General features: G+C 70.8%; 34 protein-coding genes, 1 pseudogene and 1 riboswitch. Of the genes and pseudogenes, 23 read left to right on the top strand and 12 right to left on the bottom strand.

Going from position 1 to position 57,671, the window contains the following annotated elements; genetic code table 11:
* The first annotated feature begins 60 nt into the window (after positions 1-60).
* From ACW9TB_RS23715 to ACW9TB_RS23730, 4 genes are read left to right on the top strand one after another with little or no spacing between them, the layout of a single operon-like run.
* Positions 61-10,464 carry an SDR family NAD(P)-dependent oxidoreductase gene (locus ACW9TB_RS23715; protein ID WP_472750250.1) on the top strand — a complete coding sequence of 3,468 codons (10,404 nt, stop codon included), beginning with the start codon at positions 61-63 and terminating at the stop codon, positions 10,462-10,464.
* A complete protein-coding gene (locus ACW9TB_RS23720) occupies positions 10,461-13,637 on the top strand; it encodes a type I polyketide synthase (RefSeq protein ID WP_472750251.1) in 3,177 nt (1,058 codons plus the stop codon). The genes ACW9TB_RS23715 and ACW9TB_RS23720 overlap by 4 nt, the downstream gene beginning before the upstream one ends.
* Positions 13,634-15,109, top strand: a complete 1,476-nt coding sequence (locus tag ACW9TB_RS23725) for an FAD-dependent oxidoreductase (protein ID WP_472750252.1) — start codon at positions 13,634-13,636, stop codon at positions 15,107-15,109. The genes ACW9TB_RS23720 and ACW9TB_RS23725 overlap by 4 nt, the downstream gene beginning before the upstream one ends.
* 2 nt (positions 15,110-15,111) lie before the next feature.
* Entirely contained in the window at positions 15,112-17,637 is a 2,526-nt protein-coding gene (locus tag ACW9TB_RS23730) for a cytochrome P450 (RefSeq protein WP_472750253.1), read from the top strand.
* An 80-nt stretch (positions 17,638-17,717) separates the two neighbouring features.
* Here the strand turns inward: ACW9TB_RS23730 and ACW9TB_RS23735 are convergent, their stop codons facing one another.
* Entirely contained in the window at positions 17,718-18,662 is a 945-nt protein-coding gene (locus tag ACW9TB_RS23735) for an acyltransferase domain-containing protein (protein ID WP_472750254.1), read from the bottom strand.
* A gap of 683 nt (positions 18,663-19,345) precedes the next feature.
* Between ACW9TB_RS23735 and ACW9TB_RS23740 the strand changes: the two are divergent.
* Together ACW9TB_RS23740 and ACW9TB_RS23745 are read left to right on the top strand one after the other, a co-directional pair.
* Positions 19,346-19,969 (top strand): annotated as a pseudogene (locus ACW9TB_RS23740) (glucuronyl esterase domain-containing protein); the annotation flags it as partial.
* A gap of 315 nt (positions 19,970-20,284) precedes the next feature.
* Entirely contained in the window at positions 20,285-21,154 is an 870-nt protein-coding gene (locus tag ACW9TB_RS23745; RefSeq protein ID WP_472750340.1) for a fibronectin type III domain-containing protein, read from the top strand.
* A 154-nt stretch (positions 21,155-21,308) separates the two neighbouring features.
* Here the strand turns inward: ACW9TB_RS23745 and ACW9TB_RS23750 are convergent, their stop codons facing one another.
* A complete protein-coding gene (locus ACW9TB_RS23750; protein ID WP_472750255.1) occupies positions 21,309-23,348 on the bottom strand; it encodes a cellulose binding domain-containing protein in 2,040 nt (679 codons plus the stop codon).
* 205 nt (positions 23,349-23,553) lie between these two features.
* Here ACW9TB_RS23750 and ACW9TB_RS23755 point away from each other — a divergent pair, with 205 nt between their 5' ends.
* A complete protein-coding gene (locus tag ACW9TB_RS23755) occupies positions 23,554-24,513 on the top strand; it encodes a TAXI family TRAP transporter solute-binding subunit (protein ID WP_472750256.1) in 960 nt (319 codons plus the stop codon).
* A gap of 136 nt (positions 24,514-24,649) precedes the next feature.
* On the opposite strand, the gene ACW9TB_RS23760 is transcribed toward ACW9TB_RS23755, so the two are convergent.
* On the bottom strand, positions 24,650-26,314 hold the full coding sequence (locus ACW9TB_RS23760) for a sensor histidine kinase (protein WP_472750257.1): 1,665 nt from the start codon (positions 26,312-26,314) through the stop codon (positions 24,650-24,652).
* Positions 26,315-26,317: 3 nt separating this feature from the next.
* Positions 26,318-27,001 (bottom strand): response regulator transcription factor, encoded by a 684-nt coding sequence (locus ACW9TB_RS23765; RefSeq protein WP_472750258.1) that lies wholly within the window; start codon positions 26,999-27,001, stop codon positions 26,318-26,320.
* A 210-nt stretch (positions 27,002-27,211) separates the two neighbouring features.
* On the opposite strand from ACW9TB_RS23765, the gene ACW9TB_RS23770 reads away from it, so the two are divergent.
* The 4 genes from ACW9TB_RS23770 (at position 27,212) to ACW9TB_RS23785 (ending at position 32,024) form a co-directional block, all read left to right on the top strand.
* Entirely contained in the window at positions 27,212-28,213 is a 1,002-nt protein-coding gene (locus ACW9TB_RS23770) for a tripartite tricarboxylate transporter substrate-binding protein (RefSeq protein WP_472750341.1), read from the top strand.
* 1 nt (position 28,214) lies between these two features.
* On the top strand, positions 28,215-28,676 hold the full coding sequence (locus ACW9TB_RS23775; protein ID WP_472750259.1) for a tripartite tricarboxylate transporter TctB family protein: 462 nt from the start codon (positions 28,215-28,217) through the stop codon (positions 28,674-28,676).
* 20 nt (positions 28,677-28,696) lie between these two features.
* Positions 28,697-30,202, top strand: coding sequence for a tripartite tricarboxylate transporter permease (locus ACW9TB_RS23780; protein ID WP_472750260.1), 1,506 nt, complete (start codon positions 28,697-28,699; stop codon positions 30,200-30,202).
* Between the two features lie 301 nt (positions 30,203-30,503).
* Positions 30,504-32,024: a sulfatase family protein gene (locus ACW9TB_RS23785; protein WP_472750261.1), complete on the top strand. Its 1,521-nt coding sequence runs from the start codon at positions 30,504-30,506 to the stop codon at positions 32,022-32,024.
* Between the two features lie 508 nt (positions 32,025-32,532).
* Here ACW9TB_RS23785 and ACW9TB_RS23790 read toward each other — a convergent pair.
* The gene (locus ACW9TB_RS23790; protein ID WP_472750262.1) at positions 32,533-33,135 is read right to left on the bottom strand and encodes a CGNR zinc finger domain-containing protein; all 603 of its coding nucleotides are present in this window, start codon (positions 33,133-33,135) and stop codon (positions 32,533-32,535) included.
* 88 nt (positions 33,136-33,223) lie between these two features.
* On the opposite strand from ACW9TB_RS23790, the gene ACW9TB_RS23795 reads away from it, so the two are divergent.
* From ACW9TB_RS23795 to ACW9TB_RS23815, 5 genes are all read left to right on the top strand, one after another.
* Entirely contained in the window at positions 33,224-34,015 is a 792-nt protein-coding gene (locus ACW9TB_RS23795) for an MBL fold metallo-hydrolase (RefSeq protein ID WP_472750263.1), read from the top strand.
* A 220-nt stretch (positions 34,016-34,235) separates the two neighbouring features.
* Complete coding sequence (locus ACW9TB_RS23800; protein ID WP_472750264.1) at positions 34,236-34,649, top strand: YciI family protein; 414 nt, start codon at positions 34,236-34,238, stop codon at positions 34,647-34,649.
* Position 34,650: 1 nt separating this feature from the next.
* On the top strand, positions 34,651-35,796 hold the full coding sequence (locus tag ACW9TB_RS23805; protein ID WP_472750265.1) for an RNA polymerase sigma factor: 1,146 nt from the start codon (positions 34,651-34,653) through the stop codon (positions 35,794-35,796).
* 184 nt (positions 35,797-35,980) lie between these two features.
* Positions 35,981-36,571 carry an SMI1/KNR4 family protein gene (locus tag ACW9TB_RS23810; RefSeq protein WP_472750266.1) on the top strand — a complete coding sequence of 197 codons (591 nt, stop codon included), beginning with the start codon at positions 35,981-35,983 and terminating at the stop codon, positions 36,569-36,571.
* A gap of 269 nt (positions 36,572-36,840) precedes the next feature.
* The gene (locus ACW9TB_RS23815; RefSeq protein ID WP_472750267.1) at positions 36,841-37,317 is read left to right on the top strand and encodes an SAM-dependent methyltransferase; all 477 of its coding nucleotides are present in this window, start codon (positions 36,841-36,843) and stop codon (positions 37,315-37,317) included.
* A 134-nt stretch (positions 37,318-37,451) separates the two neighbouring features.
* On the opposite strand, the gene ACW9TB_RS23820 is transcribed toward ACW9TB_RS23815, so the two are convergent.
* The 3 genes from ACW9TB_RS23820 to ACW9TB_RS23830 all read right to left on the bottom strand — a co-directional run bounded on the left by ACW9TB_RS23820 (position 37,452) and on the right by ACW9TB_RS23830 (position 38,958).
* Complete coding sequence (locus ACW9TB_RS23820; RefSeq protein WP_472750268.1) at positions 37,452-38,069, bottom strand: hypothetical protein; 618 nt, start codon at positions 38,067-38,069, stop codon at positions 37,452-37,454.
* A gap of 230 nt (positions 38,070-38,299) precedes the next feature.
* Entirely contained in the window at positions 38,300-38,542 is a 243-nt protein-coding gene (locus ACW9TB_RS23825) for a hypothetical protein (protein ID WP_472750269.1), read from the bottom strand.
* Positions 38,543-38,544: 2 nt separating this feature from the next.
* The gene (locus ACW9TB_RS23830; protein WP_472750270.1) at positions 38,545-38,958 is read right to left on the bottom strand and encodes a hypothetical protein; all 414 of its coding nucleotides are present in this window, start codon (positions 38,956-38,958) and stop codon (positions 38,545-38,547) included.
* 141 nt (positions 38,959-39,099) lie between these two features.
* On the opposite strand from ACW9TB_RS23830, the gene ACW9TB_RS23835 reads away from it, so the two are divergent.
* A complete protein-coding gene (locus ACW9TB_RS23835; protein WP_472750271.1) occupies positions 39,100-40,245 on the top strand; it encodes a helix-turn-helix domain-containing protein in 1,146 nt (381 codons plus the stop codon).
* 156 nt (positions 40,246-40,401) lie between these two features.
* Here the strand turns inward: ACW9TB_RS23835 and ACW9TB_RS23840 are convergent, their stop codons facing one another.
* Positions 40,402-42,297: a hypothetical protein gene (locus ACW9TB_RS23840; RefSeq protein ID WP_472750272.1), complete on the bottom strand. Its 1,896-nt coding sequence runs from the start codon at positions 42,295-42,297 to the stop codon at positions 40,402-40,404.
* A 223-nt stretch (positions 42,298-42,520) separates the two neighbouring features.
* A complete protein-coding gene (locus tag ACW9TB_RS23845) occupies positions 42,521-42,883 on the bottom strand; it encodes a hypothetical protein (RefSeq protein WP_472750273.1) in 363 nt (120 codons plus the stop codon).
* A gap of 869 nt (positions 42,884-43,752) precedes the next feature.
* Positions 43,753-43,964, top strand: a riboswitch (cobalamin riboswitch).
* 106 nt (positions 43,965-44,070) lie between these two features.
* On the opposite strand from ACW9TB_RS23845, the gene metE reads away from it, so the two are divergent.
* From metE to ACW9TB_RS23865, 4 genes are all read left to right on the top strand, one after another.
* Positions 44,071-46,296, top strand: a complete 2,226-nt coding sequence (gene metE / locus ACW9TB_RS23850; RefSeq protein WP_472750274.1) for a 5-methyltetrahydropteroyltriglutamate--homocysteine S-methyltransferase — start codon at positions 44,071-44,073, stop codon at positions 46,294-46,296.
* A gap of 185 nt (positions 46,297-46,481) precedes the next feature.
* Positions 46,482-47,783 (top strand): aminotransferase class V-fold PLP-dependent enzyme, encoded by a 1,302-nt coding sequence (locus ACW9TB_RS23855; protein WP_472750275.1) that lies wholly within the window; start codon positions 46,482-46,484, stop codon positions 47,781-47,783.
* Between the two features lie 295 nt (positions 47,784-48,078).
* On the top strand, positions 48,079-48,585 hold the full coding sequence (locus ACW9TB_RS23860; RefSeq protein ID WP_472750276.1) for a lytic polysaccharide monooxygenase auxiliary activity family 9 protein: 507 nt from the start codon (positions 48,079-48,081) through the stop codon (positions 48,583-48,585).
* A gap of 571 nt (positions 48,586-49,156) precedes the next feature.
* The gene (locus tag ACW9TB_RS23865; protein WP_472750277.1) at positions 49,157-53,140 is read left to right on the top strand and encodes an NB-ARC domain-containing protein; all 3,984 of its coding nucleotides are present in this window, start codon (positions 49,157-49,159) and stop codon (positions 53,138-53,140) included.
* Here ACW9TB_RS23865 and ACW9TB_RS23870 read toward each other — a convergent pair.
* Together ACW9TB_RS23870 and ACW9TB_RS23875 are read right to left on the bottom strand one after the other, a co-directional pair.
* The gene (locus ACW9TB_RS23870; RefSeq protein WP_472750278.1) at positions 53,131-54,072 is read right to left on the bottom strand and encodes an SDR family oxidoreductase; all 942 of its coding nucleotides are present in this window, start codon (positions 54,070-54,072) and stop codon (positions 53,131-53,133) included. The two genes, ACW9TB_RS23865 and ACW9TB_RS23870, sit on opposite strands and share 10 nt — an antisense overlap.
* Positions 54,069-54,677 (bottom strand): TetR/AcrR family transcriptional regulator, encoded by a 609-nt coding sequence (locus tag ACW9TB_RS23875; protein WP_472750279.1) that lies wholly within the window; start codon positions 54,675-54,677, stop codon positions 54,069-54,071. Before ACW9TB_RS23875 ends, ACW9TB_RS23870 begins: the two co-directional genes overlap by 4 nt.
* Positions 54,678-54,873: 196 nt before the next feature.
* Here ACW9TB_RS23875 and ACW9TB_RS23880 point away from each other — a divergent pair, with 196 nt between their 5' ends.
* On the top strand, positions 54,874-55,689 hold the full coding sequence (locus tag ACW9TB_RS23880; protein ID WP_472750280.1) for a PIG-L family deacetylase: 816 nt from the start codon (positions 54,874-54,876) through the stop codon (positions 55,687-55,689).
* 217 nt (positions 55,690-55,906) lie between these two features.
* Positions 55,907-57,553, top strand: coding sequence for a penicillin-binding transpeptidase domain-containing protein (locus tag ACW9TB_RS23885; RefSeq protein WP_472750281.1), 1,647 nt, complete (start codon positions 55,907-55,909; stop codon positions 57,551-57,553).
* Positions 57,554-57,671 lie beyond the last annotated feature (118 nt).

The raw sequence follows: 57,671 nt of genomic DNA on the forward strand, positions 1-57,671 counted from the left end.
TTGGTGGGGGTTTCGCTGGGGTGGGGGTTGTGGGAGGAGCGTAGTGGGATCACGGGTGGGTTGGGTGAGGGTGATCTGGCGCGGATGGGCCGGGCGGGGTTCGGCGCGTTGTCCTCGGCGGAGGCGCTGAGACTACTCGACACCGCCCTGACCGTGGACGAGCCGGTCCTGGTACCGACGAAGCTGAACCTGAACGCCCTTCGAAACCGCGCCGACGACGTCCCCGCGATGCTGCGCGGCCTGGTGAGGACCCCCGCGCGCAGGGTGGCGAGGCGGGCGGACCCGGGTACCACGTTCGCCGCGACCCTGGCCGCCATGTCCGAGCCGGAGCGCGGGCGCGCCCTCCTCGATGTGGTACGCAAACACGTCGCGGCGGTGCTCGGCCATTCCTCTCCGGAGGCGGTCGGCGTCGACAGCGGATTCAAGGACCTCGGGTTCGACTCCCTGACGGCCGTGGAGTTCCGCAACCGGCTGGGCGCCGCCGTCGGTACGCGCCTGCCCGCCACGCTGGTCTTCGACTACCCGACCCCGTCCGGCCTGGCCGCCTTCCTCCGCGAGGAACTGCTGGGCACGACCTCGCCCCCGGCCACGGTTCCGGTCTCGGCCGGTCCGGTGGACGACGATCCGATCGTCATCGTCGGCATGGCCTGCCGCCTTCCCGGCGGGGTCACCTCTCCGGAGGAGCTGTGGGAGCTGGTGGCCTCGGGCCGGGACGCGGTGTCTGACTTCCCCACCCGCCGGGGCTGGAGCCTGGACGCCCTCTTCGACGACGACCCCGATCGTCCGGGTACGTCGTACGCGCGATCGGGGGCTTTCCTGCACGAGGCGGGGGAGTTCGACGCGGGGTTCTTCGGGATCTCTCCGCGTGAGGCGTTGGCGATGGATCCGCAGCAGCGGTTGTTGTTGGAGACCTCGTGGGAGGCGTTCGAACGGGCCGGGATCGACCCCTCGTCCCTGCGTGGCACCGACACCGGGGTCTTCGTCGGCGGCATGTACCAGGAGTACGGCCCCCGCTACGACCAGGCGGACAAGGGATCGGACGGTTACCTGCTGACCGGCGGTGCGACGAGTGTGATGTCGGGACGTCTGGCCTACACGTTCGGCCTGGAGGGGGCGGCGGTGACGGTGGACACGGCGTGTTCGTCGTCGCTGGTGGCGTTGCACTGGGCGATGCGGGCGCTGCGGCAGGGGGAGTGCTCGATGGCACTCGTCGGCGGCGTGACGGTGATGGCCTCCCCCGGGATGTTCGTGGAGTTCAGTCGTCAGCGGGGGTTGGCGGGGGATGGGCGGTGTAAGTCGTTCGCGGGTGCTGCGGATGGTACGGGGTGGGGTGAGGGTGTCGGGGTGTTGGTGGTTGAGCGCCTTTCTGACGCTTTGCGTAGTGGTCGTCGGGTGTTGGCGGTGGTGCGGGGTTCGGCGGTGAATCAGGACGGGGCGTCGAACGGGTTGACGGCGCCGAATGGTCCTTCTCAGCGGAGGGTGATCGCTCAGGCGTTGGCGGACGCGGGGGTGGTGGCGTCGGGGGTGGACGCTGTGGAGGGGCATGGGACGGGGACGCGGTTGGGTGATCCGATTGAGGCGCAGGCGTTGATGGCGGCTTATGGGGTGGGTCGGGAGCGTCCGTTGTGGTTGGGGTCGGTGAAGTCGAATATCGGGCATACGCAGGCTGCTGCGGGGGTGGCGGGTGTGATCAAGATGGTGATGGCGTTGCGGCATGGGGTGTTGCCGTCGACGTTGCATGTGGATGAGCCGTCGCCGCATGTGGACTGGTCTTCCGGCGCGGTGTCGTTGTTGACGTCGTCGGTGCCGTGGCCGCAGACGGGTGAGCCGCGTCGGGCGGGGGTGTCGTCGTTCGGGATCAGTGGGACGAACGCGCACGTGATCGTGGAGGAGGCACCCGCGCAGGAGGAGGCCGCTCCTGGTGTGGACGGTGGGGTGGTGGTGTGGCCGTTGTCGGCGAGGAGTGGGTCGGCGTTGCGGGCGCAGGTTGAGCGGTTGGGTGCGTATGTGGGGGCTTCTTCGCAGTTGTCGGCGGTGGATGTGGCGTATTCGTTGGTGGCGGGTCGTGCGGTGTTGGAGCACCGGGCGGTGGTGGTGGGCCGGGATCGCGATGAGCTGGTAGGTCGGTTGTCGGAGGGTGTTGTTACGGGGGCGGCTGGGCGGGGTGGGTTGGGGTTTTTGTTCACGGGTCAGGGTGCTCAGCGGGTGGGGATGGGTCGGGAGCTGTACGAGGCGTTCCCGGTGTTCGCGTCGGTTTTCGATGAGGTGGATGGCTATTTCGATGGGTCGCTGAAAGAGATGGTGTTCTCCTCGTCGGAGGGGGTGCTGGATCGGACGGAGAACGCTCAGGTCGCGTTGTTCGCTGTCGAAGTGGCGTTGTTCCGGTTGTTGGAGTCCTGGGGAGTGCGACCGGATTTCCTGTTGGGTCATTCGGTGGGGGAGCTGGCGGCGGCTCATGTGGCCGGGGTGATGTCCCTGGAAGACGCGGCCAAGCTGGTGATAGCGCGAGGCCGGTTGATGCAGGCGCTTCCCGCAGGCGGAGCCATGGTCGCGTTGCAGGCCACCGAGGCCGAGGTGCTGCCTCTCCTGTCCGGCACGGTTTCGGTGGCGGCGGTTAACGGCCCGCAGGCGGTCGTCGTCTCGGGTGACGAGGCCGCGGTAACGGAAATATCCGCATATTTCTCAGCTCAGGGGCGTAAGACCCGTCGCCTGCGGGTCAGTCACGCCTTCCACTCCCCCCTGATGGAACCGATGCTGGAGGACTTCCGCCGGGTCGCCGAAGCCGTGACCTACCGTCCCCCCTCGATCCCGGTCGTCTCCAACCTGACCGGCGAGCCGGTCACGGAATTCTCCACCGATTACTGGGTGCGGCATGTCCGCGAGGCGGTCCGTTTCGCCGACGGCCTGGCTTATCTACGGGATCAGGGAGTGGAGACGTTTGTTGAGCTGGGACCGGACGGTGTGTTGTCGGCATTAGGTGAGGAGGGTTTGTTCCTTCCGGTGCTGCGTAAGGACAGGCCCGAGGCCGAGAACCTGGTCACGGCACTGGCGAGGGCGTTCGTGGCCGGGGTGGAGGTCGACTGGAGGGCGTACCAGGAAGGCAGTGGCGGGAAGCTCGTCGATCTGCCGACGTACCCCTTCGAGCACCGGCACTACTGGTTGTCGTCGAAGTCGGCGCCGTCGGCCGGGCATCCGCTGCTGGACGTGACGACGCCGCTGGCCGAGGGCGACGGCGTGGTGATGACCGGACGGCTCTCCACCCAGGCTCAGCCCTGGTTCGCCGATCACCTCGTGGCCGGTCTCACCGTGGTCCCCGCCACCGCGCTGGCGGAACTCTCCCTGTACGCGGGGGACCAGGCCGGTTGCGACGTGCTCGACGAGCTGGTCGTGGAGGTGCCGTTGCTCCTGCCGGAGGCGCGGACGCGGCTTTTGCAGGTGTCGGTGGGCGCGCCGGACGGGACGGGACGCCGATCCCTGGGCGTGTTCTCCCGGGAGGAGGGCGCGTCGGAGGACCTCCCGTGGACCCGGCACGCGCGGGGCACGCTGGCCCTCGGCGGTGTGGAAGAGGCCGCCGACCTGACGGCATGGCCCCCGCCGGGAGCCGCCGAGGTCGACGTGGACGGGCTGTACGACGACATGGCCGCCGCCGGGCTCGACTACGGTCCCGCCTTCCGGGGGCTGCGGGCCGCCTGGCGGGACGGCGACCGGCTCTACGCCGAGGTGGCCCTGCCCGAGGAACTTGACGTGGAGGGCTTCGGCATCCATCCGGCGCTCCTGGACGCCGCCCTGCACGCGGCCGGGCTGGGCCTGCTGCCGGGCACCGAACAGGGCAGGCTGCCGTTCGCCTTCGACCGGGTACGGCTGCACCGTACGGGAGCGCGGTCGTTGCGCGTGCTGATGACCCCGGACGGCGCGGACGCCGTGTTCCTCGTCCTGGCCGGTGACACGGGTGAGCCGGTGGCCACGATCGGCAGGCTCGCCCTGCGCCCCTTCGCGCCCGAACGGCTGCGCGAGACCCCCGACTCGTTGTTCCGGGTGGGGTGGGTGCCGGTGGTGGGTGGTGAGGCGGTGTCGCCGGGAGAGGTAGTGCGGGTCGGCGCGGATCGTGAGGGGGATGTGCTGTCGGGGGTGCGGGGTGTGTTGGGTGAGGTGTTGGGGGTGGTGCGGGGGTGGGTTGAGGATGGGCGTTCGTCGTCGTCGCGGTTGGTGGTGGTGACGTGTGGCGGGGTGGCCGTGCGCCCGGATGAAACCGTGGATCCGGTGGCGTCGGCGGTGTGGGGGTTGATGCGGTCGGTGCAGGCGGAGTTTCCGGGGTTGTTCGCGGTGGTCGATGTCATACAAGGGGGTGAGGTTCCGGAGGGGTTGCCGGTGGGGGAGCCGGGGGTGGCGGTGCGTGATGGGGTGGTGTACGCGCCGAGGTTGATGCGGGCCGATGCTTCGGCGGGAGCCGGGCCGTTGTGGGGTGAGGGAACGGTGCTGGTCACCGGCGGCACCGGGGCGCTGGGCGGCCTGGTGGCTCGTCATCTCGTCACCGAGCACGGCGCGCGAGACCTGCTGCTGGTCGGCAGGCGGGGTCGCGACGCCGACGGAGCCGCCGAGTTGGAGGGTGAGCTGGCGGCGCTGGGCGCCCGGGTCACCATCGTGGCCTGTGATGTGGGTGATCGGGTGGCGTTGCGTGGGGTGCTGGAGGGGTTGGACCGGCCGCTCACCGCTGTGGTGCACGCGGCGGGCGTCCTCGACGACGGGGTCGTGGCCTCGCTCACCGCTGAGCGCTTCGACCGGGTGCTCGCGCCGAAGGCGGACGCCGCCTGGCATCTGCATGAGCTGACCCGGGAGATGCCGCTGGCCGCGTTCGTGTTGTTCTCCTCGGCGTCGTCGACCTTCGGCAACGCGGGACAGGGCAACTACGCGGCGGCGAACGCCTTCCTCGACGGTCTCGCCGCGCGTCGCAGGGCTGAGGGGTTGCCCGCGACCTCCCTGGCCTGGGGATTGTGGGAACACGGCATGGGCGCCGGTCCGGCCTCGGCCGGACGGGCGACGCTGAGCGCCGCTGAGGGGCTGGCGCTGTTCGACGCCGCCCTCGCGACGGACGAGGCCCTCCTGGCACCCGTACGGCTGGACACCGCCGCGCTCCGCGACGGTGACGTCCCCGCCCTGCTGAGCGGCCTGGTCCGGGCCCGCCCCCGGCGTACGACGGGTGAGACCACGCTGGCACGGCGGCTGGGGGCGGCGGAGGAGGGGGAACGCGCGAGGATCGCCCTCGAAGCCGTCCGCTCCCTGGTGGCCACCGTGCTCGGCCACCCCACGCCGGACGGTGTGCCGCCGGGGAGCAAGTTCTCCGAGCTGGGCTTCGACTCGCTCACCGCCGTCGAGCTGCGCAACCGGCTGAACACCGCCACCGGCATGCGGCTGCCCGCCACGCTGGTCTTCGACCACCCCACCCCCGCCGCGCTGGCCGCCTTCGTGACGGCCGAACTGGCCGGTACGCCCGCCGCCTCCGTTCCCGCCGTACGGACGTCCGCCGTGGACGAGCCGATCGCGATCGTCGCGATGAGCTGCCGCTATCCCGGCGGCGTACGGTCCCCCGAGGACCTATGGGAGCTGCTGGCCTCCGGTGGCGACGCGATCTCGCTGTTCCCCGCCAACCGGGGCTGGGACCTCGACGCGCTGTACGACCCCGACCCGGACACACCGGGGACCAGCTACACGCGGGAGGGCGGGTTCCTCTACGACGCCGACCGGTTCGACGCCGAACTGTTCGGGATCGGCCCGCGCGAGGCACTGGCGATGGATCCGCAGCAGAGGCTGTTGCTGGAGACCACCTGGGAGCTCTTCGAACGGGCGGGCATCGACCCGCTGTCGCTGCGTGGCAGTGACACGGGCGTCTTCGCCGGAATGATGTACCACGACTACGGGACCCTGCTGCCCGCCGTCCCCGGTGAGCTGGAGGGCTACCTCGGGACCGGCACCGCGGGCAGCGTCGCCTCCGGGCGGCTGGCCTACACCTTCGGCCTGGAAGGGCCCGCGGTCACCATCGACACGGCGTGCTCCTCCTCGCTGGTGGCGTTGCACCTGGCCTGCCGCGCGCTGCGGCACGGTGAGTGCTCGCTCGCGCTGGCGGGCGGTGTGACCGTCCTCGCCACGCCGGGCACGTTCGTGGAGTTCAGCCGTCAGCGCGGTCTGGCCCCGGACGGGCGGTGCAAGTCCTTCGCCGCCGCCGCCGACGGTACCGGCTGGGCGGAGGGCGTGGGTGTCCTGTTGCTCGAACGGCTCTCGGACGCGCGTCGCAACGGTCATCAGGTCCTGGCCGTGATCAGGGGTAGCGCGGTCAACCAGGACGGCGCCTCCAACGGCCTGACCGCGCCCAACGGACCCTCCCAGCAGCGGGTGATCCACCGCGCGCTGGCCGACGCGGGCCTTAAGCCCGGCGACATCGACATGGTCGAGGCGCACGGGACCGGTACGGCGCTGGGAGACCCGATCGAGGCCCAGTCGCTGCTCGCCACCTACGGCCGGGACCGCGACCGGCCGCTCTGGCTCGGGTCGGTGAAGTCGAACATCGGGCACACCCAGGCCGCCTCCGGGGTCGCGGGCGTGATCAAGTCGGTGATGGCGATGCGGCACGGGGTGCTGCCTCGGACGTTGCATGTGGACGAGCCGTCGCCGCACGTGGACTGGTCGTCGGGGTCGGTGTCGCTGCTGACCTCACCCGTGCCGTGGCCGGAGGCGGGTCGTCCGAGGCGGGCGGGGGTGTCGTCGTTCGGGATCAGCGGTACGAACGCGCACGTCATCGTGGAGGCCGTCCCGACCGAGGCCCCCGCTCCCGCTCCCACCACCGGTGGGGTGGTGGTGTGGCCGTTGTCGGCCGGGAGCGGGTCGGCGTTGCGGGTGCAGGCCGAACGGTTGGGTGCGTACGTGAGGGCTTCGCCGTTGTCGAGTGTGGATGTGGCGCACTCGCTGGTGGCGGGTCGTGCGGTGTTGGAGCACCGAGCGGTGGTGGTGGGCCGGGATCGGGACGAGCTGGTGGGTCGGCTGTCGGAGCTGGCGGCGGGGGATGTTTCGACCGGTGTGGTCTCCGGGGTGGCGGGTTCGGGTGGGTTGGGGTTTTTGTTCACGGGTCAGGGTGCTCAGCGGGTGGGGATGGGCCGGGAGCTGTACGAGACATTCCCGGTGTTCGCGACCGCTTTCGATGAGGTCGATGGCTATTTCGATGGGTCGTTGAAGGATCTGGTGTTCTCCTCGTCGGAGGGGGTGCTGGATCGGACGGAGAACGCTCAGGTCGCGTTGTTCGCCGTTGAGGTGGCGTTGTTCCGGTTGTTGGAGTCGTGGGGGGTGCGGCCGGATCTTTTGCTGGGTCATTCGGTGGGGGAGGTGGCGGCGGCTCATGTGGCCGGGGTGATGTCGCTGGAAGACGCGGCCAAGCTAGTGATAGCGCGGGGCCGGTTGATGCAGGCGCTTCCCGCAGGCGGAGCCATGGTCGCCTTGCAGGCCACCGAGGCCGAGGTGTTGCCTCTCCTGTCCGGCACGGTTTCGATGGCGGCTGTTAATGGCCCGCAGGCGGTCGTCGTCTCGGGTGACGAGGCGGCGGTAACGGAAATATCCGCTTATTTCGCAGCCCAGGGGCGTAAGACCCGTCGTTTGCGGGTCAGTCACGCCTTCCACTCCCCCCTGATGGAACCGATGCTGGAGGACTTTCGCCGGGTCGCCGAGACCGTGACCTACCGTCCTACCTCGATCCCGGTGGTCTCCAACCTGACCGGTGAGCCGGTCACGGAGTTCTCCGCCGACTACTGGGTGCGGCATGTCCGTGAAGCGGTGCGTTTCGCCGACGGTCTGGCCTATCTGCACTCTCGCGGGGTGCGGACGTTCGTCGAGCTGGGGCCGGACGGTGTGCTGTCGGCGATGGGCCAGGACTTGGTGGAGGAGAGCCTGTTCGTCCCGGCACTGCGCGGAGAACGACCCGAGGTGACGGCCCTGTACACCGCCGTCGCGACGGCCTACGCGCGGGGCGCCCTGCCGGACTGGGCGGCCGTGCTCGGCGGGCGCGGCAGGCGGGTGGACCTGCCGACCTACGCTTTCCAAGGGCAGCGCTACTGGCTCGAACCACCCCGGACGCCTCCCGCCGAGCGGGCCGGGGCGTGGCGGTACCGGGTCGAGTGGCGACCGGTGAGCGAGACCGGCACGCCGGTGCTGAGCGGCACCTGGCTGCTCGCGGCCACCGAGGGCGAGCCGCTGGCCGACGCCTGCGAGGCCGCCGTACGACGGCATGGGGCCGAGGTGGTACGGATCTCCGCGGACGACCTCCAGCTGCCCGCGGATGCCGGGACGATCAGCGGGGTGTTGTCCCTGCTCGCGCTCGACGAGGAGCCGCATCCGTCTCACTCGGTCGTCCCCCGTGGCCTGGCCCGTACGCTCGACCTGGTCAAGGCGCTCGACGCTGCCGGGGTGACGGCTCCCCTGTGGCTCGCCACCCGCGGCGCCACCGACCTCGGCGGTACCGACGTGAACCGGGCCGACGTGAACCGGGCCGACGTGAACCGGGCCGACGTGAACCGGGCCGATGTGAGCCGGACCAATGTGAGCCGGACCGATATGGGCGGGATCAACGCGGGCCGGACCGACGCAGACCGGACCGGTGTCAACGGGGCCGACGTCGGTACCACCGATGCGGGCGGCACCGGCACCACCAGCACCGGCGTGTCCAGCGGGGCGGGATCCCTCGCCCAGGCGCAGACATGGGGGCTTGGCCTCGCGGTCGCGCTGGAGTATCCGCGGCTCTGGGGCGGCCTGGTCGACCTTCCCGAGTCGCTCGGCCATCGGGAGGCCGACCACCTGATCCGCGCACTGGCGGGCTCGCTGGGAGAGGGGGCCACGGGGAACCAGTCGGAGAGCACCGCCGATGGCGGCGCCGAGGACCAGGTCGCCATCCGCTCGGCGGGCCCGCTGGTCCGCCGCCTCGTCCGCGCGGGTGCGCCGGTACGGCGGCGGGAGTTCCGGCCTACGGGGACCGTCCTCGTCACGGGCGGCACCGACGGTCTCGGCGCGGCCGTCGCCCGCCGCCTGGCGGCCGAGGGTGTCGAACACCTGCTGCTGACACGTCCCGCCGATGCTCCCGAGTACTCGCCACGGTCTCGTCCGGCCGGAGCCACCGAGCACCCGTCACCGGGCCGTCTCGTTGATGCTTCCGAAGCCGGTGCTTCCGAAGCCGGTGCCTCCAAGGCCGATGCTTTCGAGGGCGGTGCCCCCGAGGCCGGTGCTTCTGAGAGCGGGACCGTGGACCAGTTGGTGGCCGAGTTGGGAGAGCTGGGCGCGCGGCGCGTCTCGGTTGTCAGGTGCGACCTGGCCGACCGGCGCGCGGTCGAGGAGCTGCTCGGCACGGTGCCCGACCTCACCGCCGTGTTCCACGCCGAGGGCGTGCCGGGCGTGGCCGCGCTCGCCGACCTCGACGTACCGACTCTCGCCGGAGCGCTCGGGGAGAAGGCGGCGGGCGCCGCGAACCTGCACGACGCGCTCCTCGGCCGGGACCTCGACGCCTTCGTGCTGTTCTCCTCCGTCGCGGGTGTGTGGGGCGGCGCGGGCCAGGGCGCCTCCGCCGCGGCCGACGCCTCCCTGGACGCGCTCGCCGCGCGCCGGAGGGCACTCGGCCTGACCGCCACCTCGGTCGCCTGGGGACTCTGGGAGGAGCCGGGGCAGGCGGACGCCGAGCGGCGCGACCAGCTCCGCCGCCGGGGGGTGACCGCCATGGCGACCGAGGCGGCCCTGGCCGCGCTGTGGCAGGCCATCGAGGAGGATCGGGCCACCGTCACGGTCGCCGACGTCGACTGGGCGCGTTTCGCCCCGGTGTTCACCGCGCTGCGGGCCCGCCCGCTGATCTCCGACCTTCCCGAGGTACGGCTGGCACTGGGCGAGGCCGCGAAGGAGCCCGGTGAAGGGCGGTCCCCCGAGCTGGTGACACGGCTCGCCGGGCTGTCCGAGGGGGAGCGGCGACAGCGGCTGCTGCGTGTCGTCCGGGCCGAGGCGGCGGCGGCGCTCGGCCACGACTCCCCGGACGCGGTCCCTCCGGCGCGGCCCTTCCTCGAACTCGGCTTCGACTCGCTGGCGGCCGTCGGCCTGCGTAACCGGCTGGCCGTGGCCACCGGCCTGAAACTGCCCGCGACCGTGGCCTTCGACCATCCGAGCGCGGAGGCGCTGGCCGCCTATCTCGACAGCAGGCTGGATCCCGCGGCCGGGCCGTCGGTCGACGCCGGGCTCGACTCCCTGGCCGCCACGCTCGGCGCGCTCGACACGGCCGATCCCGAGCGGCTGCGCATCACGGCGCGGCTCCGGACGCTGGTCGCGGAACTGACCCGCGATCCGGCCGACACCGGGCCGCGGAACATGGCCGAGCTGGTCGAGGAGGCCTCGGACGACGAGCTCTTCGGGCTGCTGGACGCGGAATTCGGCGAGGGAGGACCCGGGCTGTGAACGAGGAAAAACTGCGCGAATACCTCAAGCGCGCCACGGTCGAGCTGCACGAGACCCGCCGGCGGCTGCACGAGCTGGAGCAGCGGCGGCACGAGCCCATCGCGATCGTCGCGGCGAGCTGCCGCTATCCCGGCGGCGTACGCTCCCCCGAGGACCTGTGGGAGCTGGTCGCGGGCGAGGTGGACGCCGTGGGGCCCTTCCCCTCGGACCGGGGCTGGGACATGGAGGCGCTCTACCACCCCGATCCCGACAACCCGGGCACGTCGTACGTCCGCGAGGGCGGGTTCCTGGAGACGGCGGGAGACTTCGACGCCGCGTTCTTCGGCATCTCCCCGCGCGAGGCGCTGGCCATGGACCCGCAGCAGCGGCTCCTCCTGGAGACCTCCTGGGAGCTGCTCGAACGCGCCGGTATCGACCCGGGCACGCTGCGCGGCGGCCACACCGGCGTCTTCATCGGCTCCAGCGGCCAGGACTACGGCGCGCTGCTCCAGTCGGCGGCCGAGGACGTCGTGGGCTACCAGATGACCGGTGTGGCGGCCAGCGTGCTGTCCGGCAGGCTGTCCTACAGCTTCGGCTGGGAGGGGCCCGCGGTCACCGTGGACACCGCGTGCTCGGCGTCCCTGGTGGCCCTGCACCTCGCCTGCCAGTCGCTGCGGCTGGGCGAGTGCCCGCTCGCCGTCGCGGGTGGCGTGGCGGTGATGTCCATCCCCGCGGGGTTCGTGGAGTTCAGCCGTCAGCGCGGGCTGGCCCCGGACGGGCGGTGCAAGTCCTTCGCCGCCGCCGCCGACGGTACCGGCTGGGCGGAGGGCGTGGGTGTCCTGCTGCTCGAACGGCTCTCGGACGCGCGTCGTAACGGTCATCAGGTCCTGGCCGTGATCAGGGGTAGCGCGGTCAACCAGGACGGCGCCTCCAACGGCCTGACCGCGCCCAACGGCCCCTCGCAGGAGCGGGTGATCCGCGCCGCGCTGGCGGGCGCGGGGCTGGCGGCGGGCCAGGTGGACGCCGTGGAGGCGCACGGTACGGGCACCCCGCTGGGGGACCCGATCGAGGCCCAGGCGCTGCTGACCGTCTACGGCGAGAACCGTCCCACGGACCGGCCCCTGTGGCTCGGCTCGATCAAGTCCAACATCGGCCACAGCGCGGGCGCGGCCGGTGTCGCGGGGGTGATCAAGATGGTGATGGCGATGCGGCACGGCGTCCTGCCGCGCACGCTGCACGTCGACGAGCCCACGCCGCAGGCGGACTGGTCCTCCGGGGCCGTCGCCCTGCTCACCGGGTCGCGCCCCTGGCCCCGGGGCGACGAGCCGCGCCGCGCCGGGATCTCCTCCTTCGGCGTGAGCGGCACCAACGCCCACACCATCCTCGAAGAACCCCCGGCGGACACACCCCCCGCCACCTCACCGCCCCCCACTACCGCACTGCCGCTCACCGCACCCGGGACGGAGCATGCGTACGGCGGTTCGGTGCCCTGGGTGCTGTCGGCGCGCAGCGCCACCGCGCTGCGCGCGCAGGCCGCCCGCCTCCGCGCGCACCTGACGGAGCCCCCTGACCCGAGCAAGCCAGAAAAATCGGACACAACGAACACGGTGGCGGACGTGGCCTGGTCGCTGGCCACCACCCGCGCCTCCTTCGAGCACCGGGCCGTCCTCATCGGCACCGGACGGGAGCGGTTCGACCGCGCGCTGGACGCGCTGGCCGGGCGACAGCCCTCCGCCGACGTCGTCGAGGGCGTGGCGCCACCGGACGGCGCCCGGGTGGCGTTCGTCTTCTCCGGGCAGGGCGCCCAGTGGCCGGGCATGGGCGCCGAGCTGCTGCGCGCGTCCCCGGTGTTCGCCGAGGAGATCGCCCGCTGCGCCGAGGCGCTCGCCCCGTACGTGGACTGGTCCCTCACCGGTGTGCTCCGGGGTGACGAGGGCGCGCCCGGCCTGGACCGGCACGACGTCGTCCAGCCCGCGCTGTGGGCCGTGATGGTCGCGCTGGCGGGCCTGTGGCGGTCGCTGGGGGTACGCCCGGCCGCGGTGGCCGGTCACTCGCAGGGCGAGATCGCCGCCGCCACCGTCGCGGGCGCGCTGTCCCTCGACGACGCGGCCAGGGTCGTCGCGCTGCGGTCCGCGGCGCTGGCCGGGCTGACCGGCGGGTACGGCATGCTGTCCGTCGCGCTCCCCGCCGAGCGGGTGGCCGGACGGCTGGCCCGCTGGGACGGCCGCCTCTCGCTCGCCGCGGTGAACGGCCCCGCCTCCGTCGTCGTCGCCGGGGACACGGACGCGCTGGCCGGGCTGCTGGCCGAGTGTGAGGCCGACGGGGTGCGCGCCAGGACGGTCCGGGTCGCCTACGCCTCGCACTCGCCGCAGGTCGAGGCCGTCCGCTCCCGGCTGCTGGCCGACCTGGCGCCGATCGTGCCCAAGGCGTCCGAGGTGCCGTTCTACTCGACCGTCACCGGGCGGCCCGCCGACACCACCGGCCTGGACGCCGCGTACTGGTACCGCAACCTGCGCGAGCAGGTCCGCTTCGCCGACGCGGTCGGGGCGCTGCTCGGCGACGGGCACACCCTGTTCGTGGAGTGCGGCCCCCACCCGGTGCTGTCCGTCGGCGTCCAGGAGAGCGCCGAGGCGGCGGGCGCCGAGGTGGCGGTGGTACCCACCCTGCGGCGCGACCAGGCGGGACCGGACGACTTCCTGCGTTCCGCCGCGCGGGCCCACGTCCACGGCGCGCGGGTCGACTGGACGCGGGTGCTGACCCCGGCCCGCCGGGTGGACCTGCCGACCTACCCCTTCGAGTCGCGGCGCTACTGGCTGTCGGCCGGATACACCGCCCGCGCGCTCGGCACGGACCCCACAAAGAACCCAACAGAGGACCCCGCCGAGGAGGCCGCCCTGGCCGAGCGGCTCGCCGGGCTCGACCGTGACGAGAGGGAGGAGGTCCTGCTGGATCTCGTACGCGCCCACGCCGCCGCCGTGTTCCGGCTGGACACCCCCGGCACGATCGGAGCGGACCACCCCCTTCCCGACCTCGGGCTCGACTCGCTGACGGCGATGGAGCTCAGGAACCGGCTGAGCCGGGCCACCGGGCTGCCGCTGCGGGTGGCCCTGGTTTTCGAACATCCGACCCCCAGAGCGCTCGCCCGGCATCTGCTGGCGGGCCTCCCCACGGTGCCAGAGGTGCGAGAGAGATGAACACGAGCAAGGTGCTGATCATCGGGGCCGGGCCCTGCGGTCTCATGACGGCGGTCGAGCTGACCCGCCGAGGCGTCGCGGTGACGGTGGTGGACGCGGAGAAGGAGGGGGCGAGGGGATCGCGGGCGGTGCTGCTGTGGCCGTACTCCCTGGAGCTCTTCGACGGGCTGGGGCTGCGCGCCGAGGCGGACAAGCGGGGCGTCGCCATCCAGGCGCTCAGCTACCACACCGCGCCGGGCACCGTACTGCGGCTGCCGCTGGACCCGCACCACGCGCCGCTGGTGCTGCCCCAGCAGGACACCGGCGAGCTGCTGGAGGAGGAGCTGCGCAGGCTCGGCGGCACGGTGGAACGCGGCCTGCGGGTGACCGGCCTGGTCACCGGCCCCGACTCCGTCACGGTCACCGCGCATCGGGCCGACGGCACCGAGGTCGTCCTGACGGCCGACTGGCTCGTCGGCGCCGACGGCCACCACAGCACGGTCCGCGAGAAGCTCGGCATCGTGTTCCCCGGGGAGCAGGTCCCCACCTCGTTCCTGATCGCCGAGGGCCCGCTGGAGGGCGCCTTCGACACCGACTCGGTCAACTACTACCTGGGCCGGACGGGCGTGATGCTCATCGCGCCGCTGCCCGGCGGCAAGGCCCGCATCTCCGGCACCCTGGACGGCGGCGACACCGTCGTCACGCCCGAGACGGCGCGGCGCATGCTGGACGAGCGCGGGCCCGGCGGGCTGCGCTTCACGGAGGTGACGCTGGTCTCCGTCTTCACCAGCAGCGAGCGCGTCGCCAACACCTTCCGCGCGGGCCGCTGCTTCCTGGTGGGCGACGCCGCGCACGTGCACACCCCGACCGGCGGGCAGGGGCTCAACCTCGGCTTCGCCGACGTACGCAACCTGGCGTGGAAGCTGGCCGGTGTGATCGAGGGCAGGTACGCCCCGGCGATCCTGGACAGCTACGACGCCGAGCGGCACGCGGCGGCCGAGCAGACCGTCGCGGCCACCGGCAGGATGACCCGCAACGCGGTGCTCGGGCCGGTGGCCCTCGTGGTGCGCAACACGCTCATGAGCCTGGCCCACCGCACCGGCGTACTGGCCAGGCAGCTGGTCCCCATGCTCGCCGGGTGGCAGGTGCGCTACCCCGACGCCCTCGGCCTGGCGGGCCGGAAGACTCCCCGGGGCCTGCCCGTACCGGGTACCCGCAGCCCCGAGTGGCCCCTCGAACCCGACCCCGACCCGATCGGGCGCTTCCAGCTCGTCAGCATGGGCCCGGCGGACGGCACGATGAGCCGCCGCGGGCGCGAGCTGGCCGAGGAGGAGCCCACCCTGGTCGCGCACCGCCACCGCACCACCGCGGGCAGCGGGTTCGTCCTGCTGCGGCCCGACGGCTACGTCGCCGCGGCCGGCCGGGAGACCGACTTTCCCCCGCTCGTCCGCGCACTGAAGCGGATCCTCCCCACTCCCACCCTGGAGCGATAGTCATGTCATCCGAAGAGTTCCCCCCGGTCCTCGGCGGTTTCGACCTGTCGGACCGCGGCAGATACGCCGAGGGTTTCCCGCACGACGTCTTCACGAGGTTGCGCCAGGAGGAGGGCATCCTGTTCCACCCGCCCGGCAAGACCGCCGACGGCGAGGGTTTCTGGGTGCTGAGCCGCTACGAGGACATGGTCGCCGCCGCGCACGACCCGGTCTTCTCCTCCCAGGGCGGCGGCGGACGCACCGGCGGCGGCACGCACATCGACGACCTCGCCCCCGGGGTGCACGCCGGGACGCTGCTCAACATGATGGACGACCCCCGGCACCAGCTGATCAAGGACCAGGTCCAGCCGGGCGCGACGGGCGACACGCTGGCGGCCGTCGAACCCGAGCTGCGCGCCCTGGCCGACTCCGTGGTGGCCGACGCGGTGGCCAAGGGCGAGGGCGAGCTGATCGGCGACATCGCCGGGCAGTTCGCGATCAAGTCGGCGCTGCGGCTGCTCGGCGCGCCCCGCCAGGACTGGGACGCGCTGCTGGGATGGGTGGACGTCAGCACCGGCTTCGACGACCGGGAGGCGGGCGAGGACAACGAGCGCTCGCAGATGGCCCGGCTGGCGCTCTACCAGTACGGCACGGGCGTGCTGAAGGGCAAGCAGGCGGCCCCGGAGGCCGACCTGATGTCGGCCGTGGGCCGGGCGGAGATCCCGGAAGGCTCCGGCCAGCCGCCGCTGGGCCAGTACGAGCGGGAGGTGTTCTTCAACCTGACGCTCGGGGCCGGAACCGAGCCGCCGCGCAACGCGATCGCGCTGGGCCTGCTCGCCCTCGCCGAGCACCCCGACCAGTGGGACGCGCTCCGCACCGACCGCTCCCTGCTGCCCGGGGCCATCGAGGAGATCCTGCGCTGGGCCTCGCCCACCCCGTACAACCGGCGGACGGCGACCCGGGACGTGGAGTTCCGTGGCGCGAAGATCAAGGCCGGGGACAAGGTGACCTTCTGGTGGGCGTCGGCCAACCGGGACGAGACCGTGTTCGACGACCCGTTCACCTTCGACATCCGCCGCGCGCACAACCCGCACCTGGCCTTCGGCTTCGGCGGACACAGCTGCATGGGCGAGCAGATGGGACGGCTCGACATCCGGCTCGTCCTGGAGGCGCTGCTCGACCGGGTGGAGCGGATCCGGCTCACCGGCCCCGTCGAGTGGGCCAAGGACAACAAGCACACCGTGATCCTGCGAATGCCGGTGGCCTACGACGGCGTCAGCGCCGTGCCGGTGCCCGCGGCGCCGGAGCTGCCGCCCTCGTCCCTGCCGCAGCAGGCCGGGCAGTACATCATCTCGCAGATGCTGCCGTTCAACCCGTTCGACCCGGCCTTCCGCGACGACCCGTACCCGATCTACCGGCGGATCGCCGAGAAGGGGCCCGTGGTGCGCACCCCCGCGGGCACCGTGGTCGTGACCGGGCACGCCGAGGTCACCGAGGCGCTCGCCGACCCCCGCAACGGCTGGGGCGACGGCCACCTCGTGGCCGACCACTTCGCCAAGGACGCCGAGGGCAACCCGGTACGGCAGTTCGCCTTCATGGACCCGCCCGACCACACCCGGCTCCGGGGCCTGGTGAGCAAGGCGTTCACCGCCAGGGTGGTGGAGGGGCTGCGGCCCAGGGCCGAGCAGCTGGTCGCCGAGCTGATCGCCGAGGCCCGCGAGGCCGGGACGACGGGCCCCGTCGACCTCATGAAGGCGGTCGCCCACCCGCTGCCCAGCATCCTGCTCGCCGAGCTGATGGGCGTCCCCGACGACAACCTCGCGGAGTTCCGCGCCTGGTCCACCGCGATCGGGCGCGGCCTCGACCCGGACTTCGTGCTCACCCGCGACCAGGTGGGCCAGCGCCAGGGCGGGCGGGAGCGGTTCAACCGCTACTTCGCGGCCCTGGCCGCCCAGCGGCGCGCCGAGCCCGCGGACGACCTGGTCAGCGCACTGGTGGCCGCGGAACAGGAGGGCGACAAGCTCACCGAGAGCGAGCTGGTCACCACCTGCACCCTGCTGATCAGCGCGGGGTACGCGCTCACCGTGCACCTCATCGGCAACGGAGTGCTCGCCCTGCTGCGCAACCCCGGCCAGCTCGCCTGGCTGCGCGCCAACCCGGGGGAGGTCGCCGGGGCGGTGGAGGAGCTGCTCCGCTTCGACGGGCCGACCCAGATGATCTCCCGGCTGGTGCTGGAGGACACCAAGGTCGGAGACACCCCGGTCAAGGCGGGGGAGACCCTGCTGCTCGTGCTCGGCGGGGCCGCCCGCGACCCCAGGGTCTACGAGAACCCGGACGAGCTGGACCTGACCCGGCGCTCCGGGGCGCGCAACCTCGGCTTCGGCCACGGCATCCACTACTGCGTCGGCGCGCCGCTGGCGAGGGTGACCGCGCAGGTGGCGGTGGGCGCGCTGGCGCGGCTCGACATGCGGCTGGCCGAGGAGAACCCGGCGCGCAACGAGGGCATGGTGGTACGCGGGCTGGCCGAGCTGCCCGTGATCCTGAAGTGAGGGTGAGGCCGCCCTGAGGAGATCCGTCCCGCCCTCGCCGTACACGGCCGGGGCGGGACGGCGCTCCCGGTGAGACAGGGCTAGATCGGGAAGCGGCCCCGGCGGATCCGCCAGTGGCGGCCTGCGCTCAGGTGGTCGACGATCGCGCGCTGGAGCACGGTGCGGCGCGGCAGCCGGTCGAGCGGCGTGGTCAGGGTGCGGAACACGAACCGCAGCACCTCGACGTCGGCGTCCAGCCCCGCCGGTTCCTCGTAGGGCTCCAGCTCGAACCTCCGCTGGAACCGGACGATGTTGGAGTCTTCGGGGAGATACTCCAGCAGCTGCGGGTCGAGCAGCCACGAGCCGCAGGAGAACGCCGTGTAGCGCTCGTCGGGAAAGTGGCGCGGGAAGAACGCGCGGGCCTCGTCGAGTGACGCCGCGACCGCCTCAGGGGTCATCGGCCCCGACTCGGGGATGTGCAGGTCGAGGCTGGTGCCACCGCGCTGGTACTGCAACCGGCCCAGCTCGTAGACGCCGCCGCGCGCGTGCAGCGTCAGCCAGCTCTGCATGACCGGCCAGCCCTCGCGGCGCATCCGCCGGTCGACCGCGAGGTTGCGGCCCAGGTCCGCGAGGGTCGCCCACGACACGGCGTCGGCGATGCCGTGGTCGCGGTGGTAGCCCGTGACGACGTCGACCAGGGCCAGGTACGCGTACACGTAGAGGTGCCGCCAGGCGGGGCCCCGTTCGCGCGGCAGCTCCGGGCCGGGCGGCAGCCAGTCGTGGCCCCCGAGGTCGGCGCGGAGCAGGGCGGTCGAGCGGTCGAGCAGCCAGCGCAGCTCGGGAGTCCACAGGGGGGAGCCGGGATCGGGCCAGCCCGCCATGATCTCGGCGACGTCGTCCGGCCGCACCGCGAGCCGGTCGAGGATCGCGGGCGCGTCGGCCTTGGCGGGTAGCGGAGCCGATGGCCGGTCACCGGCGAGCCGGTGCACGCGGTCGACGTCCTCGGTGGGCACTCCGAGCCGGGCGGCGATGACGTCCAGATCCACGCGGACGATCCTACCGGCCGACGGTTACGACGGCATGATCCGCAGCGGGACGTCGCCCGTCCGGCCGACCCGCCCGGCGGCTGTCCGAGGGGCCGCTCGGAGTGGCGAAAGTTTCGGGACAGCTGGCCCACCTGAGGAACCCTGCCGCGTTTTCAGCTAGTTTCCATACGTTTCGGGATAGGTGGTGACGGGCTTCCAGCTCAGAGCTGTGGCAGAAGTCGGACCTCTGAAACATTTCGATATCTCATTGACATATTTCGGGGAGATTTCCAGACTGATCGCCAACACCCCACCCGGAAGGGAGAGCCCTAGTGATCATCAGTCTGGCTCGCTCCAAGATCCGTTCAAGGGTCGTCGCGCTGGCGACCGCGGTGACGCTCTCGGTCGCCGGAGCGGTGACGGTAGCGCCCCCCGAGGCCGCCGTGGCCGCGGCCGCCGGAGTCGAGAACGAGGGGGCCGACTGCGTGGTGACCGGCCTGCCCGACGCGGGATCCCTGCCCACCAACTCCAGGCTCCCCGACCCCTTCAGGAAACTGGACGGTACGCGCATCTCCACCGTCTCCGAGTGGCGGTGCCGCCGGGAGGAGACCAAGAGGCTGGCGGAGAGGTTCGTCTACGGCGAGAAGCCCGCGAAGCCCGCGAGCGTCACGGGGACGGTCTCCAGGACCGGCATCACCGTGAACGTGAACCACAACGGCAGGAGCTCCAGCTTCTCCGCGAGCGTCTCGCTGCCGAGTGGTTCCGGCCCCTTCCCCGCCGTCGTCGTGCTGGGAGGGTTCGGCGCGGACACGGCCGCCATCAGAGCCGCCGGTGCCGCCGTCATCAGCTACGACCCCTACGCGGTCGGGCGGGAGGGCACGCCGAGAAACAACAAGCAGGGCGCGTTCTACAGCGTCTACGGCTCCTCCTCCAGTACGGGGCTGCTCCTCGCCTGGGCCTGGGGGGTGAGCCGGATCATCGACGTCATCGAACAGTCGGACGGCAGCGTTCTCAGGGCGGACGCGACCGGCGTCACGGGATGCTCCCGGTTCGGGAAGGGCGCCTTCGTGGTCGGCGCGTTCGACCAGCGCATCGCCCTGACCATGCCGATCGAGTCGGGCAGCGCAGGTGTCCCCATCTTCCGCGGGATTCCCGGGGAGGGCGCCCAGAGCCTGAGCAGCGCCTACGGGGAGCAGCCGTGGCTGGGTGACGCGTTCGGCTCCTTCACCGGCAGCCCGGCCAGGCTGCCGGTGGACACCCACCAGATGGTCGCCATGGTCGCGCCGCGAGGACTGTTCATCATGGACAACCCCCACATCGCCAACCTGGGCCCCCGATCCGCGAGCGTGGCGGCCCTGGGCGGCGCGGAGGTCTACAGGGCGCTCGGCGCGGGGGACAACATCACCTACTGGTCCGACGTCCAGGACGGCAGCCACTGCGCCAACAGGCCCGAATGGAGGACCCCGCTGCAGCAGAACATCCAGAAGTTCCTGCTGCGGACGGGCAACGCCCCCGGCGCGATCAGGATCTCGTCCAGGGCGAGCGGCAACCTGTCCGAGTGGAGGGACTGGCAGACCCCGACCCTCGGCAACTCCAGCGACACCACGCCGCCGAGCGCGCCGGGCACCCCGGCCGCGTCCGCGGTGACCGCCACCGGCGCCACGCTGACCTGGGCCGCGTCCACCGACCAGGGCGGCTCCGGCCTGGCCGGTTACACCGTCTACCGCGAGCAGGGCGCCACCGACCCGCAACTCGGCCAGTCCACCGCCGCCTCGATCACCCTCACCGGGCTGACCGCGAACACCCAGTACCAGGTGTACGTACGGGCGCGTGACGTCGCGGGCAACCTGTCCGGCAACTCACCGCCGGTCACGTTCACCACGGCCACCGGCGGTGGCGACACCTCGCCGCCGACGGCCCCGGCCTCCCTGGCGGCCTCGGGAACCACCTCCACGGGTACGACCCTGAGCTGGACGGCCTCGACGGACGACAACGGCGTCACCGGCTACGACATCCTGCGCGCGCCCGGCGCGAGCGGCGGCACGTTCACCCAGGCCGGAACCTCGGCCACGACCTCGTTCGGCGACACGGGCCTCACCCCGAGCAGCACCTACCGCTACCAGGTCAGGGCCCGGGACGCCGCGGGCAACACCTCGCCGGTCTCCAACACCGCGGAGGTCACCACCCAGCCCGGTACGCCCACCGGGACCTGCACGGCCGTCCCGACCGTGCAGACCCAGTGGAGCACCGGGTACGTCATCCAGCCGCTGACCGTCACCAACACCGGCACCTCGGCGATCACCGGATGGACGGTCACCTTCACGCTGCCCGCCGGGCACACGCTGACCGGCTCGTGGAACGGCACCGCCACCGTCAGCGGGCAGACCGTGACCATCAGGAACGCCGCCCACAACGGCACCCTCGCCCCCGGAGCCGCCACCGGCAGCCTCGGCTTCCAGGTGAGCCGCCCGAACGGCAACACCGCGCTCCCGTCCGGATACACCTGCGCCTGACACACCACGCCCCCCGGCCCGCGACGGGCCGGGGGGCGTCACCCGTCCATCCGAGGGGCCCCGCCGCTGACGTGCCCGCCCGTCACCGCGGACCCGCCCGGTGAAGGTCCTTCCCCGACGACGGTACGCCCGGGCGGGGCCGGTGGAGGCGCCGTTAGCGGGTCGCGCAGACGGTTCCGTTGAGGGTGAAGACGGCGGGCAGGACGTTCGGGCCGCCGTAGTTGCCGACGAAACCGATCGTGGCCGACGCGCCGGTGGGCAGCGAGCCGTTGCCGGGGTCGTTGACGACCCTGACGTCCCGCCCGTCCTGCGTCCAGACGGCACCCCAGCCGCCGCCCAGGCTCTGCCACGTCCTGGGCCAGCTGAAGTCCAGGGTCCAGCCGTTGACCGGCGCGCCGTGGTTGGTGATGTCGATGGCGCCGACGTAGCCGCTGGCCCAGTCGGACTGCCTGGTCAGGCGTACCGAGCACGAACTGGACGCGGGCGTGCCGGTCGTGAACGTCAGCGGCGCGGAGGGCGACGAGGCGCCACCGCCGCTGTCCCGCGCGATCACGTTGATTGTGTGGCGCGTGCCCGGCCTCAGGTTGCCCGCGGTGAACGAGGTGCCGGTGGTCTCGCCGAGCTGCTCGCTGACGGCTCCGTTCTGGCGGTGGACCTCGTACTTCACGATCGGGCGCGCGCCGGCGGGGGCGGCGGGCCAGGAGATCGTGGCGGCCTTGTCCGTCACGCCCGAGGCCACCGGCTGCCCCGGCGTACCCGGCAGGCCGGTCTGGGCGGCGGCGGGACGCAGGACGACCGTGGTCAGCGAGAGCGGCGGCAGCGTCTGGCCGGTCGCGCTGCCCGTGGCCGAGGTGGTGATGCTCGTGGCGCCGTTGGTGTGGCTCAGCACGGTGGGCGCCCCGGCCGCCGGGCTGAAGCCGGAGTAGCCGATCGTGACGGGGTAGGACGTGTCGGACGAGGTGTTGATCAGCAGGACGGCCAGGTCCCCGTTGGGGCGGCGCGCGGCGTGCGCGGTGACCTTCGGCTGGTCGGTCGCGGCCCGGACGAACCGGTCACCGGGACGGGCGAAACCGCTCACCATCTGGAGCGCGTAGTACGGCGCGAAGGGGGTGTTCGCCGCCGGTTCGCAGACGCTGCCGTCGGAGGTGCACGTCCCGCTCGACAGCAGGCCGAAGTCGCCGTAGTCGGTGTGCCCCTCGACCTGCGTGACGCGGCCGATGCCGTTGTGGACGTTCCACCAGTCGACCGTGAAGACCCCGTTGGCCAGCAGCGTCGCGTAGGCGTCGGCGGCGGCGAGCGCGCCCGGCTGGGTCGTCGTGCCGCCGTCGCTCGACCCGGTGTTGAACTCGGTCATCGCGATGCCGATCCGCTCGGCGCCGGGCCCCACGTGTTTCGCGATCTGCTGGCGGGTGAGGTGGATCATGTCGGGGACGTGCGCGGCCCTGTCGAGGGCGCCGGGATACCAGTGCAGGATCACGAAGTCGATCTTCGACCCGGCCGTGGCCAGGACGACGTCGTTCCAGGTTCCGGCGTCACCCTCGGCGACGATCCCGTCGGGCCAGCCGGCCGGTGTGGTCAGCACCGCGCCGATCTTGATGGTCGGGTCGACGGCCTTCATCGCGTCGGAGTAGGCCACGACATGGCGCGCGTACTCGGACGGCCTCTTGTCGGCGTGGTTGTCCGCCTCCCAGGCGGCGCCGTAGTGGCCGTTGCCGTAGTTCTCGTTGCCGATCTCCCAGTACTTGACGCCGTAGCCCTTGACGACGTTGGCGTGCCGCACCCAGGCCGCGGCCTCCTCCGCCGTGCCGGTGCCGTAGTTGGCGGTCACCATCGGCCGCGCCCCGGTACGCCGTACGCCGCGCATGAAGGTGTCGAAATCGGTGTCGGGAGCCACGTAGCCGCCGGGGGCGGTGTGGTCGGCCCAGTGGTAGATGTCGGAGTACGAGCCGCCGGGATAGCGCAGCAGCTTCACGCCCGCGTCCTTGAGCAGGTCGGCGGTCTCGTCGGTGCCCAGACGGGTGTCCCAGATCGCGTGGTTGGTGCCGACGCCGGTCTCGGGGACGGTGGCGAGCGCGGCGCGGGCGTTGACGGTCACCGCGACCGGGGCGACCTCGTCGGCCCGCGCCGCGGGGACGTTCAGGACGGCCAGCGTCAGCAGGACAGCGGACGTGGCCCGTAACAGGCTTGTTGGCATCGGTGCACCTCGCAGCGGATAGTGGCGTTCACTCGACACCCCCTCCCTGACCCGGAGGCAACATGATCGTCAGCGGTCGCCCGCCATCCGTCAACCGGCCGTGAAACTTTCAGACCATCCCGCCCCGGCCGGGCGGGGCGGCCAGGGCGGATCACGGCGCGGACGCCGATGCCATCGGCCGGGCGGCGGCCGTATCATCCTCGGCATGGTGCCGAACCTGGAGCCACGGCTCAGCCGGCGGGCGGTGCTCCTGGCCGCGGGAGGGCTGCTCGCGGGCTGCTCCGAGCAGCCCGAGGTCGACAAGGTCCACCTGCGCCTGGCCACCGGGCCGGCGGGGGCCGTATACCGGCGCATCGGCGGTGCGCTGGCCGAACACGTCACCGAGCAGGTGCCGGGGGCGACCCTGACCACCGTGCCGAGCGGGGCGTCCACCGACAACATCCGGATGCTGCTGGCCGGAGAGGTGCACCTCGGGCTGACGAGCCTGGACGCGCTGATCACGACCGACGGCAGCGCGCCCAAGGGGCTCTCGGCGATATGTCGGCTCTACGACAGTCACCTGCATCTCGTGGTCATGGCCGGTTCGCCGATCGACAGGTTCCGCGACCTTGAGGGCAGGCGCGTGTCCCTCGGCGCCCGCGACTCGGGCACCGAGTTCACGTCGCTGCGGGCCCTGAAGCTCGGCCGGGTGAACACCGACGGCCGGTATCTCAGCCAGGCGGAATCGGCGGCGGCACTGCGCGACGGCGAGATCGACGCGATGTTCTCCCTGACCGGCGTCCCGACACCCGCCATCACGGAGCTGGTGCGGCGGTACCCGATCCGGCTGATCCCGCTGGACGCGCAGGCGGACGCGCTCTTCACGGCGTTCCCCGGGCCCTACGCCCCGGCGATGATCCCCGCGACCGCCTACGCCGGTGTCCGGGCCACCCGCACCGTCGCCGTCCCGAACGTGCTTCTCGTACGGGACGACCTGCCCGGCGACCTGGTCCACGCCATCACCGACACCATTTTCACGCACACCGGCACGATCATCTCCGCCAGCCGCGACGACACCGAGGCCGTTCCCGAAGCGTGGCAGATCAACGTGCGCACCGGGATCTCCACCGCGTCGATCCCCCTCCACCCGGGCGCGGCGGCCTGGTTCCGCGACCGCAAACGCTGACCCGAGCCGGGGACGGACCCCGCGGGCCGTCAGACCCGTGACGGAGCCGAGGGTCCTCAGACCCGTGACGGCGTCCGGGGTTTCAGGCCCATGATGAAGCCGCAGGGCCTCAGACCCGTGACGGAGCCGAGGGTTCTCAGACCTGTGACGGAGCCGGGTCGCCCGACGACGACTCCACTCGTGGAACGACCGGCAACGTGACCACCGCCGCGAATCCGTACCCGGACCCGTCAGGACGAGGCAGCCCCTCCTCCAGCCGCAGCTCGCCCCCGGCCGCCCCGACCAGGTCGGCGCAGATCGCGAGTCCCAGGCCGGTCCCGGACACGTTCTGGTGCCGGGGCGACCGCCAGAACCGCCGGAGCGCCTGGGCCCGCTCGGACGCGTCGATCCCCTGGCCGTCGTCGCGGACGGTGATCGTGACCACGCCCCCGGCCGAGGAGGCGTCACCGTTCCCGGCACCCGCGCCACCGGGGACGGCACCCGCGCCACCGGGGACGGCACCCGCGCCACCGGGGACGGCACCCGCGCCACCGGGGACGTTCCGAGCGGCGCCCGAGTCACCGGGAGCGCCCCGGATGGCACCCGCCTCACCCGGGACACCCCGAACGGCGCCCGCACCACCCGGAACGCCCCGAACGGCACCCGTGTCACCGGAAACGACCTGGGCGGTCACCTCCACCACCCGCGCGTCCGACAGCCGTAGCGCGTTGCTGATCAGCTCGTCCAGGATGCTGCCCAGCCCTCCCGTCGGCTCCAGCAGCCGTAGTCCCGGCGGCACGTCGACCGTCAGCGTCTGCCCCGCCGTCGCCGTCAGCGCCCGCCACCGGTTCACCCGGGTCACCAGCACCGCGTCGAGGTCCACCGGCGACGCCGTCCGTATGCTCTCCATCCGCGCGCTGGCCTGCAGCGAGTTCAGCAACCGCTGCATCGCCTTCAGCTCGTCGACGGCGACGTCGTACACCTGCCGCCCGTTGCCCGCCTCGCGCAGGTGCGGTTCCAGGCTCTCCACGGCGAGCCGGAGGCTGGTCAGCGGATTGCGCAACTGGTGCGACGCGTCGGACACGAACGCCCGCTGCCGCTGCACGGCGTTCTCGACCGCGTCCATCATGGTGTTGAACGACTCCGCCAGCCGCCGCAGCTCGACCGGGCCCGCCTCGGCGTCCGCCCGGATCGTGAGGTCGCCCTGCGAGATCCGCGAGCTCGCCGCGTCCAGTTCCCGTACCGGCCGCAGCACCCACGCCGACACCGGCCAGGCGACGGCGACCAGCGCGATCAGCGGCAGCAGCCCGAGCCCGGCGAGCTGGGCCCATCGCACGAGGATGCGGTAGCGCGTCCTCGACAGGTCGGAGATCGTCACGACGGCGCCGACGACCTCGCTGTCGCGGCCCACCGGCTCCGCGACCACGAGCGCGGAGTCGTCCCACGGCGCCCACTCCCAGGACGGCTCCGACCTCGCCCCGGCCAGCGCGGCGGTCACGATCCTGGGCAGCGCAGGTTCGGCCCGCGCCGCCTCCTGGTACGCGCCGGCCGGTCCGAGCAGCGCCGTGCCCGACGTGTCGATCACCGCGGCCGGGATGCCGTACAGCTCGTGGTAGCGCACCAGCTCCTGGCGGAGCGCCTCGATCCGCCCGGTCGACATCGCGGTCTCGGCCAGCGACGCGAACCGGCCGACGTCGTTGAGCCGATCGACGTAGGTCTCCTGCATCTCCCGTTCGGCCACGGTGACGCTGAGCGGCACCCCGAGCGCCGCGACGAGCAGCACCGCGAGGGGCACCAGGACGAAGAGCAGGCGATGGTGCACGCGTCAGCCGATCAGCTCCGGCTGGTCGGCCAGGAGCCGATAGCCGACCCCGTGGATCGTCCGGATGAGCACGGCCGGTCCGACCTTGTGCCGCAGCGCCGCGATGTGGGTGTCCAGGGTGCGGCTTGAGGACTCCCAGGTCGCGCCCCAGATCTGGTCGAGGATGACGTCGCGGCTCACCACGTTCGGCGCCCGCCGGGCCAGCAGCAGGAGCAGCTCGAACTCCTTGCGGGTGAGCGTCACGGGCGCGCCTCCGACGGTGACCTCGCGGGTGCCGACGCCGATCCGCATCGGGCCGAGGACGAGCGGCTCGTCCGGGTGGCTCAGGGCGCGGGCCACCCGGGTACGCCGCAGGACGGCGTCGATCCTGGCCAGCAGCTCCGGGATGCCGAACGGTTTCACGATGTAGTCGTCCGCTCCGGCGCGCAGGCCACGGACCCGCTCGTGCTCCTCGGAGCGCGCCGTCACGGCGATGACGGCGGTCTCCGGGCGGTCGCGCAGCCTGCGGATCACGTCGAGCCCGTCGCCGTCGGGCAGGCCCAGGTCGACGAGGACCACGTCGGACGGGGCGGCCCGCACGGCCTCCGCGGCGGTGGCGATGCGGTGGACCTCGAAGCCCGCCTGGGCCAGGACGGTAACCAGACCCCGCGCCACGCGGTCGTCATCCTCGATGATGGTGATCCGCATACCGGCGGATTGTACGGCCGTATCGGCATTTGCGTTAGTCCCTCACTTTTTTGGATTTCTCTGACATCCAGCGCATTCTTGGGATTTCTCTGACACTATTCGCGTCCCCTTCAGCCGAGACTGAGGCCGCGCACTCAGCGACAAACGCGTGCGTGCTGAGGAGGAGGCCGCGATATGAGAACGACCAGCAGGTACCGAGCCGTTGTGCGGATGATTGTCGGGATCGGCGTCGTCTCGCTTGTCGCCGCCTGCTCCGGTAACGGGGGCGCCCCCGGCGGAGGCGCCACTGGCGCGAGCGCCGCCGGGGGCTACCCGGACCAGAACATCACGTTCGTCGTGCCGTTCAGCGCGGGCGGCCCGACGGACACCGTCACCCGCATGATCGCCGAGCCGATGGCCGCCAAGCTCGGCGCCAAGGTCGTCGTCCAGAACGCCGAGGGCGCGGGCGGCACGGTCGGCGCCGGTGAGGTCGCGCGGGCCGACCCCGACGGCTACACCGTGCTCATGCACCACATCGGCATGTCGACGGCGCCCGCCCTGTACAAGGAGCTGGGCTACAAGCCGCTGGAGAACTTCGAGATGGTCGGCCTCGTCACCGAGGTGCCGATGACGATCGTCGCCCGCAAGGACTTCGAGCCCAAGACGCTCCAGGACCTCGTGACCTACGTGAAGGCGAACGCCGGCAAGGTCACGCTGGCCAACGCCGGTATCGGCGCCGCGTCCCACCTGTGCGGCCTGCTGTTCCAGACCGCCACCGGGGTCAAGCTCCAGGAGGTCCCGTACGAGGGCACCGGCCCCGCGCTGACCGACCTCGTCGGCGGCCAGGTCGACTTCATGTGCGACCAGACGACCAACACCAGCGGCCAGATCTCCGCGGGCGAGGTGAAGGCGTACGCGGTCACCACGCCGGAGCGGGTGAAGAACCTGCCCGACCTGCCCACCACGGCCGAGGCCGGGCTGCCCGGACTCCAGGTCAGCGTGTGGCACGGTCTCTACGTGCCGAAGGGCACGCCGCCGGAGGTCGTCCAGAAGCTGTCCGAGGCGCTGAAGACGGCACTCGCCGACCAGGGGGTCGTCGACCAGATGGCCAAGCTCGGCACCGCGCCGGTCCCGGCCGAGGACGCGACCCCGCAGGCGCTCAGGACCAAGCTCGAAGAGCAGCTCGCCACCTGGGCGAAGGTCATCGCCGACGCCGGCGTGAAGGCCTCCTGAGGTGGAGCGCCGCCGGTCCCTTCCGGACGTTCTCGCGGGGGCGGTCTTCGTCCTGATCGGTGGCGCGTTCGTGGTGGGGGCGCTCGGCTACGAGCTGGGCGCCCCGCTGCGGATGGGCCCCGGAGCCTTCCCGCTGCTGGTCGGCGCGATCGTGGCCGCCCTGGGCCTGGCGATCGTCGTCAAGGGGCTCGTCGCGGGGGAGGTGGTCTCGTTCGGGCCGATCCCCTGGCGCGCGGTCGCCCTCATCGTGATCGCGCTCCTGTTCTTCGGATTCACCGTCCGGGGCCTCGGATTCGTCCCGACGTCGGCGGTGACCGCCCTGCTCACCGCACTGGCCAGCTCGCGCGTACGGCTGCTCACGGCCGTCGCCGTGGCCGCCGGGCTCACCGTGGCCGGCACGCTCATCTTCGTCGTCGGGCTTCAGCTGCGAGTCCCGCTGTGGGGCCCCTGGCTGGGGTTCTGACGCGGCATCCGGATTGAGGCATGGAACTTTTCGACAACCTCGCCCTGGGCTTCTCGACCGCCCTCCTTCTCCAGAACGTCCTCTACTGCTTCGTGGGAGTGCTGCTCGGGACGGCGGTCGGGGTGCTGCCCGGCATCGGGCCGACGGCGACGGTGGCGATGCTGCTGCCGATCACCTTCAGCTTCGAGCCGGTGACGGCGCTGATCATGCTTGCCGGAATCTACTACGGCGCCCAGTACGGCGGCTCGACGACCGCCATCCTGATCAACCTGCCCGGCGAGTCGTCGGCGGCGGTCACCGCGCTGGACGGGCACGAGATGGCCAGGCAGGGCCGGGCCGGCGCGGCGCTGGCCGCCGCCGCGGTCGGGTCCTTCGTCGCGGGCACGCTGGCGACCGTCGCGCTCGCCGTCGCGGCCCCGCCGCTGGCCCGCGTCGCGTTGAGCTTCGGCCCGGCCGAGTACTTCTCGCTGGTGCTGCTCGGCCTGATCGTGTCGATCGCGCTGGCGCGCGGCACGGCGCTCAAGGCACTGGCGATGATCGCGCTCGGCGTCCTGCTCGGCACGGTCGGCCAGGACCTCTACACCGGTACGCCCAGGTTCGTGTTCGGCCAGCGCGAGCTGTACGGCGGCATCGACTTCGTGTCGGTCGCCGTCGGCATGTTCGGGATGGCCGAGATCCTGCGCAACCTGGAGAACGAGCGGACCCGCACGGCGATCGTCGGCAAGGTGAGGAACCTCTGGCCGACCCGCGAGGACCGGCGCCGGATCGTCGGCCCGATCCTGCGGGGTACCGGCCTCGGCGCCGCGCTCGGTCTCCTGCCCGGCGGCGGCCACGTGCTGGCCTCGTTCACCTCGTACGCGGTCGAGAAGCGGATCTCGAAGCGGCCGCAGGAGTTCGGGCGCGGCGCGATCGAGGGCGTCGCAGGTCCCGAGTCGGCGAACAACGCCGCCGCGCAGACGTCGTTCGTCCCGCTGCTCACCCTGGGCCTGCCCGCCCACCCGGTGATGGCCCTGATGGTCGGCGCGTTCATCGTCCACGGCATAACCCCCGGCCCGAACGTCATCACCGACGAGCCTGCGCTGTTCTGGGGCCTGATCGCGTCGATGTGGATCGGCAACGTGCTGCTCGTGCTGCTGAACCTGCCGCTGATCGGCCTGTGGGTGCGCATGTTGCGCATCCCGTACCAGGTGCTGTTCCCGATGATCATCCTGTTCGCCGCGATCGGCACCTACTCCCTGGAGTTCAACGCCTACGACGTCTACGCGATCGTGTTCTTCGGGATCCTGGGCTACGTCCTGATCAAGTGCGGCTGCGAACCGGCGCCGCTGCTGCTCGGCTTCGTCCTCGGCCCCCTGCTTGAGGAGAACCTGCGGAGGGCGCTCATCATCTCCCGCGGTGACGCGTCGGTCTTCCTGACCCGGCCGATCTCCGCGGTGCTCCTGGCCGTGGCCGTGGCGGCGCTCGTCGTCGCGGTCCTCCCGGCGATCCGCAGGCGCCGTGAGATCGTCTTCACCGAGGAGGATTAGTGACTTTCGAGCAATCTCGCCCCATTATGAAAGGCCCGATGAGAAAGAAAGCCGATAAATCTACCTGTTTAGTGGGTATTGCGCGTTCTGGTGGCGGATGCGAAGCTTCTAGCATGCCGACTGAGATCGCCCTGGCGAGACGGTTGCACGTCGACCTGATGCGAGCCGGTGCCGCCCGCTGTCTCACCGGCTGAGCGCGGCGGCGCTCCGGCGCCCGAGACCGTTCTCCCCTTCGAGCCGTACCGATCGCTCCCGTTCCCCGCGCTCGCGACGCCCACTGTCCTGCCCCCGAAGGAGCCGTATGTCCGCACGCCCGCATCGACGTAAGCTCGGCGCGATCCTGCTCGCCCTGGCCGGTGTCGCCGCGCTGACGGTGACCACCGCCAGTGTCCCGGCCGGTGCCCTGACCGTGACGGCCGCCGGTGCCCCGGCCGCGGCGGCTGTCAAGCCCAACGTGGTCGTCATCATGGTCGACGACATGAACGTCTCCGCCCTGCGGCACCTGCCCAACGTGCGGTCGCTGCTCGCCACGCCGGGCACCACCTTCGACAACAGCGTGGTCTCCTACTCGCTGTGCTGCCCGTCGCGCAGCACCTTCCTGACCGGGCAGTACGCGCACAACCACGGCGTACTGGGCAACCAGCTGCCGGACGGCGGGTACGAGAAGCTGCCCGCCGCGGAGACCCTGCCGGTCTGGCTGGGCCGGGCGGGGTACAACACCGCGCACATCGGCAAGTTCCTCAACGGCTACGGCCGCGCGCGTCCCACGGAGATCCCGCCGGGCTGGGCCGAGTGGTACGGCTCGGTGGACCCGAGCACCTACCGCATGTGGGGGTACACCCTCAACGAGAACGGCGTCCTGCGCACCTACGGCGCGGCCAACGTGGAGGATCCCGCGCTGTACCAGACCGACGTCTACGCCCGCAAAGCCGTCGACTACATCGAGCGCAAGGCACCGGCCGCCGAGCCGTTCTTCCTGTCCTTCGCACCGCTGGCGCCACACGGCGAGGGAGCCGCCAACGGGTCGGACCTGTCCCAGCGCAACCCCCGCCCCGCGCCCCGGCACCGCGGCGACCTGGAGAACGTGACGCTGCCCAAGCCTCCCAGCTACGACGAGGCGGACGTCTCCGACAAGCCCGCGGCCGTCCGCAACCGGCCCCGCATCACCCCCGCGAACGAGAACAAGATCGAGGACGTACGGCTCAAGGGACGCCTGGAGTCGCTGCTCGCCGTGGACGACGCGGTCGCCGACATCGTGGCGGCGCTGCAGGCGTCCGGCGAACTGGCCGACACGCTCATCGTGTTCACCTCCGACAACGGCTGGATGCAGGGCGAGCACCGGATCCAGAGCGGCAAGACGGTGCCCTACGAGGAGTCGATCCGGGTACCGCTGATCATCAGGGGACCCGGCCTGCCCGCGGGCAAGCACGTCAGCACGATCGCGGCCAACGTCGACCTCGCGCCGACGATCCTCGACGCCGCGGACGCGACCGCCGGGGTGACCGTCGACGGCCGCTCACTGCTGCCGATCGCCGTCGACACCGCGTCGCCCGCCCGTGGCATCGTGATCGAGACCGGCCCCAAGCAGAGCGGCCAGTGGTACGCCGGTCTGCGCGCCCCACGGTGGAAGTACGTCGAGCACTCGACCGGCGAACGAGAGCTGTACGACCTGCAGCAGGACCCGTACGAGCTCGTGAGCGTGCACAACGACCCGCGCTACGCCACCACGCGGCAGGCGCTGGCCAGTCGGCTCGCGACCCTGCGCACGTGTGCCGGTGACGTGTGCCGCCAGTGGACACCGGTGCCCGGACCGCAGCCCTGATCCGGACGACAGGGGCGACGGCCGCTCCGCGTGGTTTCGCCACGCGGAGCGGCCGTCGCCGCGTCGAGGAGGAACGCTCTTCGGGCGTGGGAACGGCACGGGTGCCGGGTGGTGGGTGCCGGGTGTTGAGGGAAGAACGGCGCGGGGAGCGGTACGGGTGCCGGGTGGAGAAGTCCTGGTACGGCGCCCGCCTTCGGCGGCACCGGTTCGGGGAACAGCGAGAGCAGGAACGGGTCGCGCGGGTCCCGTTCCCGCGACCGCGAGCCCCGCCATGCCCGCCGCCGCCAGCATCGAGCGCCGGTCGACGGAGGCACCTGCGATTTCTGCCATCTTCCATCCTCCAGGGTGAATAATGCGAGTTATCAATCGCTTTTTGGAAGATACAAGTCTTTGCTCGCATTTATCCAGAACGGCAGGCAGGCGCGACCCGCCCGCGGTGGAGCGCGCGGACGGCGTGATCGTGGAACGCGTACGGCCCCGGCCTACCGGGCGCCTGAGGCCGACCGGGTCATCCGTGACGCGGAGACGGGGTGCGCCGGGCGTAGGCGCGGGCGGCGCGGGCGCGGTCGCCGCAGCGGGTGGAGCACCAGTGGCGGCGGCCGTGACGCAGCAGGTAGCGGCCACAGGGGGTGGAACCGCAGGCGGTGAGGCGCCCGGCGTCGGGGCCGGTGAGGAGGTCGGCCGTGTTGGCCGCGAGGGTCGCGAGGGCGTGGTCGAGGATCTCGTCGACGGGGTGCGGGGCCGCGCGGTAGGGGCCGTTCTTCTCGTCCCAGCGCAACAGGGCGGCCGTGGGGACCCTGGTCAGCGCGTCGTTGACGGCGGCCAGGGCGGCGGGCGTAGCGGGAAGCCCGTCGACGCGGGCGGCGAACAGCGCCCCGAGGTGTTCGCGCATCGAGCGCAGCTGCGCCGTGCACATCTCCTGTATTCCCGCGTCGGCCGGAGCGAGGCCGCGTTCCGCGAGCCACCGGTTCGCCGCCTCGGGGGTGCCGAGGAGGTCGACGAACCGTCCGCCGGGCAGCGCGATGGCGCTGTTGACGAAGTCGAGGGCGAGATACCGCTCCGCTCCCGGCGCGGGCGGCGGCGCGGACTCGGCGGTCGGGGGCTCGCTCACGACCCTCATGGTACGGCTTGCATTCATCCGTGATGAACAACTAGCGTCACATCACGGATAGACAAGTATTCATCCGTGAGGAGTTCTCGTGGTCACCACCGATACAACCCGTGAGCAGGTTCCCGTCCGCGTCTTCGGCGGCCCGACCGCCCTCTTCGAGTACGGCGGGCTGCGGTTTCTCACCGACCCGACCTTCGACGCGCCCGGCGACTACCTGCGGGAGGGCCGCAAGATCCTGACCAAGACCGCGCCCTCCTCCGGCGGCCTCGCCGACCTCGGCCGCGTCGACGTGGTCCTGCTCTCCCATGACGAGCACCCCGACAACCTCGACGACTCCGGCCGGGCGCTGCTCGCCGACGTACCGCTCACCCTCACCACACCCGAGGGCGGGCAACGCCTGGGAGACGGGAGCAGGGGAGTGGCCGACTGGGAGTCGATCGAGCTGGACCGTCCCGGCGGCGGCACGGTCACCGTGACGGGCGTGCCCGCCGTCCACGGGCCCGGCACCCGCGAGGAGGTCGAACCGATCACCGGCCAGGTCGTCGGATTCGTCCTGACCGGGGAGGGCCTGCCCACGATCTACGTCAGCGGCGACAACGCCTCGCTCGACCCGGTGAAAGAGATAGCCGGACACTTCGGCCCGGTGGACACCGCCATCCTCTTCGCCGGGGCTCCCCGCTTCCCCGCCCTCTTCGACGGCGCGCCCATCGTCCTCGACAGCGCCGGGGCCGCCGAGGCCACCAGAATCCTCGACGCCCGCCGGGTGGTTCCCGTCCACTACGACAGTTGGGCCCACTTCACCGAGGGCCGCGACGAACTTCTGGCCGCCTTCACCGCCGCCGGGCTGGCCGACCGCCTGGACCTGGGCGACCGGGGCTGACCGGGGGATTCGGAGACGACTACCGGGGCCGTACATAGGGCGCGGGCACCGGCCCCAGCCCGCGCCCGCTCCGTCCCGCCCTTGTGTCACGGCGGGGCGGCTCCTCGGTTTCGCGGATTTCCAAAAATATTCGTACGGTGATGTCGAGAATCCGTGACCGGCTCCGTCCCCGGGGTGAAAGCGGCCGACATGGGCCACACCAGTACCGAGGAGAACCACAATGGCCAAGTACTTGCTGCTCAAGCACTACCGCGGCGCCCCGGCGGCGGTCAACGACGTGCCCATGGACCAGTGGACGCCGGAGGAGATCTCGGCCCACGTGCGGTACATGAGCGACTTCGCGGCCAGGCTTGAGGAGACCGGCGAGTTCGTCGACGGCCAGGCGCTCGCCCCCGAGGGGATGTTCGTCCGGTACGACGGCGAGGGACGCCCGCCGGTCACCGACGGCCCGTTCGCCGAGACCAAGGACCTCATCGCCGGTTGGATGGTGATCGACGTCGACAGCCGCGAGCGCGCCATCGAGCTGGCCGGTGAACTGTCGGCCGCCCCCGGGGCGGGCGGGAAGCCGATCCACGAGTGGCTTGAGGTGCGCCCGTTCCTGACCGCGGCGCCTAACGTCACGGAATGCCACTGAGATGAACGAGGCCCTCCTTCGGAGCCTCACACCGAGCGTGCTCGGGATCCTCGTCCGCCGCGGAGCCGACTTCGCGGCGGCCGAGGACGCCGTGCAGGACGCGCTGGTCGAGGCGATCCGTGTCTGGCCGGCCGACCCGCCTCGGGATCCGAAGGGCTGGCTGGTCACCATGGCCTGGCGCCGGTTCCTCGACGCGACCCGGGCGAACACCGCCCGCCGCCGACGTGAGAACCTCCTCGACGAGGAGCCGGCGCCCGGCCCCGCGCCCGCGGTGGACGACACACTCCACCTCTACTTCCTGTGCGCCCACCCGTCGCTGACGCCGTCGTCAGCGGTCGCGCTCACGTTGCGCGCCGTCGGCGGGCTGACCACCCGCCAGATCGCCCAGGCCTACCTGGTGCCCGAGGCGACCATGGCGCAGCGCATCAGCCGGGCCAAGCGCACCGTCTCCGGCGTGCGGTTCGACCAGCCCGGCGACGTCGCCACCGTGCTGCGCGTCCTCTACCTGGTCTTCAACGAGGGCTACTCCGGTGACGTCGACCTCGCCGCCGAGGCCATCCGGCTCACCCGGCGGCTCGCGGCCGCGTTCGACCACCCGGAGGTGGCGGGGCTGCTCGCCCTCATGCTGCTCCACCACGCCCGGCGCGCGGCCCGGACCGCGCCCGACGGTAGCCTGGTGCCGCTCGCCGAGCAGGACCGCGGCCGGTGGGACACCACGTCGATCGCCGAGGGTGTCAAGATCCTTCAGACGGCTCTCTCCCGCGACCGGCTTGGCGAGTTCCAGGCCCAGGCCGCCATCGCGGCACTCCACGCCGACGCGCCCACCGCCGAGGAGACCGACTGGGTGCAGATCGTCGAGTGGTACGACGAGCTCGCGCGCCTGACCGACAGCCCGGTCGTCCGGCTCAACCGCGCGGTGGCCGTCGGCGAGGCGGACGGACCGCGCGCCGGTCTGGCGGCGCTCGCGGCGCTGGACAGCTCACTGCCCCGCCACACCGCGGTGGCGGCGTACCTCCACGAACGCGATGGCGACCTGACGACGGCGGCCCGGCTGTACGCCGAGGCGGCCCGGAAGGCCCCCAACCTCGCCGAACGCGACCATCTGACACGCCAGGCCGCCCGGCTCAACACCGGCCGACGTCACTGAAGGGTCGCGCCCGGACCTTCCCCTCGGCACGCGGCGCGACTCCCCGGACCTTCTCCTTGGGCGCGCGGGGCAGCCCCGTGGCCGCGGAGCGGTCATCTCACAGTCGAGACCAGCCGCACGACGCGTTGTCGGGGGGAGCCGCGCATCGGCTGAACTGTCGGATGTGCCCGTTAGGGTCGCCGCCATGGCGATCTCCAACACCCCCCGCTACCCCTGGGGCGATCTTCTCCGGACCGTGAACGACGCGGCCCAGAAGTACTTCGCGGAGTACAGGGCCTCTCCGTCGGCACACCGGGCGGAGCCGGACGACGGATTCGGCCGTGCCGCCTGGCTCGGTACGCCGGGTGCCGGGGAGGCCGAGATCGCGCGACACGAGGAGCGTCTCGGCATCCGCCTGCCACCGAGCTACCGGGAGTTTCTCCAGTTCACCAATGGCTGGGACGAGTACAGCCACTCATGTCTTCGCCTGATGCCCCTGGCCGAAGTCGGCTGGACCCGTGACGTCGACCCGGAGCTCGCCGAGATCTGGGATCACGGAAAGAGCGATCCAGATCCGCGGGACCCGGGCGGCGCGGGACAGGAGTCCGTGTCCGGCAGCCTCTACGTCTCCGAATACATCGAGGGGCAGGTGTACCTGCTCAACCCGTACGTCATCGGGCCGGACGGCGAGTGGGAGGCATGGGACTTCGCGACCTGGCACCCAGGCGAGATCCGCCACAAATCGTTCTGGCACCTCATGGAACGCGAATTCCACAGATACCTATCAGGATCGTGACACGCCCTACTTTTAGGGCCTCCATGGCCCGGACACATGGCGTCGACCGCGACGGCCCCGAACCATGACGAAGCCGACAACACGGGCCCGATTCCACCGAGAGGCAGGGGCGGGTTACACCCGTGGCTGCCGTAACAGCCGACAATCTTCTGATCGTCAGGTGCTCCTTGGACACGAGGAGACGCCTTTCTCTCCCCCTACCGGCGGCGCCGGATACCTGACCAACGTAGGTTGATCACGTCGGATCGACGGGATATGAGGGCGGGCGTATGACGAAGTCGCTGGAGATCAAGCCCATCGGCACCGTTGTCGGTGGGCGTACCGAACCCACCGACGACCAGTGGAGTGGCACGGCGATCATCCGCCTGAACGCTGACTTCCCCGCCGAGGTCGTCCAGGGCCTGGAGGAGTTCTCCCACCTGCTGGTCGTCTGGCACTTCCACCGGGCCTCGCCCGAGGATGTCGCGCTGCACGCTCGCAGCCCGCGCAACAACCCCGCCTGGCCGACCACCGGCACGTTCGTCCACCGCAACCACCGCCGCCCCAACCAGCTCGCGCAGTCCTTCCCACGACTTCTGAAGATCGACGGCCTGGACCTGCACGTGACCGACCTCGACGCGATCGACGGCAGCCCCGTCTACGATCTGGCACCGTACTTCAGGGAGATGGGCCCGCGCGGCGAGGTACGCGAACCCGACTGGCCCGGCGAGATGCTCAAGGACTACTGGGACGACCCACAGAACTGAGCGTGGCTATGCGATGGTGTGGACCGACTTCATCGCGTCCATGAAGGTGGAGATGATCTAAGCGGTTCCCCAAGGGAGAGGGCGCAGGAGGAGGGAGGAGCAGGCACGGATAAGCGAACAGGCCCGAAATCAAATTAAGCATTCCGGTTACGCGGGACGTTCAGAGCCGTCCGTGCTTCCTGCATGAATTGGTCAATTAGGTCACGCCGCACCTCCAGTGCGTCTCGGATTTTTATTGTTATTTCTTGCGCGTCTTCAGGGCGGCTAGTCAGGTCGAATAGCGTAAGGCTCACCAGTTCGGCGTCCTTGAGTGTGAGCCTGTTAGTTGCTACTAAGAGCGCGTCGTCCGTCAAATGGTGAAGCTCGATTTCGCGCTTCGCGCGCCAGAGGCGGTCAAATGCCTGCAGCAGCTCGGCACGTTCATCCGTAGCGAGTGGCGGAATTGCCTCGTCAAGGTCTACTATTCGATCATCTGTTACTGCCTGCCCGGGCGGAGGGTCAGGCCGGTCCCGGATTATACAACGGTACAGTTCGTCGTCAGCCTGGACGAGTTTGAGGTATGAATCCCTTCGGTCCCGCTGCCAACGCCTCAGGTCGTCGCGCAGCCAGTTACCCCGCTCAAGTTGTGATTGCCGCCAGGCGCCAACAAGCACCCCGATCACAACGCCAGCAAGACCGACAACGGTTGGCACTAATTCTGTCAAAACGACAACCACCTCCGGGTCCTCGATAAGGAAGAGGGCGGTGCTCATCCAGAGTACACGAGGAGTGAAAAGCCGTACGGAAATTTGACAATCAGCGGAAGCCGAAGCGGCAGGTTACCGAGGCGATCTTAGAAGCCACCTAGATCAGCGCCCATCATCAGATCTACGACACTACTCGTCGCCTACTGCACTACTGATCAAGAAACGTGGGCGTGACAATCTTGTGCCCCGTTGATCGGGATCGGTTTCGCGGGTGGCAGCCTGGATGTATGAGGTATTCAGACAGAAAACGAGAACGACCTACCCCCGCCGCCATCAAGAGTCCCTAGCCTGCCGTAGCCGGTCCAGCGCGTCGTTGACCAGGCGGCCGAGGTTCCCAGTTCGTACGTCATCCGGCGACGGTCGTTGTCCTCCCAGGCCCTGATGGCCGCCCCGAGGTCACCCGTACCGGCGGTGATGATGATCTCTTGGCCGTTGACCCGCTTCGTGGCCGCGTCGCCCAGGATGACCCAGCCGTGCACGATCACGACCCCCGAACGGCCAGGATCAGGTCAACGACCTTCTCCGGCTGCCCCTGCCCGACGGTTTGAAGGTCGGCACCGTTGCGGATGGACACCAGGTAGCACCCCGAGCGCGGACCCACGGTCACCGTGATGTCGCGTCGGCCCTGAGGGCCGATCACCGCGAGTTCCGGCGGGTGCCGCTTCGTCCACGTCCGGGAGTCAGGTCGGTTGGGCCAGGTGGGGAGGTTTACATGGTTGCCGTAGAGTCTGAGGCTGATCGTGGTGTGGCGGTGGGCACGAATGCCATGCTCGATGAGAAGTCGGTGCACGACGGCCAGAGCCCTGTCCTGGCTTTCCACTGTGGCATTGGTGATCACCTCATCGCTGCGCTGGTTTTCGTTCTGCCCCTCTGTTTCGTCGTGCGTCACTCTCATAACACCCGCCTTTCCTTTCACAGGTGCGCGCTCTTTGGGGCCCTCATGGTTCCGGCCCGTTTCTGAGAGCACCAGCAGGGGCATCGCTTACAGCGATAGGAGTGCTAGGGGAAAGATCGCTCACAGCGATACGCTCACTCGGTGGATGTGCGGACTTTCCCGGAGGCCCTTAAAGCGATCATGGAGCAGCGGGGGTGGACCCAGACCGATCTCGCTCGCGAGCTGGGTGTTTCCCAGGCATGGGTTTCCGAGGTGTCCCGAGGTCAGAAGGACACCGGTATGGCCAAGGCCGTCAACTTACTGGCGCGCGTAGGCTGGGAAATACGCATATCGCCCAAAGTGGAGGAGTCCGTGGAACGCAGGGAATTTCTGGCAGCCGCCGCATCCGTTATCTTCGTCCCCTCTGCCAGCGCGAATCCGTACCAGGACGCCAAGTATGTGAAAACACTGGCCACGTCACTTGCTCGCAGCCGGTATGAGCTTGGCGGAATTCCCCTCATGTCGCGTGCGTCAAGCCACCTGCGGCACATTGACCGGGTATTGAAAGACGTCAGCGAGCGGCCCCTGCAAAAAGCGGTTTCCGAGCTCATGTACCAGGTCACCCTCGTCCTGTATGACGCCGGGAAACTCGCCCAAGCCGACCGCACCGGCGGAATCGCGCTCGACCTCGCACTCCGGGCCCAGGATTTCAAGAGCCAGGCCCGCGCGTACGACAGCCTGAGCCGGGTCGGTCTCTATCGAGGCGACCACGCCCGAGGGGTCACCTACGCCCAGCGAGGACTACAGGTCCCGGACATCACCGGTAGCCAGCGGGCGTCTTTGAACATGCGGCTTGGGCGTTCCCTGGCGCTCATACCGGAGCAGAAGGCGGCGTCCCGGGACGCGCTTGACCGCGCGCTCAATGTCGTAGGGCTTTCTCCCTTCGGAGAGGCCGCTTTGGCGGGTGACGTCGGCATAGGGCTGAGCCACCTTCGCGAGTACGGAGAAGCCGGAACACTGCTCAACGAGGCAGTCGGCGCGATCGGTCAATGGTCACCGCTTTTCCGGGCGCAATACCTGGGACGGCAGATACAAACGGCACTGAGGGCTTCCGACCCGTCTTTCGCGGCCGATCGGATGAACGAACTGGCGCGAGCGCTCCCGTTCGTCGCTTCGGCGAGAGTCAACAAACGGGTGCATGAGATACTTCGGGCGTCTCTCACATGGAACGCCACCCCGGAGGTACGGCAGGCGCGCGAACACCTGCAGTCCATGGTTTCCCCCGAAACCCCACCGCTCGCCACGTGACAACGGGCTCTTCCCTGGGGGCTGCGTCAATTCGCCCACGCCAGGGCTGTTCTTGAGGGTCGCAGGTCAATGATTCGAAATGAAGGGCCGCGCCCCTGGGTGCGTCTGAGGTCCCAGGGGCGCGGCTGTGTCAGTTCGACCGCGACCTTTTCGTGCCTACTTCTTCGGCACGTACAGCCGGACGTTGTCGATGCGGGCCTGGCCCTCACCGACGTTCGTGTACGGCTCACCGATGACGAAGTAGTCGGGGTAGGCCGAGCCGGCCGGCCACTGGTTGTCCCACGTCTTGGAGCCGAACGCGCCCTGCGCGGTGTGCGACGTGTTGAACTGGCCGTTGTACTCCCCGGCGTCCACGTTGTAGTGGAAGATCGGGACGTTCGCCCCGATCACGCCGGCGTCGTCGTCGATGAAGCCCCGGGTGAACCGGTAGGTCTGCTTGCCGACGTTCTTGAAGACGCCGCTCACCTCGAGCGTGTAACCCGCCTCGGTGCGCTCGATGGCGAACGTGTAGTCCTTGTGGGGCATCAGCTCGGGCTGCAGTTCCACGGCCGACTTCTGCACGCCGGAAACCGGCCGACGGTCGCAGCTCGTCACGAACGTCTGCGACTGACCGAGCGAACCCGTGAAGTAGAGCATGTTCACCGTGGTGCGGTTGCTCGTGTCCCAGGGGTACTTCTCACCGGTCAGCGAGTTGCAGACGTCGTAGCCGTTCGTGTTCCGGGACGGGGCCGGGCTGAACTGGTCCATGAGCACCTTGCGGTGCCAGTGGTACATCGCCAGGTTCCGGGGCATCGCCGGGAAGTCCAGGATCGACATGAAGTGGAACGCGTTGTACGCCTCGTTGCTGTCCTCCCGTACGGAGCGGGTGGCGCAGGGGTCGGCCGGGTCGATGTCGTTCGGGTTGCCGACCCAGGGGTAGAACGTCTTGCACTCCCCGAGGGTGTACCCGTTGTACTTGCCGTCGTAGAACAGCGAGCCGTTACGCAAGCCGCCGAAGTCGAGCGTCTTGAGGTCGTACTCGATGCGGTAGTACTTCGGCAGCGGCTCGGTGTTGCGGATGATCGCGCCACCTGTGTAGTGAGGCACGGCGATCTTGGCGACGGAGCCCACGGTCTCCAGCTTCTCCGTCTTGATCGACGGGCGTTCGGTGGTGTCGGTATAGCTGTCATCGACCCGCCCACCGCTCTCACGCGTGGAGAGGGACGCCGTGAGCCAGCCGTCCTTGCCGAACTCGGTCTCCTGCCGGTAGGTCCGCATGGTCGCCATCGACGCGTCGAACTCGGGACCGAGCTGAAGGCGGTAGAGGTCGCCGTTGTCGTCGTTGAAGTCGTCGACCGGCTCGCTGTAGTCGTCGAGCACCCACGGGCTGGCCTCGGTGCGGATCTTCTTGTTGAACGGCTCGTCATACTTGAGCCGCCAGCGGATGGGGGTGGGTTCCGGCTCGGGCTCGGCGGCCGCGCACGGCGGGGTCACGCCGTCGTCGTCCTGGATGATCGTCAACTTCACGCTGTGAAAGGTCACCCCGGCCGAGCCCGCCTCGACGCGGAAGTCGGCGCCGCCGTTCTCGCGGTTGGCGAACCGGGCGTCCATCAGCTCGAAGCCCGCCGTCTTCCACGTGTTCGACCCGGTGCGGTTCACCGAACCCGTCGAGCCGTACGCGCTGCTGGTCGAGTCGTACTGGACGCGGAACGTGGCCCCGCCCTCGTCGAAGTACTCGACCTGCAGGCACGCGACGAACGCGCCGTCGAAGGCGACCGCGTCGTCGACCTGGAAATACATGTGTTGCGCCGGTGCCGAGGTCTGCACGGTCTTGCGTGCGCTCAGCCCGCCAACCGTCACGGGTGCGGTCGTGCCGTCACCCTGCTCGATCTGGCGGAGACCGTTCTCCTCGTTGACCTCGCCCAAGACGATCGAGGCGCTGGGCTCGTCCGCGGCGGCGGCCGACGTCGCGGCGGTCGGCGTCGCGGCGAGGAGCAGAGACGCCCCCAGGGTGGCCACGCTCAGGGCCGCCACGGCCGAGCGACGTCTGCGATTGCGAGTTGTTGATCTCATTGCGCTTCCTTCTCCGTTGAGCAAGGCGTTCGTTCGTGCCGCTCCGGGCCTCGGGGCCGCGCGTGAGGCGCGGCCCCCGTCACGGGTGCCGTTGTGCGTTGGTTCGGTTCACTCGTCGGTCGCGCTCGTGCGCGGTAGCTCCTTCCCGCCGCCATCGGTGAGCACGAGCGTCGCGGTCGCACCGGACTCGACAGGTGCCGAGAGTTCGTGCGAGACGTACGCGTCACCCGTGAGTCGCACTCGTCAGCGTGCTTCCGGTCGAGTCGTCGACCAGGGCGGCCGTCACGTCCTGGCCGATGAGAGTCGTGAACACGTTGGCCGTGACCGACACACCTTCGCCGCCGTGGGCGAACCCGACGTGCGCGGTGGCGTTGGTGACGTCGGCGAGCCGGTACCGGCCGCCGCCGTCTTTCTCCAGGACGCCGAGCTCAGGCAGGGACGCGGCGTAGACCGCGACATGGGACGCGGCTGCCAGGTCGTACGGGCTCGCACCCGCCGTGCCGGCGGACGCCACCGTCTCCAGCGGCTCGAACGCCTTGGTCGTACTCGACGACTTTCTCGTCGTCGGCATTTCTGTCGTCGCCATTCGAATAACTCGAATCCTCTTCGATTTGGTACTGACCACAGCCTTGATAAATGCGAGACCCTTTGTCAAGGGTTTCGATTCGTGGACTTTCCTGGCTGGTCGGCGGATTCCTCACCGGCATTCGAGCATGTCGAATCGGCGGTTCATCTCGACACCGGCGCGGGCCGTCGACGGTCGCGGCCACGGTGATGGGTACCGCGGCGACTGGTGACGCCGCTTGTCGCGGGGGGAGACAGACTCCCGCCGCACGTCGGGCGCGAGCCCGGTCACCGGCAGGGGTGTTCGAAGGACGTCAGGCGCACGCCTGCTCGTGCCAACCCTGAGGTCCACGCGGTGAACCTGGCCACCGGCCGCGTTGTCAATGGCCAGTCGCCAAGTGAATCAGAACAACTTGAGGAGGGCCTTGTATTAATTGTGGAAAGGCTTCCAGATCGTTGTAGAGCGGGATTTCCCCGATATCGTCCGCGTGGCAATTCGGCAGAATCCTTCGGAGGTCGCGGAGACGTGGCGAAAGGCGGCCTCAACCGAACCGCCGGAGTGGATGACGCAGTGATCATCTTGGCGCGGAGGGTGGGCCCGTCCACCAAGCAAGCGAAAGCCTTCTCTAACCGGGGCTTTCGTGATCGCGAGCTTCAAATGATCGCCCGATACGGTTTATTCGGAAACCACAGCCGAAGGTCGGATCGTCAACGGTCCCACCGAGATCGAGACCTTGTTGACCCAGCTCGACGCGCTACGGGCTCGCGCCCTGCCGTAGTCCGCCTCGGTGGCCTTGATGGAGAAAGCGATCGAATCACGGACCTGACGGACGCCCTGTGGTTCAAGAGCAGCGGCGGCGACCGCGTCTCTGCCGGGGGGTGGGGGCGGGTTATGCTCGTGGCGCGGTTGGTTCTCCCGGCGCTGGGTTGGTGTCGGGAGTCGTAAGAGGGAACCCGGTGTGATTCCGGGACTGCCCCGCAGCGGTGAGTGGGAACGAACGCCGTCATCGGCACTGGGTGTGTGTCACCTGGGAAGCGACGGTCAGTAGGAGTTGAGCATGATGCCCGCGAGTCCGAAGACCTGCCAGCCGCCCGTGTGCCGTCCGGTGCGCGGTGATCCGTGGCCTCGTGGGAGGGCCTGGGATGCGTCTTTCCCGTTTCCTCCGCGTGGCCGTGGGTCGGCATGGCATGAGCCGAGGGAAGGACGCCATGAGTCAGGTCACCACGACCATTTTGGGGTACCCGCGTATCGGGGGCCGTCGCGAGTTGAAGCGGGCGACGGAGGATTACTGGGCCGGGCGGGTCGACGCCGCGGGTCTTCAGGAGGCGGCGGCCGGTCTGCGGGAGCGGACGTGGCGGGAGCTGTCGGGGGCGGGGCTGGACGCGGTGCCGTCCAACACCTTCTCCCTGTACGACCAGGTGCTGGACACCATCGCGCTGGTGGGCGCGGTTCCCGAGCGGTTTTCCGGGGCCGCCGATCCGTACTTCGCGATGGCCCGGGGCGCCGAGGGGGTGGCGCCGCTGGAGATGACCAAGTGGTTCGACACCAACTACCACTACCTGGTCCCGGAGCTGGGCCCCGGCACCCGGTTCCGGCTCGGCTGGAGCAAGCCGCTGACCGAGTACGCCGAGGCGCGGCGGCTGGGCGTCGAGACCCGGCCGGTGCTGGTCGGGCCGCTGTCGTTCCTGCTGCTTGCCAAGTCCACCGCGCCCGGCTTCGCGCCGCTGCGGCTGCTGGACAGCCTGCTGGAGACCTACGCCGAGCTGCTGGAACGGATGGCAGCGGCGGGGGTGACCGAGGTGCAGCTGGACGAGCCGGTGCTGGCCGCCGACCGTACGGACGAGGAACTGGCCGCGCTGCGCCGGGCCTACGAGCGGCTGGGCGCGCTCAGCAGTCGGCCGAGGCTGCTGGTGGCCACCTACTTCGGCGAGATCGGGCCCGCGCTGGAGATCCTGGCCCGCGGCCCGGTCGAGGCCGTCGGCCTGGACTTCGTCTCGGCGCCCGGCAACCTGGAGGCGCTGGCCGCCGTCGGCGGGCTGCCCGGCAAGACCCTCGTCGCCGGGGTCGTCGACGGCCGCAACGTCTGGCGTACCGACATCGCGAAGGCGCTGGGGACCTGCGCCGCGCTGCTCGGCCTGTGCGACCGGCTGGTGGTGAGCACCTCCTGCTCGCTGCTGCACGTCCCGCTCGACCTGGACGCCGAGACCTCGCTGGACCCGAGGCTGCGCGAGCGGCTCGCCTTCGCCAGGCAGAAGGTCGACGAGGTCGTACGGATCGGCAGGGCGCTGAACGGCGAGGAGGTCGTCGCGGGGGAGCGGAGCGCGGAGCGGTTCCTCAACCCCCGGGTGCGGGCCAGGCTGGACGCCCTGGGCAGTGGCACCCCGCGCGCCCCGCACGCCGAGCGGCTCGCCGTGCAGAACGCCGACCTGGGCCTGCCGCCGCTGGCCACCACCACCATCGGCTCCTTCCCGCAGACCGGCGAGGTGCGCCAGGCCCGCGCCGCCATGCGCTCGGGCGAGATCGACAGGGCCGGGTACGAGCGCAGGATGGAGGCCGAGATCGACCGCGTCATCGCGCTGCAGGAGGACATCGGCCTGGACGTGCTGGTGCACGGCGAACCCGAGCGCAACGACATGGTCCAGTACTTCGCCGAGACGCTGGAGGGCTACGCCGCCACCGAGCACGGCTGGGTGCAGTCGTACGGCAGCCGCTACGTCCGCCCGCCGATCCTGTTCGGTGACGTCTCCCGTCCCGAGCCGATGACGGTGCGCTGGGCCTCCTACGCGCAGTCGCGGACGAAGAAGCCGGTCAAGGGCATGCTGACCGGACCGGTCACCATGCTGGCCTGGTCCTTCGTCCGCGACGACCAGCCGCTGGGCGAGACCGCCCGGCAGGTGGCGCTGGCCCTGCGCGACGAGACCCGCGACCTTGAGGCGGCGGGCATCAGGATCATCCAGGTCGACGAGCCCGCGCTGCGCGAGTTGCTGCCGCTGCGTCGGGCCGACCGCCAGGCCTACCTGAAGTGGGCGGTCGACGCGTTCCGGCTGGCGACCAGCGGGGTGGCCGACAGCACGCAGATCCACACCCACATGTGCTACTCGGAGTTCGGGGAGATCATCGGTGCGATCGGCGACCTGGACGCCGACGTGACCAGCGTCGAGGCGGCCCGTTCCCGGATGGAACTCCTGGACGACCTGCGCGCCTTCGGCTACGCGCGCGGCATCGGGCCCGGCGTGTGGGACATCCACTCGCCCAGGGTGCCCTCGGCGGGGGAGATCGAGGCGGCCCTGCGTACGGCCGTGACCTCGGTGGATCCCGCCCTGCTCTGGGTCAACCCCGACTGCGGCCTGAAGACCCGAGGCTATCCGGAGACGGAGGCCAGCCTCAGGAACATGGTCGAGGCGGCCCTGCGCGTCCGGGCGGAAACGGTCTAGCGGTCATCGTGTCCGCGGGGGTGTGACCGCTCGGGTCACACCCCCGCTTCGCCGTCACGCCACGCCTGAGCGGTACGGATGCCCGTCCGGGGAGAGTGTCCCGCGCACACTGGGACTGGTCCGTTGGAACAGGTCGGGGCCGCGCCGTGCCGTGGGCTCTCGCTGATCGGTGTGGAGTGGTTTCTATGAGCTTGTCCAGGCGTGAGATGGTCGCCGGGCTGGGGGCGCTGGCCGCCTCCCCTTCCCCTTCCCCTCCACCGGGCCCTCGGCCGCTCGCCGCTCCCGCCGGTGTCACCCCCGAACGGCTCGCCGAGGACGAGGGCTTCTGGAACGGGGTGGCGCGGGAGTACCGGGTCACCAAGGACTTCGTCAACCTGGAGAACGGCTACTACGGGATCATGCCCGAGCCGGTGCGCCGCGCCTACCACCGCGACACCGACCACCTCAACGAGCTGAACTCGTACCTGCTGCGCACCACCTACAAGGACCGGGCCGACCAGGTCAGGCAGCGGATCGCGACCATGCTCGGGGTCTCCGTCAAGGAGATCGCCCTCACCCGGGGCGGCACCGAGGCCCTGCAACTGCTGATCTCCGGCTACCGGCGGCTGCGGCCCGGCGACTCGGTGTTGTACGCCGACCTGGACTACCACAGCGGGCAGTACGCCATGAACTGGCTGAGCGACCGGCGCGGCGTCCGGGTGGAGAAACTGGTCATCCCCGAGCCGGCGACCCGCCAGGCGGTGCTGGACGCCTACGCCAGGGCGTTCGCGCAGCACCCGAAGGTCAGGCTGCTGCTGCTCAGCCACATGAACAACCGCACCGGGCTGGTGGTCCCCGTACGGGAGATCGTGGCGATGGCCCGCGAGCGGGGCATCGACGTGATCGTCGACTCCGCCCACTCCTGGGGGCACCTGGACTTCACCGTGGACGACCTGGGCGCCGACTTCGCCGCGTTCTCCCTGCACAAGTGGATGGGGGTGCCGCTGGGGGCGGGCTTCCTCTACATCCGGGAGAACCGCCTGGCCGACGTCGACGTCGCCTTCCGCGACGAGACCTTCCCGCGCGACGACATCCGCTCGCGGGTGCACAGCGGCACCCTCAACGTGGCCCCCGTCCTGACGGCCGGTACCGCCCTGGACTTCCACGACGCCCTCGGCGCCGCCGCCAAGCAGGCGAGGCTGCGCTTCCTGCGCGACCGCTGGGTGGGCCAGGTGCTCGACATCGGCAACCTGGAGATCCTCACCCCCGAGGAGCCCGCCATGTACGGCACCATCACCGCGTTCCGGATCACCGGCCGTACGTCGGAGGCCGAGAACGTCGCGATCACCACGGACCTGATGAAGCGGTACCGGATCTTCACGGTACGCCGTGGCGGGCCGGTCGGGGGCGACTGCGTGCGGGTGACACCGGCGCTCTTCACCACCCGCGACGACGTCGACCTGCTGGCGGTGGCGGTACGGGACATCGCGCGGCGGATGCGCGCCTGAACGGGCGGGGTGCCCGGAGGGGGCCGTGCCCGCCCGGACGCGTGCCCAGGCGAAGAGGGGCCCGAAGGGATCCGCGCCCGGACGAGGGCGCGTCCGCCCGGACGCGTTCCCGGATGAAGTGGGTGTTCTAAGGGATCCGTGCCGGGACGGGACGGGAGGGGTGTCCGAGCGGATCCGACCGGGACGGGGCAAGGCCGGATGTCTGACGGGCTTCCGAATCTTCCGTGACTCAAATATTTACTGTTAGGAAAGTTTCTTTTATATTTGAGTCATCCCCCCAGCGAAGGAGCAGGATATGCGCAGAACGGTCACCTTCCTCGCGACGGCGATCATCGCCATCGCCTCGACCGTGTTCATCGCGTCACCGGCCAACGCGCACGGCTACATCTCGTCGCCGCCGAGCCGTCAGGCCATGTGCGCCCAGGGCCGGGTCACCGGCTGCGGCGACATCATCTACGAGCCCCAGAGTGTGGAAGGTCCCAAGGGCCTGAAGAACTGCCACGGCAACGTCGGCCGCTTCTCGCAGCTCAGCAACGAGAGCAAGGGCTGGCCTGCGACGAGCGTGGGCAACTCGGTCACCTTCAACTGGGTGCTGACCGCCCGCCACGCCACCAGCACGTGGGAGTACTTCATCGGCAACACCCGCATCGCCGTGTTCAACGACGGCGGCAGGCAGCCCGGTGCCACCGTCTCGCACAATGTGAACCTGGGTGGCAGGACCGGCCGTCTGAAGGTCCTCGCCGTCTGGAACATCGCCGACACCGCCAACGCCTTCTACTCCTGCGTCGACCTGCAGCGCTAACCCGCTGATCTTCTGACCCTCCGCCTCTCCACCCTTCTGACCTTCAGGCCCGATCGGATCCGGTGAATCCGGCCGGGTCTGATCGGGTCTGATGGGAGAGGCGCGACCCGGCAGACCCGAACCGCTCCCGTACCCTCCACGGCCCGACGGCGCACCCCGCCGTCTCCGGCCCGGCGGGCGCGGGGGCGGTTTTGTCGTTCCGTCACCTTTCGGGGCCCGTCCCTCTCCGGGTGATTCGAAGGACGCCCGAAGAGGGTCACCAAGGGCGACCATGCTGTCACGGAAAAGGATCTACCTTGAATGGGATCCGGAATGGTGGGCGCGACGTCGTGGACATAGCAGCTCAAACTGTGCAACGCGACTTTTCGTATGCGCTTTAATTGCCGGAACCTCGGTGATTCAACTCAGGGTCAATGGGGAACAGATATCGTGCGTCCAGGGTTCCCGGCGCCCGTCGGGGCAGGGGTCGGCACTGCAGGAGTGGTCGGTGGCTCGTCGCACAAAAAGAATCACCGATGTCACCACGGTGATTCTGGTGGTTTTCGGAATTCTGATCGGACTTCCGGTGCGAATGGTCGAAGAATATCTGCCGGACACGGTTGTCGCGCACAGGATCGAATGGGTTGTTGTTTTCGGATTAACCGCCGTCCTTGTCGTCCTGCTGACCTGGCTGACGCCGAAACTGATGCGGTCGCGTGCGCGCGGAGGGCTCTTCCTGGTGCCCGACAGGCAGGCGGGGTGGGTCAGGAGGACCGAGCTGGACGACGTGGTCTCCACCCTGACGATGAGAGGCTCGGGCACGGTCGGCCTGACCACCGGTCTCGCCGGGGCGGGCGGGTTCGGCAAGACCTCCCTGGCCGTGGAGGCGTGTCACAGCGACGAGGTGCGGAAACGGTTCGGCGGCGGCGTCATCTGGGTCACCGTGGGCCGCGACCGCGCCGGTGCCGACATCGCGGCGCTCGCCAACGACGTCACGGAGGCCGTGCTGGGCGTCCGGCCGGAGTTCTCCAGCCCCGAGCAGGCCGGTCACCGGATGGCCGAGGCCCTGGCGGAGCGGGGCCACGTGCTGCTCGTCGTCGACGACGTGTGGAGCCTCAAGCAGCTGAGGCCCTTCCTGTCCGCGGCCGTGAGGTCCCGGGTGCTGGTGACGACCCGGCTGCCCAGGGCACTGCCCCCGAAGGCGATCGCGATGATCGTCGACGAGATGGCGCCGAGGGTGGCCGTCCAGGTGCTGAGCCGGGGGCTGCCGCCGATGAACCCCGGCGTCGTCAGCGACCTGGTGGGGCTGACGGGGAGGTGGCCGCTGCTGCTGTCCCTCGTCAACGCGCGGCTGCGCGACGAGCACGGCGCGGGGACGAACGCCGACGTCGCCGCCCGCCGGGCGGTCGAGCGGCTCGGCCGGACCGTCCCCGCCGTCCTGGACGTCACCGTCGCCCCCCAGCGGGAGACCGCGGTGCTCGCCACCGTGGAACACGGCCTCGAAGCCCTCGGCGCGTTCGACCGCGCCCGCTTCCTGGAGCTGGGCGTCTTCCCCGAGGACGTCGAGATACCGGCCGCCGTCGTCGAGCTGCTCTGGCGCGGCACCGCGGGCCTCACGTCCAAGCAGACCGAACGGCTCTGCGGACGGCTTCAGGACCTCGCGCTGATCGGCAGGCGCCACGCGGAGGGGGCGGCGCCGTCGATCACGATCCACGACGTCGTCCGTTCCGCCGTCCGCTCGGAGGACGGCCTGGGAAGGGAGCGCGCCGAGGCCGCCAACCGCGACCTCCTCGACGAGGCCAGGAGCCTGATACCCGACGACGACCTCACGGCGGACGCCGAATGGTGGCGGCTGCCCCAGACCGTGCCCTACCTCTGGGACCACCTGCTGTTCCATCTCTCCGAGGCGAGGAGATACCGGGAGCTCGAATCGCTCCTGCACGACGTGCGGTGGTTCGTCACCCGCGTACGCGCGTTCGGGGTGGCCGCGGCGGAGTCGGATCTGGCGCTGTCGACCTCCCGTTCCGTCGCCGGGGTCCGGCGGCTGATCGCCCGCAGCGCCCACCTGCTCACCCCCTTCGAGTCCGACGCCGTCTCCACGGCGAACCTGCTGGCCCGCCTCTACGCGTTCCCGCCGATGCGGGCGTCGGTCGAGCGCTACAGCCAGGAGAACGAGACCGTCTTCCTGAGAGCCCGTTGGCCGCTGCCCGACGACGGCGCCACCTGCCTCCTGCGGACCCTGACCTCGGCGACGAGACGGCTCGACGGGGTGTCGGTCACCCCGGACGGATCGCGGTTCGTCGTGCACGCCCGCGACGGCGGCGCGCAGGTCTGGAAGGTCGACGGCACCACCCGGACGACGCTGGCCACCCACGGCAGGCCGGTGCACGAGGTCGTCGTCGCGCCGGACGGCTCGTGGCTGGTGACGCGTTCCGGGAGCAGGCGCGTGCAGATCTGGGGGATCGGCGGCACCGAGCGGGCCGTCCTGCGGAACGGGATCGGCAAACTCGCCGGGATGGCGGTCGCACCGGACGGCTCGTGGCTGGCCACCTTCTCCACGAGCGGAAGGGCCTGCCTCTGGAATCCGGACGGGAGCAGGCGCGCCGTCCTGCGGAGAGGGATGGGAAAGTTCGCCGGGATGGTGGCCGCGCCCGACGGCTCGTGGCTGGCCACCCTCTCCGCGACGGGCGGGGTCGGCCTGTGGAGCCCCGGCGGGAGGAGACACCTGATCCTCCGGAGCCAGGTCAGGGTGAGAACCAAGCCGCGGCGGCTGAAGGACGTCCTGAGGATGCGCGGCTGGAGCCAGGAGGACGAGAAGGTCGTCGGCAGGAGCAGGCCGATCGGCAAGGTTTCCAAGATCGCCGTCTCCCCAGACGCCTCCTGGCTGGCGACCCTGTCCGGAGACGGGAGCGTGCGCCTGTGGGGGGCCGACGGCGTCGAGCGGGCCGTCCTGACGGGGCACACCGGGACGGGGGCGGGCATGCGGATCTCTCCCGACGGCTCGTGGCTCGCCACCTGGGCGCCCACCGGTCCCGTACGCCTGTGGGAGGCCGACGGCAGGCAGCGGGCCGTCCTGACGGGGGACACGGGGGCGGTGCGTCAGGTGGTGATCGCTCCGGATGGCAGTTGGCTGGCGACGCTTTCCGGTGATCGGAGTGTGCGGTTGTGGGAGGCCGACGGTGGTGAGCGGGCCGCGCTGACGGGGCACGCGGGGATGGTCCGTCAGGTGGTGATCGCCCCGGACGGGAGCTGGCTGGCGACGCTTTCCGGTGATCGGAGTGTGCGGTTGTGGGAGGCCGACGGTGGTGAGCGGGCCGCGCTGACGGGGCACGCGGGGACGATTCGTCAGGTGGTGATCGCCCCCGACAGCGGCTGGCTCGCCGCCTGCTCCGACGAGGGCACGATCCGGATCTGGCAGTCGGAGCGCGCCGCCCGGCAGGGCCGCAGGGGCCGGACCGGGACGGTCCGCCGGGTGACGATCTCCCCCGAGGGAAGCTGGATCGCCACCCACTCCGGTGACGGGTCGGTGAAACTCTGGAACGAGGACAGGATCGAGGGGGCGACCCTCACCGTTCCCCTGGAGAACGGTCACCGTGGCGCGGTCTCACCGGACAAGACGTGGCTCGCCGTCTGGTCCGGCGACCACGTCGTCCGGATACGCGGAGCCGGTGGCCGCAGGCGGGCCATCCCGACCGGACACGCGGGACGCCTGCGGGGAGTGGCGATCGCTCCCGACAGCACCTGGCTGGCCACCTGGTCGGCCGACCGGTCCGTACGGCTGTGGGGCGCGGGAGGCAGCAGGAGGGCGGTGCTCGCCGGTCACACCGGGCCGGTGCGCGAGGTGGTGATCGCTCCCGACAGCAGCTGGCTGGCCACCTGCTCGGAGGACGGCACCGCCCGCGTGTGGTGGGCCAACGGCACCGAGCGCGCCGTCCTGGTCGCGAACATCAGGGCGACGGCCCACCTTCTCATCTCCCCGGACGGCGGCTGGCTCGCCACCATGTCCATCTACGGGAAGATCCAGCTCTGGAAGCCGGACGGGCACCGGTACGCCGCCCTGAGGAGCAGGGTGGAGGCCATCGGTGAGATCACCGTGGCGCCGAACGGCAGGTGGTTCGCCATCTTCTCCGCCAACGGCACGGCCGGTCTGTGGGGGGCCGACGGGAAGGCGCGGGCCTCGCTCAAGGGGTGCCAGGGACCGGCCAGGGGAGTGGTGATCGCTCCCGACGGCACCTGGCTGGCCGCCTGCTTCGACGACGGTAGTGCTCGCGTCTGGTCGGCGGGCGGCACGGAACGGGCGAAGCTGTCCGGCGGCGAGGGAAGGATCCGCGGCGTGGCCATCTCCCCGGACAGCAACCTGCTCGCCACGTGCTCCGACGACGGCGCCATCCGGGTGTGGGACAGGTACGGCGACCCGTTCGCCGCCGGAGCCCGGGTCGAGGCGGGCCTCAACTGCCTGGCCTGGTTCCCCAGCGGTCTCGCCATCGCCGCCGGTGGCGACCAGGGCCTGTACGGGTTCGACCTCTACCCCCCGCCCGGACAGCCGGAACAGGGGCGATCAGGGGGTCATCGATAGTCCTCCGGGACGACGCCGTCGCTCTGGCGCTGGGTCGCGCTGTAGTAGCCGCCCCAGTCCGGCCGGGAGCCGTCGGCGTCGGTGAAGCCGTACTCCTTGACGAGCTGCCAGGTCGACAGCGACCGCCCGCTCCAGCGGTCCACCTTGGGGTCGGCGGCGAGCGCGGCCACCGCGCGGCCGAGGTAGACGGGTGTCTCCGACATCGCGAAGTAGGGGTCCTGCGCGATGCCGTCGCGCCAGGTGGCCTCGGTGACGCCGAAGTGGTCGAGCATCGCCTCCGACCGCAGGAACCCGGGCGTGATCGCGAGGGCGGTGACGCCGTACGGCCGCAGGTCACCCGCCTGCGCCCGCGCCATCCGGATGAGGGAGGCCTTGGCCAGGTCGTAGAAGAAGGTGCCCCGGTAGTCCTGCTCGTCGGTGCCGTCGGTGACCTCCACGACCAGGCCCCGGCGGCGGGTCACCATCAGCGGCAGCGCGTGCCAGCTGGTGATGATGTGCGTGTGCACCGCCTGCCGCTGCAGGTGCAGGCCGCCGTCGAGCGGCTGCTCCCACAGCGGCTTGTCCCATACCGTCAGCGGGTCGCCGCCCCAGACGTTGTTGACCAGGATGTCGAGCCTGCCGTCCTGCTCGCGGTCGATCCGCGCCACCAGCTCGCGGACCTGGTCGGTGTCCAGGTGGTCGGTGGGGACGGCGATGCCGTGACCACCGGCGACGGTCACCAGGTCGGCGGTCTCCTCTATGGTCTCGGGACGGTTCATCGGCGATCTCGCCGCAGCCGTGCTGCGGCCGGTGACGTAGACGGTCGCCCCGGCCACGCCGAGCTGGACGGCTACTCCCCGGCCCCCGCCTCGGGTGGCTCCGCTCACGAGGGCGACCTGCCCCGCCAGTGGCCTGTCCGTCACCGGTTCGCCTGTCGCCGGTTGATTTGTCATCGGTCCTCCTTGTCGTGCCGGTACGGGGAGAGCAGCGTGCTCAGGTCGCGGCGGAGTGCCGCCGCCAGCGGCTCCGACCTGGTCATCGCCCAGGTGAGCTGGGTGCCGTTGCGGATGGAGTCGACGGCGGCGGCGAGCGCGTCCACGTCGGCGCCCGCCACCAGGTGCCCGCTCGCCACGGCCGACCGCAGGTAGGCGGCGAGCTCGGCGCGGACCGCCGCGTCGTGCTCGCCCAGGAGCTCGCGGAACTCGGGGTCGGCCAGCTCCAGGTGAAGGAACGCCAGGTGGTTGGCGAACTCCTCCGGCTCGACGTCGGGCCCGGCGCCGCGCACCACCGCCCGGATCAGCCCCTCCACCGGATCGGCGGCGGACTCGAACGCGGTCCGCATCGGCTGGGCGAACGCCTTCTCCGCCAGGTTCCACCGGACGAACCCGAGCAGCAGGTCACGCTTGCTGCCGTACCGCCCGACGAGCACGCCCGTCGAGACCCCGGCCTCCCCGGCGACGTCGGCCAGTGTCAGCCGTCCCGGCCCCACCCGTCCGACCGCCGAGGCGAGCGCGACCATGATGCGCTCCTCGCTGATCGTGCGCGGTCGTCCGGCCATGACCTCACCCCATTAGATAATGAACAGTCATTATTTATAGCACGCGTCCCAGGGCCCGCCGGATGCCTGGACCTCGGTGTTTCCCAGCCACCTCGGTATGCCGGTTCCGGCGATCCGCCCGCTGCTCCGAGCTGCTCGGTGGCCGCCGTAGAGTGGGCCGGTCCGCTGGGCACTTGTCGCGAATGAGGAGAAAATCATGGATGAGAAGTTGACGCTGATGGCCGTGCACGCGCACCCCGACGACGAGGTGCTCGGGACCGGCGGGATCCTCGCCCGGTACGCGGACGAGGGCATCCGTACCGTCCTGGTCACCTGCACGAACGGTGAGCAGGGCGACGGCCCCGGCGGGGTGAAGCCGGGGGAGCCCGGCCACGACGAGGCGGCGGTGAGCGCGCTGCGGCTGGAGGAGCTCCGCGAGTCGGCGACCCACCTGGGGATCTCCCACGTGGAGCTGCTCGGCTACCAGGACTCGGGCATGGTCGGCTGGGCCGCGAACGAGGCGCCCGGGTCCTTCGCCAACGCGCCTTTCGAGCAGGCCGTCGGCAAACTGGTCGAGCTGATGGAACGCTATCGCCCGCAGGTCGTCGTCACCTACGACGAGAACGGCGGCTACGGCCACCTCGACCACATCCAGGCCCACCGGATCGCCCTCGCGGCGGCCGAGGCCAGTGGCATTCCCCGCAAGTTCTACTACACGGCCGTGCCCCGCGAGCGGATGGCCGAGCTGTTCGAGTTTCTCCGCTCGACCGGCGCCGCTCCCGAGGACCTTGAGCTTCCCGACGACTTCGGCGTACCCGAGGAGCGGCTCACCACCATCGTCGACGTGTCCTCCCAGGTGGAGCGCAAGCGCAAGGCGCTGGAGGCGCACGCGAGCCAGGGCGAGAACATCTTCCTGCTGCGCATGCCCGCCGAGGCCCAGCACCAGGCGTTCGCGCACGAGGCGTTCATCCGCCACATCAACCACGTCCCCGCCGCCGACCGCGAGGACGATCTTTTCGACGGTCTCCGCTAAGGCTCGGCGGTTTCCGCCAAAACCCGACGGTTTTCGTTAAGGAGAGGTGCCCCGGAAAGACGGCCCGTCGTGAGGTTTCTGTGCGGGGACGGCTCGCGGGGTCGTCGTGGGATACGGTGTCATACCGAAGTCCGGAAAAACCTGGTTAACCGCTTCTTATCACCTTTACGATCTTTTCTCTGGTATGCAACTCTGCAAACCCGGGGGAGTAAACGGTATGCGTGATCGACGGCTCCTCGCGCTGATCATCTCGGCGGCCGCGATCCTCGCCTTCGGCGTGTACGGGGTGGTGGCCGCCCCGGGCGCCGTCGTGGCCTCGCCCTCGCCGCGGCCCTCCTCGTCCGGTGACCCCGACGACCCGGACATCAGGGCGAACGCGGTGCGGGCGGGGGAGGCGCCCACCCCGGCGTCCGTCTCACCGCCACCGAACCTGGTCACGCTGACCCCGGCCACGCCGAACCCGCAGAGCGGTCCCGAGACGACCGCGGCGAACTACCTCACCGCCTGGCAGGGCGGAGACCTCGCCACCATGACGGGCATGGTCGTCGACCCCCCGGCCGACTTCGGCGTCCGGCACCGCGGCTTCGACGCCGACCTGCGGGTCTCCTCGCTCTCCCTCACCCCCGGCGACCTGCGCCACCAGGGCGAGGACGCGGCCGAGATGCCGTTCAGGGGAGTACGGCAGGTCACGGGGCTGGGCGACTGGCCGTTCGACTCCGTCCTGCGCCTGGAACTGCGGTTCGGGGTGTGGAAGGTGCGCTGGTCCCCCGAGACGATGCACCCCTCGCTCAAGGACGGCGGCAACGTACGGCTGAGGGAGACCGAGGTCCGGAGCCCGGCCACGCTGACCCGCGAGGGGTTGCCGTTCCCCCGCGACAGCAGGGCGGGCGACTACTTCGCCGGGCTGGGTGACACGGTGATCGACCTGAGACTGGAGGAGGAGCCCTCCGGCCAGGTGCTGCTGGACTCGCCGCCCCCGCCGACCTCGGGGGCGAGGACCACGATCTCCCAGCCCGTGCAGGCCGCCGCGGCCCGCGCCCTGGACGGCGTCGGGCAGCCCGCCGCGATCGTCGCCGTGGATGTCCAGACGGCCCAGGTGCGCGCGGTGGCGGACACGCTGGGCGGCAAGCAGGCGTTCAGCGGCCTCTACCCGCCCGGCTCGACGTTCAAGGTCGTGACCGCCGCCGCGCTGCTCCGCGGCGGCCTGACCCCGGACTCACCGGTCGCCTGCCCCGCCGGTTACACCATCCCGAACGGCAGGAGCTTCAGCGACTCCGACGGCGTCGACCACGGCAGCGTGCCCCTCACCACCGCCTTCGCGCTCTCCTGCAACACCACCTTCGCCCAGCAGACGTACGAGCGGCTGCGCGACGACCGGCTGCGCGCCGAGGCGGCCGACCGGTTCGGCTTCCGGGAGAAGCCGGGACTGAGCTCCTGCCGGATCCAGCCGTACGGGAGCCCGGACGAGCTGGGCTCCGACGCCATCGGCCAGAACTCGGTGCAGGCCAGCCCGCTCTGCATGGCCGAGGTCGCCGCCGCGGTCGCGAGCGGCGTGTGGAAGCCCGCGATCACGACCGACGAGCCTCCCGCGGACTCGCCGCCGCCCGTACCGCTGGACGAGGGGGTGGCGGCGAGCCTGCGGACGATGATGGGCGCCGTGGTCACCCAGGGAACGGCCTCCCAGGCCGGGCTCCCGCCGGACACCGCGGGCAAGACCGGCACCGCCGAGGTCGAGGGCGGCGGGGACCACGCCTGGTTCATCGGCTACCGGGGCTCCCTGGCGTTCGCGGTGTTCGTCCGGCACGGCGGCGCCGGGGGCAAGGTCGCGGCGCCGATCGCCGCGAGGTTCCTGAACGCCCTCTGACGGCTTCCGGGAACCTCGCCGTATCGCGGGATGGGCCGTGCGCCCCGTCGTCCGTGTCGCCTCGATCGCGCGTCACGTCCCCGGCGGACTCAGCCGTCGGAGATGACCGCGCGCTACG

This window comes from Streptosporangium sp. H13245 (assembly GCF_055690525.1).

Excerpts from the sequence above, each read along its gene's own strand:
- ACW9TB_RS23830 (WP_472750270.1), bottom strand. The coding sequence starts at position 38,958 with ATGAGAGTGACGCACGACGAAACAGAGGGGCAGAACGAAAACCAGCGC.
- ACW9TB_RS23765 (WP_472750258.1), bottom strand. The coding sequence starts at position 27,001 with ATGCGGATCACCATCATCGAGGATGACGACCGCGTGGCGCGGGGTCTG.
- ACW9TB_RS23880 (WP_472750280.1), top strand. The coding sequence starts at position 54,874 with ATGGATGAGAAGTTGACGCTGATGGCCGTGCACGCGCACCCCGACGAC.
- ACW9TB_RS23840 (WP_472750272.1), bottom strand. The coding sequence starts at position 42,297 with ATGAGATCAACAACTCGCAATCGCAGACGTCGCTCGGCCGTGGCGGCC.
- ACW9TB_RS23725 (WP_472750252.1), top strand. The coding sequence starts at position 13,634 with ATGAACACGAGCAAGGTGCTGATCATCGGGGCCGGGCCCTGCGGTCTC.
- ACW9TB_RS23730 (WP_472750253.1), top strand. The coding sequence starts at position 15,112 with ATGTCATCCGAAGAGTTCCCCCCGGTCCTCGGCGGTTTCGACCTGTCG.
- metE (WP_472750274.1), top strand. The coding sequence starts at position 44,071 with ATGAGTCAGGTCACCACGACCATTTTGGGGTACCCGCGTATCGGGGGC.
- ACW9TB_RS23780 (WP_472750260.1), top strand. The coding sequence starts at position 28,697 with ATGGAACTTTTCGACAACCTCGCCCTGGGCTTCTCGACCGCCCTCCTT.
- ACW9TB_RS23750 (WP_472750255.1), bottom strand. The coding sequence starts at position 23,348 with ATGCCAACAAGCCTGTTACGGGCCACGTCCGCTGTCCTGCTGACGCTG.
- ACW9TB_RS23820 (WP_472750268.1), bottom strand. The coding sequence starts at position 38,069 with ATGAGCACCGCCCTCTTCCTTATCGAGGACCCGGAGGTGGTTGTCGTT.
- ACW9TB_RS23885 (WP_472750281.1), top strand. The coding sequence starts at position 55,907 with ATGCGTGATCGACGGCTCCTCGCGCTGATCATCTCGGCGGCCGCGATC.
- ACW9TB_RS23805 (WP_472750265.1), top strand. The coding sequence starts at position 34,651 with ATGAACGAGGCCCTCCTTCGGAGCCTCACACCGAGCGTGCTCGGGATC.
- ACW9TB_RS23875 (WP_472750279.1), bottom strand. The coding sequence starts at position 54,677 with ATGGCCGGACGACCGCGCACGATCAGCGAGGAGCGCATCATGGTCGCG.
- ACW9TB_RS23865 (WP_472750277.1), top strand. The coding sequence starts at position 49,157 with ATGGTCGAAGAATATCTGCCGGACACGGTTGTCGCGCACAGGATCGAA.
- ACW9TB_RS23855 (WP_472750275.1), top strand. The coding sequence starts at position 46,482 with ATGAGCTTGTCCAGGCGTGAGATGGTCGCCGGGCTGGGGGCGCTGGCC.
- ACW9TB_RS23870 (WP_472750278.1), bottom strand. The coding sequence starts at position 54,072 with ATGACAAATCAACCGGCGACAGGCGAACCGGTGACGGACAGGCCACTG.
- ACW9TB_RS23785 (WP_472750261.1), top strand. The coding sequence starts at position 30,504 with ATGTCCGCACGCCCGCATCGACGTAAGCTCGGCGCGATCCTGCTCGCC.
- ACW9TB_RS23800 (WP_472750264.1), top strand. The coding sequence starts at position 34,236 with ATGGCCAAGTACTTGCTGCTCAAGCACTACCGCGGCGCCCCGGCGGCG.
- ACW9TB_RS23770 (WP_472750341.1), top strand. The coding sequence starts at position 27,212 with ATGATTGTCGGGATCGGCGTCGTCTCGCTTGTCGCCGCCTGCTCCGGT.
- ACW9TB_RS23860 (WP_472750276.1), top strand. The coding sequence starts at position 48,079 with ATGCGCAGAACGGTCACCTTCCTCGCGACGGCGATCATCGCCATCGCC.
- ACW9TB_RS23845 (WP_472750273.1), bottom strand. The coding sequence starts at position 42,883 with ATGGCGACGACAGAAATGCCGACGACGAGAAAGTCGTCGAGTACGACC.
- ACW9TB_RS23810 (WP_472750266.1), top strand. The coding sequence starts at position 35,981 with ATGGCGATCTCCAACACCCCCCGCTACCCCTGGGGCGATCTTCTCCGG.
- ACW9TB_RS23815 (WP_472750267.1), top strand. The coding sequence starts at position 36,841 with ATGACGAAGTCGCTGGAGATCAAGCCCATCGGCACCGTTGTCGGTGGG.
- ACW9TB_RS23755 (WP_472750256.1), top strand. The coding sequence starts at position 23,554 with ATGGTGCCGAACCTGGAGCCACGGCTCAGCCGGCGGGCGGTGCTCCTG.